The sequence below is a fragment of the Agrobacterium sp. SORGH_AS_0440 genome, from assembly GCF_031453135.1.
GTDB classification, from domain to species: Bacteria; Pseudomonadota; Alphaproteobacteria; order Rhizobiales; family Rhizobiaceae; genus Agrobacterium; species Agrobacterium pusense.
This window is the reverse complement of record NZ_JAVIYR010000002.1, coordinates 745,425-802,953: the sequence shown is the minus strand read 5'-3', so window position 1 is coordinate 802,953 and position 57,529 is coordinate 745,425. Positions and strand designations below refer to the sequence as shown.

The 57,529-nt window shown below is 60.3% G+C and carries 49 protein-coding genes, 2 tRNA genes and 1 pseudogene (2 of these 52 only partly in view); 23 read left to right on the top strand and 29 right to left on the bottom strand.

The window, feature by feature from the left end:
- Positions 1-85: the 5' portion of an organic hydroperoxide resistance protein gene (locus tag QE453_RS13165; protein WP_003509379.1), read on the bottom strand. The gene continues 338 nt to the left of window position 1, outside the view; only the first 85 of its 423 coding nucleotides appear in the window; it begins with the start codon at positions 83-85; the stop codon falls past the left edge of the window.
- A 191-nt stretch (positions 86-276) separates the two neighbouring features.
- On the opposite strand from QE453_RS13165, the gene QE453_RS13160 reads away from it, so the two are divergent.
- Positions 277-735, top strand: coding sequence for a MarR family winged helix-turn-helix transcriptional regulator (locus tag QE453_RS13160; RefSeq protein ID WP_004440509.1), 459 nt, complete (start codon positions 277-279; stop codon positions 733-735).
- Positions 736-789: 54 nt separating this feature from the next.
- Here the strand turns inward: QE453_RS13160 and QE453_RS13155 are convergent, their stop codons facing one another.
- Both QE453_RS13155 and QE453_RS13150 read right to left on the bottom strand, forming a co-directional pair.
- Positions 790-1,515 (bottom strand): L,D-transpeptidase, encoded by a 726-nt coding sequence (locus tag QE453_RS13155; protein WP_004440507.1) that lies wholly within the window; start codon positions 1,513-1,515, stop codon positions 790-792.
- A 155-nt stretch (positions 1,516-1,670) separates the two neighbouring features.
- Complete coding sequence (locus QE453_RS13150) at positions 1,671-2,585, bottom strand: L,D-transpeptidase (protein ID WP_004440506.1); 915 nt, start codon at positions 2,583-2,585, stop codon at positions 1,671-1,673.
- Between the two features lie 166 nt (positions 2,586-2,751).
- Between QE453_RS13150 and QE453_RS13145 the strand changes: the two genes are divergently transcribed.
- Together QE453_RS13145 and QE453_RS13140 are read left to right on the top strand one after the other, a co-directional pair.
- Positions 2,752-5,502, top strand: a complete 2,751-nt coding sequence (locus QE453_RS13145) for a heavy metal translocating P-type ATPase (RefSeq protein WP_309777222.1) — start codon at positions 2,752-2,754, stop codon at positions 5,500-5,502.
- A gap of 153 nt (positions 5,503-5,655) precedes the next feature.
- Positions 5,656-6,438, top strand: a complete 783-nt coding sequence (locus QE453_RS13140; protein WP_072494134.1) for a glycosyltransferase family 32 protein — start codon at positions 5,656-5,658, stop codon at positions 6,436-6,438.
- 83 nt (positions 6,439-6,521) lie between these two features.
- Here the strand turns inward: QE453_RS13140 and QE453_RS13135 are convergent, their stop codons facing one another.
- From QE453_RS13135 to QE453_RS13120, 4 genes are all read right to left on the bottom strand, one after another.
- A complete protein-coding gene (locus QE453_RS13135; protein WP_309777220.1) occupies positions 6,522-7,487 on the bottom strand; it encodes an alpha/beta fold hydrolase in 966 nt (321 codons plus the stop codon).
- A 171-nt stretch (positions 7,488-7,658) separates the two neighbouring features.
- Positions 7,659-9,284 carry a cisplatin damage response ATP-dependent DNA ligase gene (locus QE453_RS13130; protein WP_244405155.1) on the bottom strand — a complete coding sequence of 542 codons (1,626 nt, stop codon included), beginning with the start codon at positions 9,282-9,284 and terminating at the stop codon, positions 7,659-7,661.
- Position 9,285: 1 nt separating this feature from the next.
- Complete coding sequence (locus QE453_RS13125) at positions 9,286-10,296, bottom strand: ligase-associated DNA damage response exonuclease (RefSeq protein WP_309778150.1); 1,011 nt, start codon at positions 10,294-10,296, stop codon at positions 9,286-9,288.
- 227 nt (positions 10,297-10,523) lie between these two features.
- Complete coding sequence (locus tag QE453_RS13120; protein WP_006700017.1) at positions 10,524-12,053, bottom strand: MDR family MFS transporter; 1,530 nt, start codon at positions 12,051-12,053, stop codon at positions 10,524-10,526.
- Positions 12,054-12,194: 141 nt separating this feature from the next.
- Between QE453_RS13120 and QE453_RS13115 the strand changes: the two genes are divergently transcribed.
- Positions 12,195-12,710 carry a MarR family winged helix-turn-helix transcriptional regulator gene (locus QE453_RS13115; protein ID WP_004440484.1) on the top strand — a complete coding sequence of 172 codons (516 nt, stop codon included), beginning with the start codon at positions 12,195-12,197 and terminating at the stop codon, positions 12,708-12,710.
- A gap of 82 nt (positions 12,711-12,792) precedes the next feature.
- Positions 12,793-13,452, top strand: coding sequence for a glutathione S-transferase family protein (locus QE453_RS13110; protein WP_137068437.1), 660 nt, complete (start codon positions 12,793-12,795; stop codon positions 13,450-13,452).
- A 150-nt stretch (positions 13,453-13,602) separates the two neighbouring features.
- Here the strand turns inward: QE453_RS13110 and QE453_RS13105 are convergent, their stop codons facing one another.
- On the bottom strand, positions 13,603-14,223 hold the full coding sequence (locus tag QE453_RS13105; RefSeq protein WP_309777217.1) for a glutathione S-transferase family protein: 621 nt from the start codon (positions 14,221-14,223) through the stop codon (positions 13,603-13,605).
- Positions 14,224-14,357: 134 nt separating this feature from the next.
- Positions 14,358-15,356 carry an asparaginase gene (locus tag QE453_RS13100; protein ID WP_309777215.1) on the bottom strand — a complete coding sequence of 333 codons (999 nt, stop codon included), beginning with the start codon at positions 15,354-15,356 and terminating at the stop codon, positions 14,358-14,360.
- A gap of 73 nt (positions 15,357-15,429) precedes the next feature.
- Between QE453_RS13100 and QE453_RS13095 the strand changes: the two genes are divergently transcribed.
- A complete protein-coding gene (locus QE453_RS13095) occupies positions 15,430-16,182 on the top strand; it encodes a DUF3750 domain-containing protein (RefSeq protein WP_174150751.1) in 753 nt (250 codons plus the stop codon).
- Positions 16,183-16,186: 4 nt separating this feature from the next.
- On the opposite strand, the gene QE453_RS13090 is transcribed toward QE453_RS13095, so the two are convergent.
- The gene (locus tag QE453_RS13090; RefSeq protein WP_309777212.1) at positions 16,187-17,530 is read right to left on the bottom strand and encodes a chloride channel protein; all 1,344 of its coding nucleotides are present in this window, start codon (positions 17,528-17,530) and stop codon (positions 16,187-16,189) included.
- Between the two features lie 146 nt (positions 17,531-17,676).
- On the opposite strand from QE453_RS13090, the gene QE453_RS13085 reads away from it, so the two are divergent.
- Entirely contained in the window at positions 17,677-17,952 is a 276-nt protein-coding gene (locus QE453_RS13085; RefSeq protein ID WP_309778149.1) for a YlcI/YnfO family protein, read from the top strand.
- Positions 17,949-18,248 (top strand): type II toxin-antitoxin system RelE/ParE family toxin, encoded by a 300-nt coding sequence (locus tag QE453_RS13080; RefSeq protein WP_004440468.1) that lies wholly within the window; start codon positions 17,949-17,951, stop codon positions 18,246-18,248. Before QE453_RS13085 ends, QE453_RS13080 begins: the two co-directional genes overlap by 4 nt.
- 3 nt (positions 18,249-18,251) lie before the next feature.
- Here QE453_RS13080 and betA read toward each other — a convergent pair whose 3' ends face one another.
- The 3 genes from betA to betI all read right to left on the bottom strand — a co-directional run bounded on the left by betA (position 18,252) and on the right by betI (position 22,079).
- The gene (gene betA / locus QE453_RS13075) at positions 18,252-19,901 is read right to left on the bottom strand and encodes a choline dehydrogenase (protein ID WP_309777210.1); all 1,650 of its coding nucleotides are present in this window, start codon (positions 19,899-19,901) and stop codon (positions 18,252-18,254) included.
- A gap of 64 nt (positions 19,902-19,965) precedes the next feature.
- On the bottom strand, positions 19,966-21,447 hold the full coding sequence (gene betB / locus QE453_RS13070; RefSeq protein ID WP_045532540.1) for a betaine-aldehyde dehydrogenase: 1,482 nt from the start codon (positions 21,445-21,447) through the stop codon (positions 19,966-19,968).
- 11 nt (positions 21,448-21,458) lie between these two features.
- The gene (gene betI / locus QE453_RS13065; protein WP_006700007.1) at positions 21,459-22,079 is read right to left on the bottom strand and encodes a transcriptional regulator BetI; all 621 of its coding nucleotides are present in this window, start codon (positions 22,077-22,079) and stop codon (positions 21,459-21,461) included.
- A 370-nt stretch (positions 22,080-22,449) separates the two neighbouring features.
- Between betI and QE453_RS13060 the strand changes: the two genes are divergently transcribed.
- The 3 genes and pseudogenes from QE453_RS13060 (at position 22,450) to QE453_RS13050 (ending at position 25,760) form a co-directional block, all read left to right on the top strand.
- Complete coding sequence (locus QE453_RS13060; protein WP_022555776.1) at positions 22,450-22,686, top strand: type II toxin-antitoxin system ParD family antitoxin; 237 nt, start codon at positions 22,450-22,452, stop codon at positions 22,684-22,686.
- 168 nt (positions 22,687-22,854) lie between these two features.
- Positions 22,855-24,659: pseudogene (locus tag QE453_RS13055) on the top strand (GGDEF domain-containing protein).
- An 87-nt stretch (positions 24,660-24,746) separates the two neighbouring features.
- A complete protein-coding gene (locus tag QE453_RS13050) occupies positions 24,747-25,760 on the top strand; it encodes an NAD(P)H-quinone oxidoreductase (RefSeq protein WP_072494121.1) in 1,014 nt (337 codons plus the stop codon).
- A 683-nt stretch (positions 25,761-26,443) separates the two neighbouring features.
- Here QE453_RS13050 and QE453_RS13045 read toward each other — a convergent pair.
- From QE453_RS13045 to QE453_RS13025, 5 genes are all read right to left on the bottom strand, one after another.
- Positions 26,444-27,484, bottom strand: coding sequence for a sulfate/molybdate ABC transporter ATP-binding protein (locus tag QE453_RS13045; RefSeq protein WP_309777209.1), 1,041 nt, complete (start codon positions 27,482-27,484; stop codon positions 26,444-26,446).
- Between the two features lie 11 nt (positions 27,485-27,495).
- On the bottom strand, positions 27,496-28,368 hold the full coding sequence (gene cysW / locus QE453_RS13040) for a sulfate ABC transporter permease subunit CysW (protein ID WP_022555771.1): 873 nt from the start codon (positions 28,366-28,368) through the stop codon (positions 27,496-27,498).
- The gene (gene cysT / locus QE453_RS13035) at positions 28,361-29,218 is read right to left on the bottom strand and encodes a sulfate ABC transporter permease subunit CysT (protein WP_006700003.1); all 858 of its coding nucleotides are present in this window, start codon (positions 29,216-29,218) and stop codon (positions 28,361-28,363) included. The genes cysW and cysT overlap by 8 nt, the downstream gene beginning before the upstream one ends.
- Before the next feature lie 199 nt (positions 29,219-29,417).
- Positions 29,418-30,443, bottom strand: coding sequence for a sulfate ABC transporter substrate-binding protein (locus QE453_RS13030; protein WP_004440447.1), 1,026 nt, complete (start codon positions 30,441-30,443; stop codon positions 29,418-29,420).
- A 245-nt stretch (positions 30,444-30,688) separates the two neighbouring features.
- Complete coding sequence (locus QE453_RS13025; protein WP_004440445.1) at positions 30,689-31,129, bottom strand: Rrf2 family transcriptional regulator; 441 nt, start codon at positions 31,127-31,129, stop codon at positions 30,689-30,691.
- Between the two features lie 204 nt (positions 31,130-31,333).
- Between QE453_RS13025 and QE453_RS13020 the strand changes: the two genes are divergently transcribed.
- Genes QE453_RS13020 through cysN form a run of 3 tightly spaced genes read left to right on the top strand, consistent with a single transcriptional unit; the run spans position 31,334 to position 34,578 of the window.
- Complete coding sequence (locus QE453_RS13020) at positions 31,334-32,116, top strand: phosphoadenylyl-sulfate reductase (RefSeq protein WP_309777208.1); 783 nt, start codon at positions 31,334-31,336, stop codon at positions 32,114-32,116.
- A gap of 27 nt (positions 32,117-32,143) precedes the next feature.
- The gene (gene cysD, locus QE453_RS13015) at positions 32,144-33,097 is read left to right on the top strand and encodes a sulfate adenylyltransferase subunit CysD (protein WP_107341204.1); all 954 of its coding nucleotides are present in this window, start codon (positions 32,144-32,146) and stop codon (positions 33,095-33,097) included.
- Positions 33,097-34,578: a sulfate adenylyltransferase subunit CysN gene (gene cysN / locus QE453_RS13010; protein ID WP_162749703.1), complete on the top strand. Its 1,482-nt coding sequence runs from the start codon at positions 33,097-33,099 to the stop codon at positions 34,576-34,578. The genes cysD and cysN overlap by 1 nt, the downstream gene beginning before the upstream one ends.
- Before the next feature lie 731 nt (positions 34,579-35,309).
- Here the strand turns inward: cysN and QE453_RS13005 are convergent.
- Positions 35,310-35,386, bottom strand: a tRNA-Pro gene (locus QE453_RS13005).
- A 264-nt stretch (positions 35,387-35,650) separates the two neighbouring features.
- Between QE453_RS13005 and QE453_RS13000 the strand changes: the two genes are divergently transcribed.
- Together QE453_RS13000 and mqo are read left to right on the top strand one after the other, a co-directional pair.
- Positions 35,651-36,073 carry a hypothetical protein gene (locus tag QE453_RS13000; RefSeq protein ID WP_006699999.1) on the top strand — a complete coding sequence of 141 codons (423 nt, stop codon included), beginning with the start codon at positions 35,651-35,653 and terminating at the stop codon, positions 36,071-36,073.
- Between the two features lie 380 nt (positions 36,074-36,453).
- Positions 36,454-38,187 (top strand): malate dehydrogenase (quinone), encoded by a 1,734-nt coding sequence (gene mqo / locus QE453_RS12995; protein ID WP_162699286.1) that lies wholly within the window; start codon positions 36,454-36,456, stop codon positions 38,185-38,187.
- Between the two features lie 140 nt (positions 38,188-38,327).
- Here the strand turns inward: mqo and QE453_RS12990 are convergent, their stop codons facing one another.
- Both QE453_RS12990 and QE453_RS12985 read right to left on the bottom strand, forming a co-directional pair.
- Positions 38,328-38,681: a hypothetical protein gene (locus QE453_RS12990; RefSeq protein ID WP_184285312.1), complete on the bottom strand. Its 354-nt coding sequence runs from the start codon at positions 38,679-38,681 to the stop codon at positions 38,328-38,330.
- Between the two features lie 590 nt (positions 38,682-39,271).
- Positions 39,272-39,346: transfer RNA gene (locus QE453_RS12985), tRNA-Gln, on the bottom strand.
- Between the two features lie 203 nt (positions 39,347-39,549).
- Here QE453_RS12985 and QE453_RS12980 point away from each other — a divergent pair.
- Positions 39,550-40,458, top strand: a complete 909-nt coding sequence (locus QE453_RS12980; RefSeq protein ID WP_309777202.1) for an MBL fold metallo-hydrolase — start codon at positions 39,550-39,552, stop codon at positions 40,456-40,458.
- 255 nt (positions 40,459-40,713) lie between these two features.
- Here QE453_RS12980 and QE453_RS12975 read toward each other — a convergent pair whose 3' ends face one another.
- A complete protein-coding gene (locus tag QE453_RS12975) occupies positions 40,714-41,634 on the bottom strand; it encodes a DUF1499 domain-containing protein (RefSeq protein WP_309777200.1) in 921 nt (306 codons plus the stop codon).
- Between the two features lie 579 nt (positions 41,635-42,213).
- On the opposite strand from QE453_RS12975, the gene QE453_RS12970 reads away from it, so the two are divergent.
- The 3 genes from QE453_RS12970 (at position 42,214) to QE453_RS12960 (ending at position 44,529) form a co-directional block, all read left to right on the top strand.
- Positions 42,214-43,578, top strand: coding sequence for a dicarboxylate/amino acid:cation symporter (locus tag QE453_RS12970; RefSeq protein WP_004440424.1), 1,365 nt, complete (start codon positions 42,214-42,216; stop codon positions 43,576-43,578).
- Positions 43,579-43,726: 148 nt separating this feature from the next.
- A complete protein-coding gene (locus QE453_RS12965; RefSeq protein WP_184285299.1) occupies positions 43,727-44,125 on the top strand; it encodes a hypothetical protein in 399 nt (132 codons plus the stop codon).
- Between the two features lie 131 nt (positions 44,126-44,256).
- Entirely contained in the window at positions 44,257-44,529 is a 273-nt protein-coding gene (locus tag QE453_RS12960) for a hypothetical protein (protein WP_004440421.1), read from the top strand.
- Here the strand turns inward: QE453_RS12960 and ppdK are convergent.
- Positions 44,507-47,233, bottom strand: a complete 2,727-nt coding sequence (gene ppdK, locus QE453_RS12955) for a pyruvate, phosphate dikinase (RefSeq protein ID WP_077986719.1) — start codon at positions 47,231-47,233, stop codon at positions 44,507-44,509. The two genes, QE453_RS12960 and ppdK, sit on opposite strands and share 23 nt — an antisense overlap.
- 228 nt (positions 47,234-47,461) lie before the next feature.
- Here ppdK and QE453_RS12950 point away from each other — a divergent pair, with 228 nt between their 5' ends.
- Complete coding sequence (locus QE453_RS12950) at positions 47,462-48,436, top strand: VOC family protein (protein ID WP_004440418.1); 975 nt, start codon at positions 47,462-47,464, stop codon at positions 48,434-48,436.
- A gap of 487 nt (positions 48,437-48,923) precedes the next feature.
- Here the strand turns inward: QE453_RS12950 and QE453_RS12945 are convergent, their stop codons facing one another.
- The 3 genes from QE453_RS12945 to QE453_RS12935 form a co-directional block, all read right to left on the bottom strand.
- Entirely contained in the window at positions 48,924-52,391 is a 3,468-nt protein-coding gene (locus QE453_RS12945; RefSeq protein ID WP_184285296.1) for a chromosome segregation SMC family protein, read from the bottom strand.
- A gap of 84 nt (positions 52,392-52,475) precedes the next feature.
- The gene (locus QE453_RS12940; RefSeq protein WP_006309853.1) at positions 52,476-53,156 is read right to left on the bottom strand and encodes a DsbA family protein; all 681 of its coding nucleotides are present in this window, start codon (positions 53,154-53,156) and stop codon (positions 52,476-52,478) included.
- Positions 53,157-53,284: 128 nt separating this feature from the next.
- Positions 53,285-53,812 carry a DUF721 domain-containing protein gene (locus QE453_RS12935; protein ID WP_006699987.1) on the bottom strand — a complete coding sequence of 176 codons (528 nt, stop codon included), beginning with the start codon at positions 53,810-53,812 and terminating at the stop codon, positions 53,285-53,287.
- A gap of 97 nt (positions 53,813-53,909) precedes the next feature.
- Here QE453_RS12935 and mutY point away from each other — a divergent pair, with 97 nt between their 5' ends.
- The gene (gene mutY, locus QE453_RS12930; protein WP_244405171.1) at positions 53,910-55,013 is read left to right on the top strand and encodes an A/G-specific adenine glycosylase; all 1,104 of its coding nucleotides are present in this window, start codon (positions 53,910-53,912) and stop codon (positions 55,011-55,013) included.
- The gene (locus QE453_RS12925; protein ID WP_022555751.1) at positions 55,010-55,621 is read left to right on the top strand and encodes an HAD family phosphatase; all 612 of its coding nucleotides are present in this window, start codon (positions 55,010-55,012) and stop codon (positions 55,619-55,621) included. Before mutY ends, QE453_RS12925 begins: the two co-directional genes overlap by 4 nt.
- Before the next feature lie 31 nt (positions 55,622-55,652).
- On the opposite strand, the gene QE453_RS12920 is transcribed toward QE453_RS12925, so the two are convergent.
- From QE453_RS12920 to QE453_RS12910, 3 genes are all read right to left on the bottom strand, one after another.
- The gene (locus QE453_RS12920) at positions 55,653-55,943 is read right to left on the bottom strand and encodes a type II toxin-antitoxin system RelE/ParE family toxin (RefSeq protein ID WP_244405173.1); all 291 of its coding nucleotides are present in this window, start codon (positions 55,941-55,943) and stop codon (positions 55,653-55,655) included.
- A gap of 2 nt (positions 55,944-55,945) precedes the next feature.
- A complete protein-coding gene (locus QE453_RS12915) occupies positions 55,946-56,197 on the bottom strand; it encodes a type II toxin-antitoxin system ParD family antitoxin (protein WP_004440406.1) in 252 nt (83 codons plus the stop codon).
- A 373-nt stretch (positions 56,198-56,570) separates the two neighbouring features.
- A protein-coding gene (locus tag QE453_RS12910) for a site-specific DNA-methyltransferase (protein WP_004440405.1) crosses the window boundary here: on the bottom strand, positions 56,571-57,529 show its 3' portion. It continues 187 nt past the right edge of the window; only the last 959 of its 1,146 coding nucleotides appear in the window; its start codon lies beyond the right edge, outside the window — the gene reads right to left on this strand; it ends in the stop codon at positions 56,571-56,573.

Sequence of the window (57,529 nt, the reverse complement as noted above, 5' to 3'; positions counted from 1 at the left end):
TGACGTCGAGAACGCCGTCTTCCGACTTGGCGTTACCGGCGCGGCCACCGGTGGCAGATGCTTTGGTCGTGTAGAGAATTGGCATGACATTACTCCTTCGGGTTGGCGTTGAGGCTCTTATAGCGAACAATTGAATTGTGCGCAATATAATTTTGCACATTGAATGCGAATTCGTTTTTTGCGATAATTTTCACGAAATTTCGCCGCGCATCCATGCGGCAGGAACCGAAAGCGGGGGCCGATTGTTCCCTCCCCGGTTGATTTTGGAGCAGGAAAATGGGTGCAGAGGGCGACGACAAGAAGATGGAAAGCCTGCTGAGGCTGGACCAGCAGATATGTTTTGCGCTTTACGGCGCGGCGCATGCCTTCACAAGGGCCTACAAACCACTGCTCGACCCAATCGGGCTGACTTATCCGCAATATCTGGTCATGATGGCGCTATGGGAGAAAGAGACCTCCACCGTCAAGGCGCTCGGCGAAATGCTGGGGCTCGATTCCGGCACCCTTTCCCCGCTGCTGAAAAGGCTGGAGCATGCGGGGTTGATCACCCGCAAGCGCGGGACGGTGGACGAACGACAGGTGCTGGTGGCCCTGACGCCAAAGGGCGCGAACCTTAAAAAAGAGGGCGTGAAGATCATGGCGGCAATCGGCAATGCCACTGGTTGCGGGCTGGAAGAGCTGGTGCAGATCCGCGACCGGGTGAATGCGCTGAAGGACAGCCTCACCCGACCCTGACGTAACAAAAAAGGCGGCACGGAGCCGCCTTTTTTCATATGAAGAAGTCGCGGCTCACTGCCAGACCACGACACGCGCCTTCTGCGGCACGCGGTCGTAGAGATCGATGACGTCCTGGTTCATCAGGCGCACGCAGCCGGAGGAGACCGCCTTGCCAATGGAGTTCCACTCCGGCGAACCGTGCAGGCGGTAAAGTGTGTCCTTGCCATTCTGGAAGATATAGAGCGCGCGGGCGCCGAGCGGGTTCTTCAGGCCCGGCGGCATGCCGCCGTTCTTGGAGGAATATTTGGTGAGTTCCGGCTGGCGGGCGACCATTTCGTCCGGCGGTGTCCACTTCGGCCATTTCTGACGCCACTGGATGACGCCCTCGCCCGACCAGGCGAAACCTTCGCGGCCAATGCCGACGCCATAACGCATGGCGCTGCCGCCCGGCTCCACCACGTAAAGGAAGCGCGAACGCGTATCGACGACCACGGTGCCTGGACGTTCGCCCGTCGGATCAACGACCCGCTGGCGGTAATAACGCCGGTCGATTTTCTGATACGGCACGGCAGGAATGACGTAACCGCCATCCTCGACCGAGCCGTACATGACGGCCAGTTCCGCGTCGCTGACGCCGGACGAGAACATCTGGCGGAAATCGCTGCCAATGGCACTTGCCTGCTGGCGGATGGCGTCTCCCGTGCCCGATGAGGCGCAGCCTGCGAGAAGCGAAGCGGAAGAAAGGCCAAGAAGGGAAAGAAAGGTGCGTCTGGAAAGATCTGTGTCGGTGCTTGTCATAAGGCCGGTTTGTCCCACATTTCGAACGGCTAGATCGCCGTTGTACGTCATTTGTTCCGTATCATGCGTATTGCGAAAATAGTTAACCGACCGCTAAAAGCCAGTCACAAGCTGCTGGCGGAATGGGTCCCCTATCTCTTTCTTTTAGAACGTGTTCAGATAACCACAATCTGCGCACCCTGCGGCACGCGCTCATAGAGATCGATCACATCCTGATTGAGCATGCGCACGCAGCCGGAGGACGTCGCTTTACCGACAGACTGCCAGTCCGGCGTGCCGTGCACACGGTACAGCGTGTCCTTGCCATCCTTGAAGATATAAAGCGCACGTGCGCCAAGCGGGTTGTTCAGACCCGGCGTCATGCCGCCATTGGCGGCGGAGATGGAGGCGAGTTCCGGCTGGCGCTTGACCATTTCATCGGGCGGCGTCCAGCGCGGCCACTTGGCCTTCCACTGGATCTTGCCACGGCCCGACCAGGCGTAACCGTCACGTCCCAGCCCGACGCCATAGCGGATGGCCTTGCCGCCGGATTGAACGAGATAAAGGTAATGCTGCTTCGTATCGACCACGATGGTGCCAGGCGCTTCCGCCGTCTGGTAGCTGACTTCCTGCCGGAGATAACGCGGATCGATGCGGCCATAGGGAATGGCCGGCAAGGAGCGATCCTCATCGCGGATCGGGCCATACATGACACGGTGCAGCGGATTGGAGACCGGCAGACCATAGGCCACCGCCTGGCCTTGGCTCTGACCCTGGGGCACATTATAGCCCTGCACCTGCGGGGCCTGCAGCCCCTGGCCGCGCACCGGCGGGCCATATTCCTGATGGAAGCGGGTTCGGAACAGATCCGGCGGGCGCGTCGAAAGCTGGCCCGGCTGCGGCGGCAGTTCCGGCTGGCGATTGGAGCTGACGGAATTGAAATTGAACACCGGCGCCGTTTCCCTGACGAAGACGTCCGGGTCCATCCGGGTCGTATCCGTCACGAAAAGGCAGCCGCTCATCAGGGGCAGCAGGGCAAGCCCGACCAGAGAGGCCGCCCGGCGACCGTTTTTCAAAAGGAGTGCTATCATCTGAACCGCTTCATGGAATCCAATCTGAGGCCATGATGGACCGCGCGGCTGGCGCGAAGCTGGCGTCGGTTTTTCAAAAAAAATCGAAGAACTGCATTTTTTCTCTTGAAGCTCTAGTTGCTAGAGGTGCCAGATTGGCTGTCGAGTGGAATTCAGGAGCGAAACCATGAATATTTCGACACGCGGCAGTTTGAACGGGGAACCGGAGGCCCTGACCTTTTCGGTCGGTGGCATGGATTGCGGCAGCTGCGCGGCCAAGATCGAAACCGCGCTGTCGCGCCTGCCGGGCGTTGCCGACGTCAAGGTGTCAGTGGCCCGCGAGCGGCTGAACCTTTCGCTTGCCGAAAACAAAACCCCGGTGGAAAAAATCGAGGATACGTTGCGCAAGCTCGGCTTCAAGCCCGCTCTGCTGCCGCGCGAAAAAGCGCCCGCAGCAAAGGTGGAGGCCGATCAGCACGACCATTCCTCCTGCGGCGGTCACCATAATGACACGCCCCAAACGGCTATTGAAAACAACAATGCGCTGACCTTTTCGGTCGGCGGCATGGATTGCGGCAGCTGCGCGGCCAAGATCGAAACCGCACTGTCCCGCCTGCCCGGCGTTGCTGACGTCAAGGTGTCGGTGGCCCGCGAGCGGCTGAACCTTTCGCTTGCCGAAAACAAAACCCCGGTGGAAAAGATCGAGGATACGTTGCGCAAGCTCGGCTTCAAGCCGGCCCTGCTGCCGCAGGAGAAGGCCGCGCGCGAAAAAACGCCGGATCAAAAGCACGAACACGATCATGATCACGCGACATGCGGTGGCCATCACGATCATGATCATTCCGGTCATGATCACTCCGGGCATGATCATTCCGGCCACGACCACGCGGCGCATGACCATTCGGGAGACGAGCAGCATTCCTGCAACGGGCATGACCACGATCACTCCGGCCATGATCATTCAGGTCACGATCACGGACACGACCATGCGGGCCATTCCCACGCTGCCGCACCTGCCGCCGCAAACCAGAGCGCCGAGATAGGGCACGCCCATGGCGCGGACGAAAAAGGTGCATGGTGGCGCACCGCCAAGGCGCGCAACACCTTCACCGGCACCATTCTGGTCGCGATTGCCTATGCGGCGGAACTGACCTTCCCGGCCTGGGGTAGTTACGCCTTCATCGTCGCCACGCTGGTCACGCTCTTCCCGATCGCACGCAATGCCTTTAATGCTGCCCGTTTCGGCGCTGTCTTCACCATCGAGATGCTGATGACCATTGCCGCCATCGGCGCGATCATCATCGGCGAGGCGGAAGAGGCGGCTATCGTCGTGCTGCTGTTCTCCGTTGGCGAATTGCTGGAAGGCTTTGCCGCTGCCCGCGCCCGCTCTGGCATCAAGGCGCTCGGTTCGCTCTTGCCGAAAACGGCGATGGTGGAGGAAAACGGCGCGCTTCGGCAGGTCTCCGCCGATCAGGTGCGCATCGGCCAGGTGGTCGTGGCGCGCCCCGGCGACCGTATCGCCGCCGATGGTGTTGTCATCGACGGCCAGTCCAGCGTCGACGAATCGCCGATGACCGGGGAAAGCATTCCCGTCGCCAAGGACAAGGGCGACCGCGTGTTTGCCGGCTCGATCAACCATGACGGTTCGCTGCGCATCCGCGTCGACCGTGCGCCGGAAGACAACACCATCGCCCGCATCATTACGCTGGTCGAAGAAGCACAGGATGCCCGCGCGCCGACCGAGCGCTTCATCCAGAGCTTCTCGCGTTATTACATGCCGCTGATCGTCGCGATCTCGGTGCTGACGATCATCGTGCCGCCGCTCGCCGGTCTCGGTGATTGGGACACCTGGATTTACCGTGGTCTCGCGCTGCTCCTGATCGGTTGCCCCTGCGCGCTGGTCATCTCCGTTCCTGCCGCCATTGCCTCCAGCCTGTCGGCTGCGGCACGCCACGGCATGCTCGTAAAGGGCGGCGCAGTCATCGAAATGCTGGCACGCACCGAAACCGTCGCCTTCGACAAGACCGGCACGCTGACGCTTGGGGAACCTGTCGTGACCGACGTGATCGCGCTCGATGGCAACGAGGCCGAGCTGATTGCGCAGGCCGCGACCATCGAAAGCGAGTCGAGCCATCCGCTCGCCCGCGCTATCGTCGATCACGCTGAAAAGCGCGGCGTGAAGCCCCTGCCCGGCTCCAACATCAAGGCGATTTCCGGTCGCGGCATGCAGGGCAATGTCGGCGGCAAGGATCTGTTCATCGGCGCTCCGCGCTTTGCGACTGAGGTCGGTGCGCTTTCGAAGGATCTTGCCGATCGTATTTCCGCGCTGGAAAGCGAAGGCAAGACGGTGGCTGTCGTCATGGCCGGCGGCACGGCAAGCGGCCTCTTCGCCATGCGCGACGAGCCGCGCAAGGATGCGGCCGAAGGCGTCAAGGCGCTGAAGGATATGGGCATTTCCTCGCTGATGCTGTCGGGTGACAATGCCCGCACCGCGCGTGCCATCGGCAACAAGCTTGGCCTTGAAGCGCGCGGTGAACTTCTGCCGCAGAACAAGGTCGAGGAAATCCGCAAGCTTGCCGAGAAGCAGACCGTTGTCATGGTGGGTGACGGCATCAACGATGCGCCTGCTCTTGCGGCGGCCAGCGTCGGTGTTGCCATCGGCTCGGGCACAGACGTGGCGATGGAAGCCGCGGATGCGGCGCTGATGCGCAACAATGTCGGCGACGCCGCCCGCCTAATCGGCCTTTCGCGCGCCACCATGAACAATATCCGACAGAACGTGACGATTGCGCTCGGCCTGAAGGCGGTGTTCCTGGTCACAACAGTTACCGGCCTTTCCGGCCTGTGGCTTGCCGTCTTCGCCGATACGGGCGCCACGGTTCTGGTGACCGCCAATGCCATGCGGCTGCTTGGATATTTCAACCGCAACAAGGGCTGACATTCCATTTGCGTGCAAGACGGCCGGGTCTCGTCCATCGAGGCCCGGCCGTCTCATTTACGGCATATTGACAAACTAATTGCGTCCAATAAATACCGCGTACCGCCGTTTCCACGTGCGTGACAATCGATTCCACGCGCAGGAGCGCTGAACTTGGCAAAGCATGGCTATAACCGCATCGCGTACCGCGCGATCAAGATCGGTGGGAACATCGCCAAGGTCATTTTTTCCATCGATTTGTTCATCCGGCCCGGCAGGAGAAAGACGCTCCCGCAGTATCAGCCTGCCAGACGCAGCCCGAAATCGGAAAAAGCCATTCCCCGCATTATCTGGCAGACGAATTACTCCAATCGGGTCACGACGCCGATCTATGCGAATTTCCTGTTCAACCGCTGGCTGACGCCGGAATTCGAATATCGTTACCATGATGACGAGGCGTGCCAGGCCTATATCGACCGGCATTTTCCCGGACGTTACGCCGACGCCTTCCGTCGCCTGCAGGTGGGCGCCGCCAAGGCGGATTTCTGGCGTATTCTGGTGCTGCTGCAGGAAGGCGGCATCTATCTCGATATCGATTCCAATTTTGCGGCCCGCCCCGAAGATGTGATCGACCCGCAGGAAGAGGCCGTTTTCATCGCCATGAAAAGCGGCGAGATCACGAATTACTTCATGGCCTCCAGGCCCGGCCACCCGGCGCTCAGGCTGATGGCCGACCGTATTTCCCGGAATATCGAAGACGGAACGCTCGCCAGCGTCTATGACATGACCGGCCCGACGGTGGTGCATGCCGTCGTCAAGGAACTGGGGCTTCCGGTCCGCAACTACCGCGAAATGTGCACGCAGGGTCAGTTCACCAACAAGCGCGCCCAATATGCCGACAAAAAAGACGGCGCATGGTGGGCGGAGCAAGCCAAGACGTCCATCGTCAAGAACTAGGACATCTCCGGTAAACGCGAAGCGGTCTGGCCGGACGTGCTCCTCAACCCCAGACGTTCCTAGACAGCGGCACAGTTCGCATTTCAGACGAAGGCGTTGAAAAGCCGGATGCTTTCCTCCACCGCATGCGGCACCACGCCGTTATGGGTGCCGGGCAACAGCTTCTTGTCGACCCTGAAACCCGAGGTCAGGGCGCGGTCCACAAAAAGCTGGTGATCGGCGTCGAAAGGTCGTTCCTCCGTGCCGCGCAACAGCAGTGCCGGACATTTGAGGCTGGGGCCGAAACAGACGGAGGAGCGCATGATGAATTCGCGTTCGTCGGTTTCGTCGAAACAGATCTCCTCGCTATAGCGGTTGAAATAGCGCCATGAATTGACGCCAGCGGATATGGGGGCCGCAGCACGGAATTTACGGCTCATGGCTGCCAGAAGCGTGAGCGTGCCGCCATTGGAATGGCCGGCGATGAAGAAGCGAGCTCTGTCAATGCCGGGAAGATTTTCAAGATAGGTGGCCGCCGCCAGCGCATCCGAGGTTTCGTCGTAGAAGCCTGAATAATTGCCGTTCTGGCCGTTTTCGCCACGAAAGGACGGTAGCAGCACAACGAAGCCCGCTTCCCAATATGGCTTCATCAGCGCCCAATGGCCATCCCCGGTGGCGTTGCCGCCATGCAGGAAGAGGACGGCAGGTTTCAGTGTTTTTGACGGCTGGTAGTGGGAGAGCCAGGCGACAAGTTCGATCGAGCCATCCGGCCCGCCACGATAGGTGACACGCTCCGCCCCGGGCGGTGTGCCAAGCGCCGAGGACTTCTCCGGCGCCGCCATCTTGCGCAGCAGGTGGGTGTGGAAACGTCGGCGAGCCTCCGCATAATCCTGCCGTTCGAGCGGCAAGACTTCAGGTGTCGGAATGCCCGCTTTCACGGCGGGCGGCAGGATAAGCGCTGCTGACAGCCCCATTGCGCCAGCGAGCAATCCGCGCCGCGTCATGCCCGGCGAGATCGTGCCGCTCTCTTCCTGTCCGAAGGGTGAGGAAAGAAAGCGTTTGTCTGCCATATGGTCACCTGACGAGGATGGTTGCATTAGCAGTTCAGCACTGCGGCGGGAGGCTGTCCAATCACGGATTCGCGAATGACAACAATGTATTCGCAGCCATCGTGGCAATTTCTGGACGTCGCCTCGCCCGGACTGTGACGCCCAGGGAAATAAACAGGCGATCGTGCCACCCTACCCTTCCACGCCATCGATCATTGCCACCAGCGTCGAAAGCCGGTCCGCCTCGGCCGGCAACTTGTCGGCGCGCAGCCGGGCAATGCGGGGGAACCGCATGGCGACGCCGGATTTGTGGCGGGTAGAGCGGTTGATGCCTTCGAAGGCAACTTCAAGCACGAAACCGAAATCCGGCGTGGCGCGCACCGCCCGCACCGGGCCGAAACGCTCGACGGTATTGTCGCGCACGAACTTGTCCAGCACCTCCAGCTCCGCATCGGTGAAACCAAAATAAGCCTTTCCGACAGGCACGAGCTGTTCGCCGTCCTCCCCCTCCGCCCAGACACCGAAGGTGAAATCGGAATAATAGCTCGATCTTTTGCCGTGGCCGCGCTGGGCATACATCATGACGGCGTCGATATTGTAGGGATCGCGTTTCCACTTGAACCACGGCCCCTTGGCGCGGCCGGCCTGATAGGCGCTGTCGCGGCGCTTGATCATGACGCCCTCGATGACCGGATCGGGCGGTGCGGCGCGTAGCGTATCGAGCTCCTGCCAGCTGGAAAAGCCGATCAGTGGCGATAGGTCGAAGCGGTCATGCGGTGCATGTTCGATAATGTCAGACAGCCGGCCGCGACGCTGCAGATAGGTCTGCGCGCGGATATCGCTCTCGCCGTCGAACAGCAGGTCATAGGCGCGGATGAAGGCGGGATAGTCGTCCAGCATCTTCGCCGTCACCGTCTTGCGGTTCAGTCGCTGCTGCAGGTCGGAAAAGGTTCGGGTGAGATTGTTGGACCGTGCCGTGCCGCCAATCAGCAGCTCACCATCCATCACACCTTCGAAATCGATCGCGTCAAGAACGTCAGGGAAAGCGCCTGAAATATCGTCGCCTGAACGGGAATAGAGTTTCCGTGTCCCACCGGCGCGGGACAATTGCACACGAATACCGTCCCATTTCCATTCGGCGGCGTAGTCGGCGGGGTCCAGCCCATCGAGGTCGCCATCCGCCACCGGCGTCGCCAGCATCACCGAATGGAAGATGGCGGGCGTTGCCAGCACCGGGCGGTCCGCCTTGCCCTCGAGCCATGCGAAAAGCGGCGTATAGGGCGGCGCCAGCCCGTGCCAAAGGGTTTCGATCTCGATGATGTCTTTCCCCGCAAAATCCGCCAGCGCCTGACGCGCCAGCCGAGCCGAAACACCGATGCGCAGGCTGCCGGTGGCAAGTTTGAGGAAAGCGAAACGAGAGGACGTATCGAGCCGATCCAGGAGATCACGCACCGCACCGCGCACCTCCGTGCGACCGAGCGAATTCATCAGAGTGACGACATTCCCGAGGCGCGGATCCTGTGCCTCGGAGTCGTCCGCGCCGCCGATATTGCCCCAGACCAGCGAGATGGTTTCGGCGAGATCGCCGACATAATCATAGGAATAGCGGAACAACACCTCGTCCATGCGTTCCAGCACCAGCTCGCGCAGCATCGCCGGTTTAACGCTTTTCAGGTCCAGCGTGCCAGCAATCGCCGCCAGACCGTAACCCCGGTCTGGATCGGGCGTATCGCGGAAATAATCGGTCAACAGCTTCAGCTTGCCATTGCGCGACGGGGTGAGGACCAGGCGGTCAAGAAGAGTGGCGAAGGCTTTCATCTCAATCCCCCTCGTCCTCGTAACCAACGAGATGCAGCGGCTTGGCGGCGATGCCCTGCAATTCGCACCAGCGCACCAGCGCCTCCTCCCGGCCATGGGTGACCCAGACGGCCTGCGGCGAAATTTCCTTGATCGTCTCCAGCAGTTCCGGCCAGTCGCAATGGTCCGAGATCACCAGCGGCAATTCCACACCGCCCTGCTTTGCCCTCTGCCGCACCATCATCCAGCCGGACGCGAAGGCAATCAGTGGTTCGTTGAAGCGGCGCGCCCAGCGCTCCTGAAACGCCGAGGGCGGTCCAACGACAATCGCGCCCTTGAAGGCGGAAGGATCGCTTTTTTCCAGTGTTGCGGGCCTGAGATCACCGAGATCGATACCCTGCGAGACGTAATAATCGCAGAGCCGCGCCAGCGCACCGTGGATATAGATCGGCTCGGCATAACCATTATCGCGCAGGAGCCTGATGACGCGCTGCGCCTTGCCCAGCGAATAGGCGCCGACAAGGTGTGTCCGCTCGGGAAACTGTTTGATGGAGGTGAGCAGCTTGGCCGTTTCCACACGCGGCAGCGGATGATGAAACACCGGGAGGCCGAAGGTGGCTTCGGTGATGAAGACATCGCAGGGCACCGCCTTGAAGGGGGCGCAGGTGGGGTCGATGCCGCGCTTGTAATCGCCGGACGCCACGATGCGCAGACCGTTCATTTCCACGGAAATCTGCGCCGAACCCAGGACATGGCCCGCCGGATGGAAACCGACGGTGACGCCGTTTACCTCCACCCTCTCGCCGAATGCGACCGCCTGCTCGCTGCCACAGAAATCCTCGCCATAACGGATGCGCATGATATCCAGCGTCTGGCGCGTGGCCAGCACCGCGCCATGGCCAGCGCGGGCGTGATCGGAATGACCATGGGTGATGAGCGCCCGCGCCACGGGCCGCACGGGATCGATATAAAAATCACCCACCGGGCAATAAAGGCCCTTGGACGTGGAATTCAAAAGCTGTTCCGGCTTCATGTTCATTGAGATAGGGCCGCCCGCGCGAATCTAGAGTGCTGCGAGCATAACGCGGAACGGGCGCTAAATTTCCAATGGGGGCGTTTTTGTTTGTGGGACCGTGATAGTGAAACACATTGCACGGCCCGTCCTTTCCCTCATTCCTGTGCTCGTCACAGGAATGAGGGAAAGGTGAGCAACGGGAACAAGGCGCATCAATCCCGTCGAACCGTATTGGGTGACGGTCTTTACTCCCCCGCCACTTCCGCGGGCTTCGCCTCAACCGCCGCCGGTAGCCGCACCGGTTTCAGCATCAGCGCCGCGGCAAGGCCGATGGCAGCGGTTGCGGCGGCCGCGAAGAACAGCGGCGTAAACGCGTCCGAGTAGAGCGAGGCGACGGCGGCCTGGGAGGCTGCGGGCAGTTCCGAGAGGATTTTCGGCGTCAATTCCTCGATTTTGCCGACACCGGGAATATCCACCGCCACACCCTTGAGGCTTGTGGATACGATGGCGCCATAGACCGAGATGGCGATGGCAGCACCACCCATGCGGGTCAGCGTTACCGCTCCGCTTGCCGCACCGATGTCAGCCTTGGGGGCCGAGTTCTGCACGCCGATGATCGGAGCCTGCTGGCCGAGGCCGACGGCGAAACCCTGCGCCAGCATCAGCACCGCGATCAGCCAAAGCGGCGTTCCCGCATGCATCTGCGTGAAGAGCAGCATGGCGATGACGTTGATTGTCAGGCCCGCAACCGAGAAGGGCTTGTAGACGCCGGTGATCGAAATCAGCCGTCCGGCCGAAAGCGAACCCATGACGATGCCGCCGGTGACCGCGATGAAGAACAGGCCGGCATGGGAGGGGGAAAGGCCGGTGGTCGTCTGCAGGAACAGGGCATAATAATTGACCATGCCGATGCCGATGCCGCCGCTGGTCAGCGAAACGATCATCAACAGCGGAAAGGTGCTGTCCTTGAAGAGACGCAGCGGCACCACCGGTTCCGGCGCGCGGCGCTCCACCTGCACCCAGAGGAACGCGGCGATGACGGCGAAGGCGATGATGCCGAGGCTGGGGGCTGCGATGAGCGAGCCAAACAATTCGCTGCTGTCCGCCCAGAAGACCACGCTGGCGATGGTGGCCGCCAAAAGGACCGCACCGAGATAATCGATCTTCGGCTGGCGCGCCGGGCGGCGGTAAGGCAGCATCAGCGCCAGACCGGCAATAACAATGATGCCGAGCGGCAGATTGATCAGGAAGATCGACCGCCAGCCGAAGAGATCACTCATCGTGCCGCCGAGGATCGGGCCGACACTGCCCGACGCCATGATGGTGAGGCTGGAATAGCTCTGGTAACGGGCGCGTTCACGCGGTTCGAACAGATCCGCATTGACGGAAAAGATCGATACCATGATGCCGCCGCCGCCAAGGCCCTGCAACACGCGGGCAGCAATCAGACTGTCCATCGACCATGCCAGCCCGCAGGCGAGCGAACCAAGCGTGAAGATGACGACCGCCGCGATCATCACATATTTCCGGCCGAACAGATCGCCGAGCTTGCCATAGACAGGCATGACCGCGCTGGTCGCCAGCAGATAGGCAGAGCCGATCCAGCCGAAACGCTCCAGCGCGCCGAATTCACCGACGATGGTGGGCAGTGCCGTCGATACGATCTGGTTATCGAGGGTCGCCATGAACATGGCCAGCATCAGAAACAGAAAGACGATGAGCCTGCGGCGATGATCCGACACAAGCGGCGCCACGGGGGCGGTGGACATATCCATGAAAAATCTCGTTGGCTTCAGGCAGATTTGCTGCGACAATTTGTGTGCTATCAGCATATATATGTCAATGGCAAGTTTTTGACATCTGTGCTATTGCCGCTAAACGTGATCGGAAAACAGCATCGAAAGGGACGATGAAGCGTGGCGACTGAGGAAAACTGGAACGAGGATCTGCCAGAGGACATCAAGCGGATCGGCAATACGATGACGCGCATGCGCATCATGATCGGCCGCCGCATCATCGGCCGCATGGCGCTTGCCAGGCTCGCTCCAGGTCTCGAACTTTCCCATATCGACGTGCTCGACATTCTGCGCCGGGCGGAGGGCGATGTGACCGTGGGCGCGATTGCCGAGGGCATGCGCATCGATCCCTCACGCGGCAGCCGGGTTGTGGCCGACATGGTCGGGAGAGGGCTGCTGAAACGCGGCGTTTCCCAGCAAGACGCCCGCCGCAGCATCGTAGAGATCACCCCGCTCGGCACCAGTCTCTTGCAGGAAATGCGCCGTACGAAGATGAGCGTTATCGAGGACGTGATGGATGGCTGGCCGGCGGAGGATGTGGAGACATTCGCCCGGCTGTTCGAGCGGTTCATCGACCGTTTCGAATGCCGGCTCTCGCCCGATACAGACCTCCTGCCGGATCAGAAAAAATCATAGTTGGCGCTGCGATCCACAGCTTCACTTTAAGAGGGCAAGACCGTAACTTGCCGCCATCTGACAGGTTGAAGGGGTAATTTCGATGTTGACGATTTACGGTGTCTACCGTTCCCGCGCCACACGCACATTATGGCTGGCGGGCGAACTCGGCATAGCATTCAAGCATGTGCCTGTGATACAGGCCCGCCGTCTTGCCGATCCGCTGGCTGCGGATGCGCCGCTCAACACGCTGTCTCCGGACTTCCTGGCCGTCAACCCGATGGGCACCATTCCCTGCATCGAGGATGACGGCATGGTGCTTTACGAATCCATGGCCATCAATCTCTACCTCGCCCGCAAATATGGCGGACCGCTTGCGCCGATCGATCTGAAGGAAGATGCGGCGATGCTGCAATGGTCCTTCTTTGCCGCGACCGAAGTCGAGACCAATTCGCTGAAGATTTCCTCCGCCATCGCCGAAGGCCTGTCGGAAAGCGATGCCGGCAGGGCAGTGATCGATGTTGCCAGCCGCCTGCTGAAGCGCCCCTTCCGGGTGCTGGAGCAGCATCTGTCCAGTCATGACTATCTGGTGGGCGACCGCTTTACCGTCGCCGATCTCAACGCGGCGGAAATCGTTCGTTACGCACAGGGCCACAAGCCGCTGTTCGACGCCCATCCAGCCCTGAAGGCCTGGCTGGATCGTTGCCAGGCCCGCACGGCGTTCAAGACGATGTGGGATACGCGCGCGGCCGAGGCGGCTTGAGCGATTAAGCCCCTTACCCCTCCGTGATGCCGGACCTGATCCGGCATCCAGCCAGCCCAAGTCCTTGGGCTGAAAGGACCCTTCTCGCCGCGCAGACGCGCGTCGGCTGGATGCCGGCTCAGGGCCGGAATGACGGAAATACTGAGCCTCTCAGCCCCTCTCCCCCTCGAGCGCGCGCTGGACCGCCGGCCGGTCGTTCATGCGGCGAAAGTGGTCGTGCACCTTGGGGAAACGGGCAATATCCACGCCGTCGCTTTCCAGCCATCCGGACATGACGAAAAGATAGGGATCGGCCACGGAATAGGCAGTGCCGAGAACCCATGGGCCACGCAGCATGCCGTGCTCGATCAGTTCGAAGCATTCACCCATGGTCTGCGGCACCTTGGCCTTCATATCCTCAAGCGAGCTATCCTTGCTCGCCCAGCGACTGCCGCGACGGCCGTGGGCATGGGCGACATGCACGGTGGATGAGATGAAGGCATTGAAGGACTGCATCAACGCGAATTCGAAGGGATCGTCGAGCGGCGCGAGTTTCTTCTCGGGCGCCATCTGGGCGATGAAGGCGAGGATGGCCGGCGTCTCCGTCAGCACACCGCTTTCCGTCGCCAGCGCCGGCACGCGGCCCTTGGGATTGATCTTTAAAAATGCCTCGGAGCGTTGCTCGCCTTCCGCGAAATTGACGCGGTGGGCCTTGTAAGGCAGGCCCGATTCCTCAAGCACGATATGGCTGGCGCGGGAGCAGGAACCGGGGGAGAAAAACAATGTGAACATGGATATGCGACCTCCAAAGCAATGAAGCGCCCGCTTCTTCCTCATGCGGACACCGCCCCGCGAGGGCCATGGGGTGGCCGTCACGTGCGGGGCGTGTCATCATCATGCCGGCAAACGGCCGCGTCAAAGGTTATTTAGAGACCGACGACCCTGATATCGCCGACATGGATGCCGTTCCAATTGCGCATCTGCCGGTTCGCCATGCCGCTCAGCGCCTGTTGTTCGGCGCTGCCTTCATCGAAATAGCGGGCGAGCAATGCCGAAACCATGGCTTCCGCCGCACGCGTCGTGCCGTCTTCGCATTTCACCGCCATGGCGATGCCCTTTTCCGGCATGGCGGCGACGAAGACGCCTTCCGCGCCGGTCTTGGCGAAAATCTTGCCCGGCGCGATCTGCATCAGCTTCGTGCAGGCGCGGCCGGTGCCTGCCACATAAAAGGGTTCTGCCATGCAGGCCTCCATGAGCCGGCGCGAGGCGCTCGCCCGGCCGGCTTCCAGCCCCCTGCCCGTCGCCATCTTTGCGAAACCATGTGCCAGCCCTTTGAGCGGCACCGCATAGGTCGGGATGGAGCAGCCGTCCACGCCGCAATTGTCGTGACCCAGCGCAGCACCCGTCAGGCTCTCCATCGTCGCGCGGATTTCCTGCTGCAGCGGGTGGTCATAACCGACATAGCCCTTGGGGTCCGTTCCGGTATGACAGCAGGCGCAGATGAAGCCTGAATGTTTACCGGAGCAATTATTGTGAAGCGCCGTCGGCTTTTCCAGCGTGCGGGCCTGATGGATGATGGTTTTCTGGTCGGAGGACCAGTGCGCGCCGCATTCCAGCGTATCCACATCCCTGCCCGCCTTGGCGAGCATCGAAGCGGCGAGTTCCACATGTGCGTCCTCGCCGGAATGAGAAGAACAGGCAAGCGCCAGCTCGCGGCTGCCGAATTGATAGGCGTCCGCGGCACCGCTTTCCACCAGCGGCAGGGCCTGCATGGCCTTGCAGGCCGAACGCGGGAAGATGCCACGTTCCAGATCTCCCGTGGAAAACAGCACGCCGCCATCGCCATCCACCACCACGGCAAGGCCCTGATGGCGGCTTTCCACGAGGTTGCCCCTGACGACTTCGACGGTAACGGAATTGTTCATTCTCTCAGCCTCAAAAAATTCTGATTTCATGTGGTTGATAGCGCAATTGATTTTTCGATGCACGGGGCTGCCGGTGAAATTTGCAAAACGTCTGTTGCTGGCGATTGCCATCATCTATCTGCTGCCGGCACTGGCATCAGCGGGGCTGTGGGCCATGAAGGACCATCCGCGCGGCTGGAATGCCGCCAGATGGTCATCGTCAGGCATGCTGCCGGCGGCTTCGAGCGACGGGCAAGCCGCCGTCTACGTCTTTTCCGCCATGACCGGCGGCTTCAAGGGCTCGGTTGCCAGCCACGCCTGGGTCGTTCTGAAAAAGCCGGGCGCTACGAGCTATGACCGTTATGACAAAGTGGGCTGGGGCACGCCGATCCGCCATAATGGATATGCGGCGGACGCCTATTGGTATTCCAACATGCCGCGCCAGGTGGTGGCCATTCACGGCGCAGAGGCGGAAAAGCTGATCCCCAAGATCGAAAAGGCGATTGCCGATTATCCCTATGGCAAGCCGGGCGGCTATCGCATCTATCCCGGCCCCAACTCCAACACCTTTGTTGCCCATGTGCTGCGCAGCGTGCCCGAACTCGGCGTCGTGCTGCCGCCGGATGCGGTCGGCCGCGACTATCTGCCGGACGGTGCATTTTACCACATCGCCGACGACTGGAAGGATGCAAGCGTTTCGCTCGGCGGCCTGTTCGGCATTTCGGCGGGTGCGCGCAGCGGCTTCGAGATCAATTTCCTCGGTCTTGTCGCGGGTATAGATTTCGCCCGGCCGGGCGTGAAGATACCCGGGCTCGGTTATTTCGGCGTGGCGGGCATCAGGGCTTGAGCCATCACGTTTCAGTGGCCTGAGCGGCGCGTCTTGCGCGGATGCTCTGGGCGATGAAGACCCGTGACAGGCCGTGATAAAGCGGTTCGCGAGAGAAAAGCCGAGACGTCAGATATCCCAGCATCGATGCGGCCATGATGGGTATGACGCCTTGATGATTACCGGTCATTTCGAGGATGATGACAAAGGCTGTCATCGGCGCCTGCACGACGCCCGCGAAATAACCCGCCATGCCGACGATGGCGCCAAGGCCGATGCTGGTGCCGAGCAAGCTCGCCATGGTGCTGCCGAAACCCGCACCGACCGACAGAGACGGCGCGAAAATGCCGCCGGGGATGCCCGACATCATGGCAAGGAAAGTCGCCGCCAGTTTTTCGATGAAGAAGAAGGACGGTGCGGCTTGCCCCTCTATCGCCGCACGGGCCTGCTCGTAACCGGTTCCGAAGGTCGCGCCGCTTGTTGCGATGCCGAGGGCGGCGGAAGCAAGGCCGCAGGCAGCGGCAACCGAAAGCATTCGCTTCAGCGGCATGGTCTGGGCGAAGCGGCGGATACGTGCAGAGAGGCGCAACGCACCAGCGCTGAAAAGAGCGCCAAATGCGCCACCGCCGACACCGCAGACAAGCACCAGCAGCCAGTCCATCGTCGTTTTCGCCATGACCGAGCTGGTGCCAAAATAGGTATAGCTGCCGACCAGAGCCAGCGATGCAAGGCCCGACAGGATGACGGCCGTCAGCACAAGGCCGTTGGCGCGGGATTCATAAGTCTTACTCATCTCCTCGATGGCAAAGACAATGCCTGCGAGCGGCGTGTTGAAGGCCGCCGCAATGCCCGCGGCCGAACCGGCTAGGATGAGACCCTTGGCCTGCGCCATGCCGCCCCAGCGAGCGGCCTGCAGCATGATCGAGGCCCCCACCTGAACCGTCGGCCCCTCACGGCCAATCGACGCGCCGGAGAGCAGACCGGCGACGGTGAGCACCACCTTGCCAAAAGCAAGCTTCAGCGACAGAAGCCGCGAACGATCCGCATCATCCCGCAGGTGCCGGGCGGCGATGGCCTGCGGAATGCCGCTACCGCCGGCATTGGGGAAAACCGTGATCGCGAGCCAGGCGCAGAGCGTAAAGCCGAGCGGCGTGATGATGAGCGGCAGCAGAAACGCCCATTCGCCTGAGGACGTGGCCGCGAAGAAGAGGTGCTGGGCGCGATCCGCTGCCCAAGCGAAACCGACGCTGATAAGGCCGACGGCAATCGCGCCAATCCAGAAAACCGCCCTTGGCTTCCAAATCCGCCATGAACCCCAGACAACACGGGAACGGCGGAGCATTTTCAGCTTCTTATAATCGACGGGCATGGGGATCCAGATCAGTGATTTCAGTCATTGTCGGGCAGGAGGCCCTTTTATCGGCCTGCCAGCCGGCGATTGCAAGTTTTGCATTTGACTCGTTGCGACAGATGGCAGATGCTGTGCATCGCAAATGCAACGCATGGAGAGACAAGATGAAAACCGCAACTTTGCCTTCGCTGCGTGTAACTACCGATTTTCGCGAAGCAGCCGAAAGTGTGCTCAAGGATGGCGAAACGCTTTCGTCCTTCGTTGAGGAGTCTGTGCGCAGGGAAGTTGAAATCCGCAAGTCACAGGCGGATTTTATTGCACGGGGGCTGGCGGCACGAGAAGAATCCAAAAAAACGGGCGTCTATCACCGGGCGGAAGACGTTCTTGCTGAACTAAAAACTATGCTTGACGCGAAGCTCGCTGAAGACGACGACAAGTGACGTATCAGGTTTTTCTCGCCGACAGAGCGCGCGACAACATAACGCGCCTATATTCTCATCTCCTTCACCGTGACAAACATGCGGCTAAGCGAGCCTATAGGGCAATCGAAAAAGGAATAGCCGCACTGGCGGATTTTCCAATGAGTTGCAGGAAAATTGATGCGGACAACCCGTTTCTGCGTGAGTTTCTTATTCCGTTCGGTTCATCAGGCTACGTCATTCTCTTTGAAATAGAGAATGCTGAAAAGGTAACAATCCTCGCGATCCGCCACCAGCGCGAGGATGATTATCATTGACCCTCACCGGTCGCTGACTGCCGCTCGCGGGTTTACCCACGGTTCCTGATTAGAGCGCGGCAGTGGGGTTTTGCCGAGAATGTGGTCCGCGGCCTTTTCGCCCGTCATGATGGAGGGGCCGTTCAGGTTACCATAGGTCACGTGCGGGAAGATCGAGCTGTCTGCGACGCGCAGGCCGTCGACACCGATCACGCGGCATTCGGGATCGACAACCGCCATCGGGTCGTTTCTGTCGCCCATGCGGCAGGTGCCGCAGGGGTGGTAAGCGCTTTCCAGATGCTCGCGCAGGAAGGCATCGATCTGCTCATCGGTCTCGATATTTTCACCGGGCTGGATTTCCGGGCCACGGAATTCGTCGAATGCTTTCTGGCCAAAAATTTCGCGCGTGAGGCGCACGCAGTGGCGGAATTTCTCCCAATCCTCTGGGTGGCTCATATAGTTGAAACGAATGACCGGCTCATCTGAGGGATCCGCGGAGCGCAGGGTGACGTTTCCGCGCGATTTCGACAGGTTGTAGCCGACATGCGCCTGGAAACCATGGCTTTTCGCCGCCGCCTTACCGTCATAGGAGATGGCGACGGGCAGGAAATGATACTGGATGTCAGGTTGCTTGAGCCCGGGGGCGGAGCGCAGGAAGGCGCAGGCCTCGAACTGGTTGGAAGCACCGAGGCCGCCTTTCGACAGCAGCCATTGCGCACCGGCCACACCCTGCCAGAACCACGGAAGCCACGAATAAAGCGAGACCGGCTTGGTGGAGACCTGCTGGAAATAAAACTCCATATGGTCCTGGAGATTGGCGCCGACGCCGGGGCGATCCGCCTTCACCTCGATGCCCATGTCTTTCAGATGGGCGGCGGGGCCGATGCCCGACAGCATCAGCAGCTTCGGCGAATTGAAGGAGGAGGCCGAGACGATGACCTCGCGACCGGCCTTGATCGTCTCCACCACACCCTTGCGCTCGATTTCGACACCAACGGCGCGGCCGTTCTCGATGACCACCTTGCGGGCAAAACCGTTGACCAGCGTGACATTGCCGCGCTTCAGCGCCGGTTTGAGATAGGCATTGGCGGCGGACCAGCGACGGCCATTGTGAATGGTCTGCTCCATCAGGCCGAAACCTTCCTGTTTGGAGCCGTTATAGTCATCCGTCAGTTCAAACCCCGCTTGGGCGCCGGCCTGAATGAAGGCGTGAAACAGGGGGTTATTGACCGGCCCGCGCTGCACATGCAGCGGCCCATCCGTGCCACGCCAGCCTTCCTCGCCGCCATGGCTGTGTTCCATGCGCTTGAAATAAGGCAGCACATCCGCATAGGCCCAGCCATGCGCGCCAAGCTCTTCCCAGCGATTGAAATCCTCGGCATGGCCGCGCACGTAAACGAGGCCGTTAATGGAGGAGGAGCCGCCGATGACCTTGCCACGCGGGGCGGTGATGCGGCGATTATTGAGGTTCGGTTCTGGCTCGGACAGGTAACCCCAATTGTAGCGCTTCATGCTCATCGGCCAGGCCAATGCGGCAGGCATCTGGATGAACGGGCCGAAATCGGAACCGCCGGCCTCAATGACGATGACGGAATAGCGACCATCTTCCGACAGGCGGTAGGCGATGGCGGAACCTGCGGAGCCGGAGCCGACGATGACGTAATCTGCTTGCATTGGTTGCTCCACTTGGGGCTTCGGTTCCGATGAATGTATTGGGGTGGGGCTTACCCACTGAACCTCAATAAGGCGCTTCCACCTTCCCCGTGCACACATAAACCGTCTTCAACTCGCTATAATGCTCCAGCGCCGACGCCGAATTCTCGCGGCCGAAGCCGGATTGCTTGGAGCCACCGAAGGGGATTTCCACCGGGCAGAGATTGTACGTATTGATCCACAGCGTGCCCGCCTCCAGCTGATCCACCACGCGGTGGGCGCGGGCGAGATCGGCGGTGAAGACGCCGCCGGCCAGCCCGAATTCGGTGGCGTTGGCGCGGGCAAGAACCTCGTCTTCATCCTCGAAATCCAGCACGCACATGACGGGCCCGAAGATTTCCTCGCGGGCGATGGTCATATCGTCGGCCACATCGGCGAACACGGTGGGCTGCACATAAGCGCCCTCGCCCGCAACATTGTTGGGAATGCCGCCGCCGGTGATGAGCGTCGCACCTTCCGCCTTGCCCTTTTCGATATAACCGAGAACCTTCTCCTGCTGGGCCTTGGAGACCAGCGGGCCGAGATGGGTGGCGTAATCGAGGGGATCGCCGAGGATCATTGCTTCCGTGCGGCTTTTCAGGTTTTCGAGGAAGCGGGCCTTTGCCTTTTTCTGCACGAAGACACGCGTTCCGTTAGAGCACACCTGCCCGGAGGAGTAGAAATTGCCGAGCATCGCACCGCCGACGGCGCTTTCGATATCGGCATCATCGAAGACGATCAGCGGCGACTTGCCGCCCAGTTCCATCGTGACATGCTTCAGATGCCCGGCGGCAGCGGCGGCCACCTTGCGGCCGGTCGGCACCGAGCCGGTAAGCGAGACTTTCGCCACATCCGGGTGATTGACGAGCAGCGGCCCCGTATCACGATCCCCCTGAATGACATTGAACAGGCCCTTGGGAAGACCCGCTTCGATAAGGATTTCAGCAATCTTCAGCGCGCCGAGCGGGGTGTTTTCCGAAGGCTTGAAGACCATGGCATTGCCGGCGACGAGCGCAGGCGCGGCCTTCCAGCAGGCGATCTGCTGCGGATAGTTCCACGCGCCGATACCGACGCAGACGCCGAGCGGCACACGTTTCGTATAGGCGAAATCGCCGCCGAGCGGGATGTAATCGCCATTCAATGCTGATGGCGCGATGCCGCCGAAAAATTCGAAGGCATCCGCACCCGAGGTCGGATCGGCGACGATGGTTTCCTGAATGGGCTTGCCGGTATCCAGCGTTTCCAGCGTCGAAAGCGCCTCATTGCGTTCGCGCATGATATCGGCGGCGCGTTTGAGGATGCGTCCCCGCGCCATGGGGCTCATTGCCGCCCATTCCTTCTGGGCGCGCTTGGCCGAGGCGATGGCACGCTCGACAATCGCCGGCGTTGCGGCGTGAAGCCGGGCGATGATCTCGCCGGTTGCGGGGAAGATGCTGTCGAACGGCGTGCCTGTATTATCCTCGACATAATCGCCGTCGATGAAATGCGAGGCTTTCGGCTGCGCCCTGAGTGGCGTGGCGATGGTCATGTCGAAGTCTCCTAGAGAGTGCGGATGGACGGCTTGGCGCGCTGTCCATCGGGAAAGGATCTGAGCTGCATGTCGAAATAGTCTTCGACCAGCGCCGGTGCAGAAGCGAGGCCGAGCGGGGCGGAACGCAAGCTGTGCCTGATGTAAAGCCCGTCGATCAGCGCCGCCGCCCCTTCTGCAATGCGTGCGGCATCATCGGGCGGGCAGAGCCGGTTGAGGCTTGCCATGAGGTTGGAGCGCAGGCGGCGGGAATAAATCACCAGCAGCCGGCGGGTTTCTTCCGAGCGCTGCGCCTCAACGTAAAAGGCAAGCCATGCCGCCACCGTTTCGGGCGTGAACTGGTCGCTCTGGAAGGAGACATGGACGATGGCGCTCAGCCTTTCGCGCGGGCCGGAAGCACGGGTCAGCGCCGCCACCGCATCACGCCTGAGATCACGCAGCAGGCTGCGAATGGTCTCCAGCAGGAGCTGCTGCTTGCTGCCGAAATAATGATGCGCAAGCGCCGCCGACACCCCCGCTTCCCGGGCGATGTCAGACATTGTCACATTCAACGAGCCATGATGGCCTATGGTGCGCAGCGCCGCATCCACAAGCGCTTTTCGGCGCAGAGGCTCCATTCCGACCTTGGGCATGACGATCTCCTTGAGGGCGGCAAAATATTCTTGATTGACTGATCAATCAATAAAAAATGCGCCATTCCGTGTCGCTATTTTGCTGTAAATCAATTCTTTCTCATCGGACGGACCCTGGTTTCGGCAATGGCCGGCGCGTGAGGATCATCTTCATGCTCCCGGCGCGGTCACGGGGGAAAAACTAAACCGTGATATACTGCGAATTGGGAATGGAACACGTTCCGTGCTAATATCCCAGCTGATACAAATTTCGCTGGAAGCGGCGCCAGACGAAAGACAATAAAAACGCCCGCCCTAGACCACGACGGCAGCCGATACCCATCCGGGCATCGAATGACCGTTCGCAGTGTTTAAAGAAGGGAGTGATATCATGCCAATGGTGACAGTATCGATTTCCCCGGAACAGGCAGCAAGAATGCGCGAAGCCGTTAATTGCGGGGCTTATGCATCCGGTAGCGAGGTCGTCAGGGAAGCGCTGCGATTATGGGCGGCGTCTGGCGCACACGGTATGGGCGCGAAGTCCAGGGAACCCGTGGAAGCCGACCGGGAGCGGGTGAACGTGGCCGATCTCTATGCCGCGCACTCAGGACATGTCCGCCGGGCGTGAGGCCCGGCTACTACCCCATATATCAAGGGGGTTGCAACAAAACGTTCATCAAAGCTTCACAGACGTGAAAGCTTTTGTTGACCTGTAATCTGCGATTGTTCGCCGCAAAAGAGAAAGGCTCTCCTTACCTCAGCCACGGAAGGAAAGCCGTAATAGCGGAGAACAGAAATGCAGGCCGTTACGCTGGAAAACGATGCCGTAAGGCGATTTGCCTCCGGGCACATGTTTCCCATGGCGAAGCTCGTGCTGGAAACCGCGTTTCAACGCCGATCGTCGAGGCGACGACGGGCACTATTTTCGGTTATGAATCACTGATGCGCGGCCACGACCGGCTCGGTTTTTCCGATCCGCTGGCGCTTCTCGACCAGGCGGCGCAGGGCGGCGAACTCAAGGCTTTCGAGCAGATGCTGGCGAGCCGCGCGCTGGCGAAATTCTCCACCCTGCCTGACTTCTCCTCCGCCACCCTGTTTCTCAACCTCGATGTGCGGCTGATCGCGCAGGGCGACGCCATTCTCGACAAGCTTGTGGGCCATCTGGCGCGCGCGGGTATTCCCCCCTCCTCCATCTGCTTCGAGCTTTCCGAACGCTTCGACAATACAAGCGTCCCCGAATTCACGACGCTGATTGCCCGCATGCGGAAAGAGGGCTTCAAGCTGGCGATCGACGATTTTGGCGCGGGACACGGGGAGATGAAGCTTCTGTGCGATTTTCCGCTGGACTATCTGAAGATCGACCGTCACTTCATCACCGGCGTCGATCATCTGCCGCGCAAGCAGCATCTTGTCCGCAGCATCGTCAATATTGCCCATGTTCTGGGGGTGCGGGTCATCGCCGAGGGCATTGAAACAGAAGCGGAGTTCCTGACGTGTCGCGAATTCGGCGTCGACCTGGTGCAGGGCTGGCTGATCGCCAGGCCAACGGTCTTCACCAGCGAGTTGCCGGAGAGCTTTCCCCACATCAACCGCATCGGCGTGGCGCGGCGCAACAGCCAGACTCTGGATGAGATCCTGATCCGCCGTGAAATCGAACGACTTCCCACCGTCTTCGAACATGACAGCGTCGACAGCGTCTTCGAGCTCTTCCGGAGAAACCCGCAGCAGGCGTTTTTTCCGGTTCTCAATGCCAACGGCGAACCGCGCGGCGTCATCAACGAATATCACCTCAAGGAATACATCTACCGACCCTTTGGCCGTGACCTGCTCAAGAACAAGATCTATGAGCGCACCATCTCCCATTTCGTCGACGCCGCGCCGATCGTCGGTCTCGATGCCGATGCCGACCAGTTGATGAACATGTTCGCCAGCATGGGCGGCAGCGCCTGCATCATCCTGACCGAAAACATGCGTTACGCCGGCATCGTTTCCGCCGCTTCGCTGATCAAGGTCATCAATGAAAAACAGCTGAAGATGGCGCAGGACCAGAACCCACTGACGGCATTGCCGGGCAACCGCGCGATTGGCGGCTTCATCGCCGACCGCTGCAGCGACGGCGACGAGACACGCTTCTTCTGCTATTGCGACTTCGACAACTTCAAACCCTTCAACGACAAATACGGCTTCAACGCCGGCGACCACGCCATCACCCTGTTTTCGGCCCTGATGCGCCGTTACTTCTTTGCCGGCGACTGCTTCCTCGGACATATTGGCGGTGATGACTTCTTCATCGGCGTGCGCGACTGGGCGGTGGAAGACCTGACGGAAATACTCGAGCGGCTGCTCAGCGATTTTCACGACGATGTCGCGGAACTGTATTCGGCCGAGGATCGCGAGGCGGGCTGCATGAAGGGCCAGGACCGGCACGGCAATGAGCGGGACTTCGCGCTGCTGCGCTGCTCCATTGGCGTTCTGAGCTTGCCCAAAGGATTGATCATCGCAAATCCCGAGCGCATCGGCAGCGAGATCGCGGGCGTTAAGGCGGCTGCGAAGGAAAATGACAGCGGCCTCGTCATCCGGGTCTTCGGCGAGACAAATTGACACCAGTGACAAACGGCCTTCTTCCCTAAGCGGCGCATCTGACCTACATCTTCAGGCGACGCCGATAGTGAGGAGTTGCCCTTGACCATGCCCGACCCCAAGACCCTGCCCGAAAAAATGCGTTTCATCGACCTTCCCTCGCATGGCGGTCCGGAAGTGATGCGTCTTTCGCAAGCGCCTTTGCCGAAGCCCGCGAAAGGCGAGGTTCTGGTGAAGGTCGAGGCAGCAGGCGTCAACCGGCCGGATGTCGCGCAGCGCCAGGGAACCTATCCGCCACCGAAGGATGCAAGTCCGATCCTCGGCCTTGAGATCGCCGGCGAGGTTGTTGCGCTTGGCGAAGGCGTCGATGAATTCAATCTTGGCGACAGGGTCTGCGCGCTCGCCAATGGCGGCGGTTATGCGCAATATTGCGCCGTTCCCGCGGGGCAGGCCCTGCCCTTCCCCAAAGGCTACGACGCCGTCAAAGCCGCAGCCTTGCCGGAAACCTTCTTCACCGTCTGGGCCAATCTCTTCCAGATGGCGGGCCTGACCGAAGGTGAAACCGTGCTCATCCACGGCGGCACCAGCGGCATCGGCACGACGGCGATCCAGCTTGCCAAAGCATTCGGCGCGGAAGTTTATGCGACGGCGGGCTCTGCGGAAAAATGCGAGGCCTGTGTGAAGCTCGGCGCCAAACGGGCGATCAATTACCGCGACGAGGATTTCGCCGAAGTCGTGAAATCCGAAACCGGCGGCAAGGGCGTCGATGTCGTTCTCGACATGATCGGTGCTGCCTATTTCGAAAAGAACCTTGCGGCGCTGGCCAAGGATGGTTGCCTGTCCATCATCGCCTTTCTCGGGGGCGCCGTGGCCGACAAGGTCAACCTCACGCCGATCATGGTCAAGCGCCTGACCGTCACCGGCTCCACCATGCGCCCGCGCACGGCGGACGAGAAACGCGCCATCCGTGACGATCTCGTGGATCAGGTCTGGCCGCTGATCGAAAGCGGCCAGGTCGCACCGGTCATCAACCGCGTCTTCACACTGGATGAGGTTGCGGAAGCGCACCGGCTGATGGAAAGCAGCAGCCATATCGGCAAGATCGTGATGCGGGTCGACTAGGTGCTGCAGAGTAAGTTCTCAGTTAGCCCTCTTGCATTACTCACGAATCGTACTACCTTCTAGTTATGTTCAACGTATCGGAAGGAGGTGATCCAATGTCTAGTGAGATTTCGGTCTCTGGTGCAGGCAATGGAAAGGGTGTGTTTTCGACGGGGCAGCCCTCGTTGTAAACCTCTTCTGCCTTCGGAACGTTGAGAAACAGTCCCGGGTCTGTAAACAGGACCAAACTCATGGAAGGGTCGCTTAGGCGGCCCTTTTCCGTTTCTGGATTTGTGGGCGGGTACGTATGCTTGGCTCATCTCCGTGTAGCTTCTCCCTCATCTGTGTGCCTCACCCTCCTGCCTCATCTCTGTGCTTGTCACAGAGATCCAGCCAGACCAAGTCTTCGGGCTGGAAGGAGTCTTTTCGCCGCGCAGACGCGCGTCGGCTGGATTCCTGTGACAAGCACAGGAATGAGGGTGTGGGATGTGCTAGCGCTGTAAATTCGGCATCTTGTGTTGCTCGTGACACGTCTCTTCCGTCATGCCGGGCTTGACCCGGCATCCAGCCGGCGCGCGTCTGCGCGACGAGAGGACTCCTTAAGCCCAAGGACTTGGGCTGGCTGGATACCGGCTCAAGGCCGGTATGACGGAGAACTGGGGAGAGCGACAAATCATCGACCCTAAACGGCGGTCACCTCTTCCTTATTTCTTCCCGAACACCTTCCACCGCGTCGGGCGGAACCGCAGTTCGGCACCCACCGCCACGGCGGCGTTGAGCGGCACTTCGATTTCGAGGTGGTAGGGTTCATGGCCGTTATTGGCGATGTCGATTTCGGCGATGCGGGTGCCGGCCAGGCGGCGACAGGTGGTGACCTTGCCGTAAAGCGCGTCCTTTTCATCCGTCAGCACCACGTCTTCCGGCCGGAAGAACAATTCGCCCTCGCCTGCGCCGCTTTCGTTTACGCCGATGCTTTCGCCCTGGAACAGCACATGGCCATCACGGATGGTGACCGGCAGGCTGGAGGATTCGCCGATGAAGGAGAAGACGAAGGGCGAGTTCGGCGTGTCGTAGACGTCATCGGCGGTGCCGACCTGCTCGATCTTGCCTTGGCTCATGACCACGACGCGGTCCGCCAGCTCCAGCGCCTCTTCCTGATCGTGGGTGACGAAGACGGTGGTGTGGCCGGTGCGGTCGTGGAATTCGCGCAGCCAGCGGCGCAACTCCTTGCGCACCTTGGCATCCAGCGCACCGAAGGGTTCATCGAGAAGCAGCACCTTCGGTTCGATGGCGACGGCGCGGGCGAGCGCCACCCGCTGGCGCTGGCCACCCGAGAGCTGCGAGGGGTAGCGTTTTTCAAGCCCGGAAAGGTGCACCATGTCGAGAAGCTCGGACACGCGCTTGCGGATTTCCGCTTTTGGCGGACGCTTGGCGGAGGGTCGCACCTTCAAGCCGAAAGCAATGTTGTCTGCCACCGTCATGTGGCGAAACAGCGCGTAATGCTGGAAAACGAAACCGACATTGCGCTCCTGCACGGAGCGGTGCGAGGCGTCTTCGTCGCCGAAGAAAATCTGGCCCGTCGTCGGCTGCTCAAGACCGGCAATAAGACGCAGCAGCGTCGTCTTGCCGGAACCGGAAGGACCAAGCAGCGCGATCAGCTCGCCCGAGCGAATGTTGAGCGACACGTCGTTCAGCGCCGGAAAGCGATCAAACTGCTTGGTGATGCCGGAAACTTTCACTTCCATGAAGATGCCTTTCAATGCTTGCCGGCTGCGTTGCCCGCGCCAAAGCGTATTTCGAGAATGGTTTTGAGAACGAGGGTCACCAGAGCCAGACCGGCAAGCAGCGTCGCAACGGCGAAGGATGCGCCGATATTGTACTCATTATAGAGTATCTCGACATGCAGCGGCATGGTGTTGGTCTCGCCGCGAATATGGCCTGACACCACCGAGACAGCGCCGAACTCGCCCATGGCACGGGCGTTGCAGAGCAGCACGCCATAAAGCAGGCCCCATTTGATGTTCGGCAGCGTGACGTACCAGAAGGTCTGCCAGCCGGATGCGCCAAGCGAAATCGCCGCCTCCTCGTCACCATTGCCCTGATCCTGCATCAGCGGGATCAACTCGCGCGCGACAAAGGGAAAGGTGACGAAGATGGTGGCGAGCACGATGCCCGGCACCGCAAAGAGGATCTCGATGCCGTAACTCTTCAGCCATGGGCCGAGCACGCTGTGGGAGGAAAACAGGATGACGTAGACCAGACCTGATATGACCGGAGAGATCGAGAATGGCAGGTCGATCAGCGTGATCAGGAATGCCTTGCCCTTGAACTCGAATTTCGCGATGGCCCAGGCGGCCGCTACTCCAAAAATGAGGTTGAGCGGCACCGAAATAGCGGCGACGAGCAGCGTCAGGCGAATGGCGGAAAGCGCATCCGGCTCGAAAATCGCCTCCCAGAAGCTTTCCGTGCCCTTGCGGAAGGCTTCGAAGAAGACCGAAACCAGGGGCAGGACGAGAAATGCGGCGAGGAAGACGAAGGCGATGGCGATCAGGGCCAGCCGCGCTGGCAGGCTTTCGCTGGCGGGATCGCGGAACGGACGCGGCGTGGTGCGGGAAACAGTCTCAGACATAACCGTACCTCTTGCGGCTCCAGGCCTGAATGAGATTGATGAGGAACAGCATGGCAAAGGAGATGATCAGCATGATGGTGGCGATGCCGGTGGCGGCCGCATAATTGAACTCCTCCAGCCGGATGACGATGAGGAGCGGCGCGATTTCCGAGACGTAGGGAATATTGCCGGCGATGAAGATGACCGAGCCGTATTCTCCGACACCACGCGCGAAGGCCAGCGCAAACCCCGTTAGGATGGCGGGTGTGAGGCTCGGCAACAGAATGCGGGTGATGGTCTGGAAACGATTGGCACCGAGCGTTGCTGCCACCTCCTCCACCTGCCGGTCGATCTCCTCCATCACCGGCTGCACGGTGCGCACCACGAATGGCAGGCCGATGAAGATCAACGCGATGACGATGCCGGTCGGCGTGAACGCAATCTTGATGCCATAGGGCTCAAACAGCGAACCGACCCAGCCGCGATTGGCGTAAAGCGCCGTCAACGCAATGCCCGCGACCGCCGTTGGAAGCGCAAAGGGAAGGTCCACGATGGCATCCACGAAGCGGCGACCGGGAAAGCGGTAACGTGTGAGAACCCAGGCGACGATGACGCCGAAGACCACATTGACCAATGCGGCGAGGAACGCCGTGCCAAAACTGACGCGCAACGCATTCAGCGTACGGCTATCCGTGGCAATCGCAATGAAATCTGCAAAACCGAGTTTCGCCGTGGACCAGATAAGGCCGCCAAGCGGAATAAGAATGATGAGAAACAGATAGGTGACGGTGTAACCAAACGTCAGGCCGAAGCCCGGTATGACGCTCGACTGCCGCCACTTCCACCTGCTTCCGGAAATATTATTGCTCATCAAGGCTCCGGATAATCTTAGTTTTTGAACATTTCCGGGACAGTCAACCGAGGTCTGCCCGTCCTGGAGGTGCTCTCTGGGAGCCGGTATTCCCCCGGCGCTTATTATAAAGTATCGACCGGCACGGCGTCCGGTCGATCAGGTTCTGATTTGTCTTGTCCCGTGGGACGGGGTGACTACGTTTCACCCCATCATCCGCTTACTTCGCGGGCTTGTAAATCTGGTCGAAGATGCCGCCGTCACCAAAATGTTCCGGCTGCGCCTTTGCCCAACCGCCGAAGATCGGGTCGTCAATGGTGACGAGCTTGATGTCAGGCAGCTGCTTCAGCAGGTCCTTGGAGACAACGGCCGGGTTCGACGGACGGTAGAAGTGCTTCGCCGCAATATTCTGGCCCTCGTCGGAATAGAGATATTGCAGATAGGCTTCGGCCGCCTTGCGGGTGCCCTTGGCGTCGACATTGGCGTCAACCACGGCGACCGGCGGCTCGGCAAGGATCGAGATCGGCGGAACGACGATATCGAAAGCGTCAGCGCCGAATTCCTGGCCGGCCAGATAGGCTTCGTTTTCCCAGGCGAGCAGCACGTCGCCGATCTGGCGCTGTGCGAAGGTTACCGTGGAACCACGGGCGCCGGTGTCGAGAACGGGAGCGCGCTTGTAGAGCTCGCCGACATAGGCCTTGATCTTGTCCTTGTCGCCCTTGAACTCTTCATTGGCCCAAGCCCAGGCCGCGAGATAGTTCCAGCGCGCACCGCCCGAGGTCTTCGGGTTCGGGGTCACGATCTGTACGTCGCCCTTCACCAGATCGCCCCAGTTATGGATGCCCTTCGGGTTACCCTTGCGAACGAGGAAAACGATGGTGGAGGTGTAAGGGGAGGAATTATGCGGCAGGCGGCCGCGCCAGTCCTTATTGATCTTGCCGGAATTCTGCACGATGGCGTCGATGTCGCTCTGCAGCGCCAACGTCACGACGTCGGCTTCCAGACCGTCGATGACCGAACGGGCCTGCTTGCCGGAGCCGCCATGCGACTGCTGGATGGTGACGTCCTCGCCGGTGTCGGCCTTCCACTTCTTGGCGAAGGCTTCGTTGAAATCCTTGTAGAGTTCACGGGTCGGATCATAGGACACGTTCAGCAGCTTGGTCTGCGCCGCGGCCGAGCCAGCTGCGCCAAGTGCCAGTGAGAGGCTGAGCGCGACAACGCTCAAACCGGACAGAAGCTTGGACATCGGTATTCCCTCCTGATTGCGATGGCTTAACTCTACCGGTTGAGTAGAGTTGGTCAATGAGGCCGAATACGATCGAAAAAGTGTTTCCCTTGAGCGTTTCTCCGGGCAACAAATACAGCGCAGCATAAGCGAAAGGCGCAACAAGCGTCGTGTAAAACTTTGCTGAATGCAAAAGCGTTTCACATTTTTGCCGGTTTTTTGCCGCGATGGCGAAAAATATTGAGGTGTTTTAGACGAATTTTTCGTCAGGCCGTCAAAAGCTCGGGCACTTCGACACCGGCCACCGCATCTGCAACGGTGGTGTTGAACAGGATGTTGCGCGTCGCATCGGCCACACGGGCGAAGACGTGGCGGATCTCGCACTGCTTCTCGCCGTCGCAATCCTCGCAGCGGCGATAGGCGGTCTGGGAGAGGCAAGGCAGAGGAGCAAGGGGGCCATCAATGAGCCGCAGCACCTCGCCGAAAGTAATATCATCCGCCGGGCGAGCCAGAAGATAACCACCCTGCTTGCCGCGCCGGCTTTCGACAAGGCGTTCCTTCTTCATTTCGAGAAGGATCTGCTCCAGAAACTTTTTCGGAATGGCCTGTTCGCGGGCAATGTCGGAAATCTGCACAGGACAGCCACCGTCGGCCTTGGCCAGCGAGAGAAGCGCCCTCAGCGCATATTTTGCCTTCTGCGAAATCATCGTAAAACCAGTAGATCACAAGCCCGGATACCCGGCAATCAGGGCTTAGCGCAGAAGTTGTCACAATTCAAATCCAGGCTGCGAACAAGGTGAACGGGCATCTTTTGCTCATAGCACGCGCGCGAGAGGCATTTTTGCTCTGAAGTGCAGCGCACAAAGACTGTCATTTCTCGTCCAAAGCGCCGATTTCAACAATAATCGGCCATGGAAATCCCGGACGTGACAATGACCATCAATTCAGCAAATGCCTCTGCCGATGCCGATTCCCTCGATGCCACGCTTGCCGGGCTCGATCTGGCGGGTCGGCTTTCGTTTATCGCCGGCCTTGGCGGGCGCGCGGTCTTCACCACCAGCCTCGGCATCGAGGATCAGGTCATCACCGCCGCGATCGGCACCCACCGCCTGCCGATTGACGTTGTCACGCTGGAAACTGGCCGTCTTTTCAAGGAAACCGTCGATCTCATCGATGAAACCGAGGAGCGTTTCGGCATCGAAATCCGTCGTTTCCGTCCCGAACAGGACGATATAGACGCCTACGCCGCAAAATACGGTCTCAACGGCTTCTACGAAAGCGTTGAGGCGCGTCATGCCTGCTGTCATGTCAGAAAGCTGATCCCGCTCGGCAAGGCGCTTGATGGTGCCGCATTCTGGATCACCGGCCTCCGTCGCGGCCAGTCGGGCAATCGTGCCACGACGCCGTTTGCCGAATTCGATGCGGATCGCAATCTCATCAAGATCAACCCTTTGGCTGACTGGGATATCGACCTCATCAAGGCGCATGTCGCCCAGGAGAACATCCCCATCAATCCGTTGCATCAGCGCGGTTACCCGTCCATCGGCTGCGAGCCGTGTACGCGCGCCATCAAGCCCGGTGAGCCTGAGCGCGCCGGACGATGGTGGTGGGAAAACGACGAGAAGCGCGAATGCGGTCTTCACGTCGCCGGTGCGGAGCAGACCTCCGCTACCTCCGCCATCCCGCAACGATAATCATTCAGTACATTCCCGGAGTTCACAATGTCCAACGCAGTCCACGAGACGGACAGCAAGAATACTGTCACATCCAAGCCGCCGCTCGATCCCCATCTGAAGGCGCTTGAAAACGAAGCTATTCATATCTTTCGCGAAGTCGCAGCCGAATTCGACAAGCCCGTGATGCTCTATTCCATCGGCAAGGACTCGTCCGTGCTGCTGCATCTCGCGCGCAAGGCCTTCTTCCCCGGCCGCATTCCCTTCCCGCTGCTGCACGTCAATACCGGCTGGAAGTTCAAGGAAATGATCGAATTCCGCGACAATATCGTCAAGGAATACGATCTGGAGCTGATCTCCCATACCAATCCGCGCGGCGCGGCGGAAAACATCACGCCCTTCACCCACGGATCGGCGCTTTACACCGACATCATGAAGACGGAAGCCCTGCGTCAGGCGCTGGACGCCGGCCAGTTCGACGCCGCCTTCGGTGGTGCGCGCCGCGACGAAGAGGCGAGCCGCGCCAAGGAACGCATCTACTCTTTCCGTACGCCCGACCATAAGTGGGACCCGCGTAACCAGCGACCGGAACTGTGGAACATCTATAACGGCATGGTCCGCAAGGGCGAGAGCGTTCGCGCTTTCCCGCTCTCCAACTGGACCGAAGTCGACATCTGGCGTTATATCGAGGCGGAAAACATCCCGCTGGTGCCGCTCTATTATGCCGCCGAGCGCCCCTATATCGAGCGTGACGGCATGATGATCCTTGCCGAAGACGAGCGTCTGGAGCTTTTGCCCGGTGAAGAGATCAAGCGTGGCTCGATCCGCTTCCGCACGCTCGGCTGCTTCCCGCTCACCGGTGCGATCCGTTCCGAGGCGGCGACGCTTCAGGATGTGATTGCCGAGCTCGAAATCGCCACCGTTTCCGAACGTCAGGGCCGCGCGATCGATCGCGACCAGTCCGGCTCGATGGAGAAAAAGAAGCGCGAGGGGTATTTCTGATGACCGCCTCTGCCACCACCAACATTTCCACGGCCACCATTTTGCCCTTTGCTGAACATTCGAAAGCAGCGCGCGACACCCGCCCGCTTCGTCTCATCACATGCGGCAGCGTGGATGACGGCAAGTCGACCCTGATCGGCCGTCTCCTCTGGGACACCAAGGCCGTCAAGGAAGACCAGGCCGCGACACTGCACCGCGACAGCGGCAAGCAGAACGATCTCGGCCTGCCCGATTTCGCGCTGCTGCTCGACGGTCTGCAGGCAGAGCGCGAGCAGGGCATCACCATCGATGTCGCCTATCGTTATTTCGCCACTGACAGGCGCGCCTTCATCGTGGCCGACACGCCCGGCCATGAGCAATATACCCGCAACATGGCGACCGGCGCTTCCACAGCCGACCTCGCCGTGCTGCTCGTCGATGCCCGTACCGGCATTCTGGAACAGACGCGGCGTCATGCCACCATCGCGGCGCTGATGGGCATCCGGCAATTCGTGCTGGCCGTCAACAAGATCGACCTGACGCATTACGACAAGGCCGGTTTCGAACTGATCGCCCACGAGTTCCGCGATTTCGCATCCGATCTCGGCATCAAGCAGATAACCGCCATTCCGATGTCGGCGCTGAAAGGTGAAAACGTCGTTCTGTCAGGCAAGGCTTCCATGCCCTGGTATGAAGGCCCGACGCTGGTGGAAACGCTGGAACTGGCGACCGTTCGCTCCGCGCAATCGGGCGGCTTCCGCTTTCCCGTACAACGCGTCTCGCGTCCCGGCGAAAGCTTCCGCGGTTATCAGGGCACGGTTGCCGGCGGTTCGGTGAAGCCGGGCGACAGCGTCGTTATCCTGCCTTCCGGCATGGTCGCTAACGTCAAGCAGATCGTCACTTTCGACCTGGTGCGCAATGCCGCCGTGGCGGGTGATGCCGTCACGCTGGTGCTCGATCGTCAGGTGGACGTCTCGCGCGGCGACATGATTGTCTCCATCGAGGCGCAGCCTCAGACTGGCCTTGCCTTCGACGCGCAGATCGTGGCTTTGCAGCCCGGAGGCATCGAGGCCGGCAAGCGCTACTGGCTGAAAAGCGGCAGCCGCCGACAGCGTGTCAGTGTGCAGCCCGTCAGCCAGCTGAACCTCAAGGAAGGCGAATGGCAGGCGCATGAGACGTCGCTGCCGATGAACGCCATCGGCAAGGTCAGGCTTTCCTTCGATGAGACGGCGATCTTCGATCCCTATGAACAGAACCGCTCGACGGGTTCCTTCATCCTGATCGACCCCGACACCAACAATACGGTGGCGGGCGGCATGATTTCAGGAAAGCGCAATACTGGCGCGACGGAAGAAAAAGGCGACCGGGTCATTCTCTCGCTGCCTGCCGATCTCGCGGAAAAGCTGCTGGCGAGCGAGCTTCTTGCCAAGCACCGCGACGAGATCGACATCCGGCGCACGGATGCGGCAACAGCCTCACGGCTCATCAGCGATCTCGACTGAGAATGCCGGCATGAACGACAAAAGGCGACCACGGTGTGGTCGCCTTTTTGTTTGGGTCCAGTCGTCAGATGCGACTTAAAACACGAACATATAAAGCAGAATGATCACGAAGATCGGAACGCCCATAGCCCACAGTGCAATACCCTTCAGCATGTTATCCTCCATTGTTGTATGTTTGGATAACGGCTGAGGAAGCTTTCCGATCCATCTGCTTTGCGGATTTTTACGGGTTGTTTCTCGGCGGCGCAGAAGGCCGCTCGTTCATTCGGCGTTCATGGGCAAAAGGCGAATTTGCCCTCGGTCGCTCCGCCAAGCGGCCGAACAGAGGCTCGTTGCTTGAAAATGCAGCGGGCCTCTTTTTTGATCGCGATAAGTTGATCACGGCGATGGCCCTGAAACTCGGGGCTCGCGACTGTCACGGGTAACTTCTTGGATTGTGGACCTGAATTGACACTTCTAAGACGGTCCGTGTCGCGCGTCCCCTGAAACAGGCCGCGACATTGGGGCCTGGCGCTTGGCGGAGCGACGGGCCTCTTTTATTCGCGCATACGGAAAAGTGGAAGCGCAGGAAGTTGCGACAACCTACCCAACTGGGCTCCGAGGCATGGGCGACGAATGCATTCAAACCGGCTCTGATGCGACCGGTCCGGTTGATGTATGACGATTTGATATGGAGGTTTTCAGCAAGTATCGGGATTTTTTGCAAGCCGCTGATTTATCGGGCTTCTAGCTGGTCGGAGTGAGAGGATTCGAACCTCCGACCCCCACGTCCCGAACGTGGTGCGCTACCAGACTGCGCTACACTCCGTGACCAGCGGCGCTTCTATAGACCAGCCTCTGGCATTCGACAAGCGGCTTATTGCATTTTTTATGACAAGTTTTCCCCACCTGCTGGAACAGCCCCGGTAGGCACCGGCGGCACCGGGCGGAAGGCTTCAAAACGTTACAAAAAAGCAATTGTGGCAGGAAATTTTCATCGGGCCGCACAGCTCCCCTGCCCGCCGCGGCCAAATCTGCTAGGGGAACGGAATGACCGGCGGGATGCCGGACACGGCACAAAGGACATTTCACCATGCTATTTCGCAGCGTAACGCTTGCAGCGTTTGCCATTGCGCTCTCGGCCTGCACCACTTCCACCGATGGCTCCACGCCCTCCTTCACCCAGAAGAGCCCGGTTGAGACCCGTTGGGTCGGCCAGTCCGCAGGTATTTTCTTCGCCAAATTCGGCCCGCCGCTGAGCGACACCGAAAGCGGCAGCTCCACCGTCTACAACTGGCGCGGCGGCTACAAGAAGGCGACGATTCCGGCGAAGTTCGAAGAAGGCAAGGATGGCAAAAAAGGCCGGCAGATTTCGCCCGCCCGCACCGCCTCCCTTTCCTGCACGGTGCAGCTGGTCGTCTCCAGCGATTACAAGATCACCGCCGTGCGCACGATCTCCGATCGCCCGGGCGTCAACGGTCCGAGCTACTGCGCGGAATTCCTCGCCGCCAACTGATCGTCAGCCACAAGCCAAAATGCGCGAAGGCCTGCCCGAATCGGCGGGCCTTTTCACTTTTTCGGGATTTCCGTCATTATTCTGAAAAAAATTGTGCCTGAAGCGGCACCTTGCGGATCGCAACTCAGTGGAAAGGGTGCTGGCGCTGCGTTTTTGGCAAAATCCCGTCAGGGAACGCTTTCAACCGTTTGAAAGCCGCAACTTATCTTAACAATCATCAAAATGATAATCGGCATAACCGTGAGATCGGCCGTCCGCCACGGCAAAATCCGCACAAAACCGCTTGAACTGGGGTGGATGAGTCCGGGTTGTGCCGGTTTGCGCTTTGCTATAACGGGGCGGTCGGGAGGAGTGTTTTTAACACAAAACAAGAATCAGGTATGGCCGTGACTCCCATCGATCAAGACAAATCCCAGCTCACTGATCTCTCCGAGGAAACTTCCCTCTCCCACGCATTGCCGATGAACCGCAGACAGGTTCTGGGTGGTGCTCTCGCCGGGCTTGCCGCAGCAGCGCTGCCCTCTTCCGCGCTTCTCGCCAATACGACTGCCAAGAAGGTCGACGTGCTTCTCATCGGTGGCGGCATCATGAGCGCGACGCTCGGTGTGTGGCTGCGCGAGCTGGAGCCCACCTGGTCGATGCAGATGCTGGAGCGGCTGGATGGCGTGGCGCTTGAAAGCTCCAACGGCTGGAACAATGCCGGCACCGGCCATTCCGCGCTTGCCGAGCTGAACTACACGCCCGAAGACGACAAGGGCAACATCAAGATCAGCCAGGCGATCAACATCAACGAATCCTTCCAGATTTCCCGGCAGTTCTGGGCATGGCAGGTGCGCAACGGCGTTCTGAAGAACCCGCGCTCCTTCATCAACCACACGCCGCATATGAGCTTCGTCTGGGGTGACGAGAACGTCGCCTATCTGGAAAAGCGCTATCAGGCGCTGAAGGCGAGCCCGCTTTTCGCCGGCATGGAGTTCTCCACCGATCCCGAGCAGATCAAGAAGTGGGTGCCGCTGATGATGGAAGGCCGAGATCCTTCCCAGAAGATTGGCGCAACCTGGTCGCCGCTCGGCACCGACATGGAATTTGGCGAAATCACCCGCCAATTCGTCTCGCATCTGCAGAGCGACCAGAATTTCGACCTGCAGGTCAATAGCGAGGTTTCCGACATCCAGCGCAATGCCGATGGCAGCTGGCGCGTGACCTATACCAACACCAAGACCGATGCCGAACAGATGGTGGATGCGAAATTCGTGTTCATCGGCGCCGGCGGCGGCGCGCTGCATCTGCTGCAGATGTCCGGCATTCCGGAAGCGGATGATTATGCCGGTTTCCCTGTCGGCGGCTCGTTCCTCATCAACGAAAACCCTGATGTGACGATGCAGCATCTGGCCAAGGCCTATGGCAAGGCCTCGGTGGGCTCGCCGCCCATGTCGGTGCCGCACCTCGATACCCGCGTGCTGGGCGGCAAGCGTGTCATCCTGTTCGGACCCTTCGCCACCTTCTCCACCAAGTTCCTGAAAGAAGGCTCCTATTTCGATCTCGTCTCCTCCGTCACGACCAGCAATGCCTGGCCGATGGTGCGCGTCGGTATCGATGAATATCCGCTGGTCGAATATCTCGCCGGCCAGCTGATGATGTCGGATGACGACCGTTTTGCTGCGCTGAAGGAATATTTCCCGAATGCCAAGCAGGGCGAATGGCGTCTCTGGCAGGCAGGCCAGCGCGTGCAGATCATCAAGCGCGACGAAGAAAAGGGCGGCGTGCTGCGGCTCGGCACCGAAGTCGTCTCCGCTGGGGACGGCAGCATCGCCGGCCTGCTCGGCGCTTCGCCGGGCGCTTCCACCGCAGCGCCGATCATGCTCAGCGTTCTGGAAAAAGTCTTCAAGGACAAGGTGGCAACGCCGGAATGGCAGACGAAGCTGCGCCAGATCGTGCCGAGCTACGGCACCAAACTCAATGACGACCCGGAAAAGGTACGTGAGGAATGGGCCTACACCGCCGAGCACCTGCAGCTGCCGACCCCGCCGCAGATCGACCTTGAGGCGCTGAAGGGCGCCGGTGCGGCGCCTGCGGGTGCGCCGGTCAAGAAGGTGCCTGATATCGCGCTTTAAGGGTTAGGTGCGATTTAGGATTGGACGCCGCGTGTCTCTGGATGCGCGGCGTTTTTGTTGGTGCACACCTTTCCCGCACTCGACGTCCTCCTCGAGCTTGACCCGAGAATCTTTGGAGCAGAGAGAGCGCAACGATAAGTTCAGGATTGCCTAGAGAGAATATCACCTAAAAGGGCTTTAGGCGCAGCAACTTTGTATGGCGGGGCAGGTGTCCGAAACCATTCCCACGAGGCAGGCGGAAGAAACCCATTCACATTTGTGGCATCTATTTCGGCTACGAGGAAAAGCTTGTTGGGAAAAAATGGCATGAGTTTAGCGGTAAGTTCACTAACAGTGAGCTTGGTCTTCACGATATAAATCAATGGTAAGTGGTTCCAGTAGGACAATATGTCGAAGCTATCCACAAGGTAGCGTTGGAGTGCTGGTACGTTTACACCCTCATACAACCCGTACACCAAAAAGCAGTGAACGCCGTTTGACTTGTCAACGCTCATCGGTGACTCCCAAGTGTGGGTTGGTTACAGGGTCGCTGTTAATCGTGATTTGACCCGAGTTACTGTCGCCCATCAGAGCAATGGAGGCCATTTGTTGAATGTGGCCCTCCGAGTGGAGCCTATTAGGGTCACGCTTCAAAAGGTATTCGAAGACCCGGAGCAAATATACGATTAGTGCAATCGTCGCTGACAAGGCCACATGTGCAGGCCATCCGCCCACTGTGATGTAGAGAGATGAGGTGAATGTGCCTGAAACACCGACCGCCCATAGCAATGGAGTTAAAGCGCTACCTGTTTTCTTCGCCATAATAGCGTGTTGCAATGGGCCGATCATTTTTCACTGCGCGCCTAGAAACGGAGTTGCTCTCGCTAATATTATAGTCACAGGTTGAGACGCTTCGATGCTCAATTTTCGCTTTGTCCACAAAGCAATGAGGGATGACGACGCCGATAAATGCTTGGCAGAAGGTGGGCGACGACCACTCATCCAACATTGGTGGTCGAAAGATTTCAAATCTTGCAGTAAAAGGGGTACATAGTGAGATATGCAGACACCGCCAAGTCTTTGATTTAATCGCGGCCAGAAAGAATGGCTGGGGCGCCAGGATTCGAACCTGGGAATGCCGGTACCAAAAACCGGTGCCTTACCGCTTGGCGACGCCCCAACAGGGCAGCGAGAGCGAAACGCCGCTGCCTGAACCGCGCCTGATTAGCAAAGCCTGCCCGGCGCGGCAATGACCCGGCGACCAATTTTTTCACAAAATTCAAGCTTTTTGGGTGCCGTGTCGAAGTTCGCATGTTAGGGCTTGGCCGTGACGCGGATGAGGCCGCGGCGCAAGCATGCATGGCATTTTTTCAGGAGGTCTCGATGGCGGACCCGGCATTCGATCTCGATTTCCAGCCGGCCTATGGCGAGGCGGTTCCCGTCGCCCCGCTCATCCAGCGCATCACCGTCAACAATCCTTCCGCCTTCACCTTCCATGGCACCAATTCCTATATCGTCGGTGACCGTTCCGTCGCCGTCATCGATCCCGGCCCGGAGGATGAGGCGCATTTTCGGGCGCTGATGGCCGCGCTCGAAGGGCGCGAAGTCACGCACATCTTCGTCAGCCACACCCATCGCGATCATTCGCCGCTTGCCCGCAGGCTGGCGCAGGCGACCGGGGCGCTGACGGTGGCTGAAGGCCCGCACCGCGCCGCCCGGCCACTGCATGTGGGCGAGACCAATCCCTTTGCCGAAAGTTCCGATACGGCTTTTGCGCCTGACATTGCGCTGGGCGACGGGCAGAGCCTTTCCGGTGACGGCTGGACATTGACGGCGTTGCATACGCCGGGCCACACCGCCAACCACGCCGCCTTTGCGCTTGAGGGGAGCGGCATCGTCTTTTCGGCCGATCACGTCATGGCCTGGGCCACCACCATCGTCGCGCCGCCTGATGGGGCGATGAGCGACTACATGGCTTCACTGGAGCGGTTGCTCACCCGCGACGACCGGTTGTTCCTGCCCGGCCATGGCGGCCCGGTCACCGATCCCGCAGCCTTCATGCGGGGCTTGCGCGCCCACCGCCGCATGCGGGAAAAGGCGGTGTTGAAGCGGATCAGGGACGGCGACAGGCTGATCGCCGATATGGTGAAGGTGATCTATGCCAGCACCGACAAGCGTCTGCATGGGGCGGCGGCACTTTCCGTGCTGGCGCATATCGAGGATCTGATCGAGAAGGGCGAAGTTCGGACGGAAGGCGCGCCTTCGCTCACGGGTGAATATTTCCCGGCGTGACGGGGTTTTAACTAGCCAGCTCTCAAGGTGCTTTCGTGATTGCCGCCCCTTCGGTGGGGAGCGAGCGGGTGCCACCTGTTTCTTCTCCCCGCCGGGGAGAAGTCCGCGGCATCGGGATGAGGGGGCAAGCTCTCCGAAAATCTCCGCCGTTACCCCCTCATCCGGCCCTTCGGGCCACCTCCTCCCCGGCGGGGAGAAGAAACGAGCGGCGACGTCGCGATCCATTCGGCCAACGTGTAGCTTTGCCTTCCGGCCTCAATTATCGTTCAGCCCCTGCATCTCCGCATCCAGCGCATCGAGATAGGCCTCGGCAATCGCCGCGCCCATGCCAAGATCGTGCTGGCCGTAGCGGGAGGCGACGCGGACATCGACGATGGTGGTTTCCGCCTCTTCCTTCAGGCGAATGAGGATATCGAAGCGCAGGCCCCAGATGCGGGTGCGGGTTTCACCCTGCATCAGCACCACGCCGCTGCCGTTGAAGAAGGTGGGCAAAGGCGCGTCGGTCGGGCGGGCCATGGGCACGGGCACGATGGAGGGCAGGTCTTCCACCGGCGCATCGTCGGCGGGCTGCTGCCTGTCCTGTGCTGGCACCCCGACGGCAGGGGCATCCTCCGCCCCTATCACACCCTTCGTATGGGTAATGCGGATATTCTGGGAGGCGGCCATTTTTTTGGCGGCGGCGTAGATGCGGTCTATCGCGCCTTCATAACGGCGCCCGGCAAGGCTGGCATAGGCCTCCATCTGCGCATCGCGATCAGCCTTGGTAATGGTCGCGGGCCGCACCAGCCATTGCTGGTTGGCGGCCGGTGTCGCCAGCCACTCCGGCACATCGCTCAGGTCAGTGGAGATGTCGTAAATCTTCGGCTGCTGCCAATAAAGAAAGGCGCCGTAGCCGACAACGCCGAGTGGCAAGGCCGAGAGAAGCAGCGCCGCCAGCGCCGAAAGGCCGCCGCGTGCGCCTCTGGTCCACAGCCGCTCAAGGCCGATCAGCGCCAGAAGCACGGCAAGAAAAGCGATGCCTGCGGCAATGAGGAGCAGCCCGACAAGATCAGGCGTCGTCAGCGGCCCGAAACGGTGGATGCCGGCGGCGATGAGAAAAAGCGCCAGTGCCGCCAGGCCCAGATAGCGGGAAAGATAGGCTGCAACCGAAAAAGGCCGGACGAAACGCACAGTCATGGAAGCGGATATCCGTTAGATCGCATTGGCTAAGAGGCGTTGTACCCGGGTTCTGGCAGGGAATCACCTGCATATGATGTCATAAACCGGAATTGCGGCGAGGAAAACAAAGGAGGGGGCGATCTGCGGGTAAAGCGTGCCCCCCGAAGACCTCTCTTCCATCATGCCGGACATGATCCACTTCTGTGCGGGTTAAATTTCCGGACAGGTCGCAGTTTCCTTGAGGTCGGTGATTAAAGGTGAAGACCCGCTCAACGGCATGCTCGGCCCTGTGCCGAGGATCTAATTACCTCCAATAAAAATCAATATGTCGGCAGACCTCGGGACAGGCCCGAGAATGACGTCGGCGCAATTAGCATGACTTTCCCCGCGCGACGGACTGAGAGGCCACGCCAACAAGAAGCAGGAATATTTTTCCGCATTGCCGCAGCGTCAGGGAATAATTCCCCGACAATGCAACAAATACGCACGTTCATCCCTTAATTGCTGAGGAAATCGGCGTATTCTCAGCGACCTCCCTCGAGAATGCTTGTAAAAAATGCAACATTCTCGCTTTCTTGCACAATAAAGAGACATGTCATGTCACAGGCAACGACCTCTGCCCGCCCTTCGGGGCATAAACCCTTTTATCGCAATTTTGGCTTTCAGGTTCTGATAGCCATGGTCATCGGCCTGCTGCTCGGCCTTGTTGCCCGCAATATCGGCCCCGACGCCGCCGGCAGCCCCAACTGGCTCTCGGTGACGCTGCAGACCATCGGCAGCATATTCGTCCAGCTGCTGCGCGCACTCGTGCCGCCGCTGATCTTTACCGCCATCGTCGCCTCCATCGCCAATCTCAAGAACCTCTCTAATGCGGCGAAGCTTGTCTGGCAGACGCTGCTCTGGTTCGCCATCACCGCTTTGATTGCGGTCGTCATCGGCATCGTGCTCGGTCTTGTCATCCAGCCGGGCGTCAACACGGCGATCGCCAATACGGCAGCCGCAGCACCGTCCTCCACCGGTTCTTGGCTGGACTTCCTCAAGGGTCTCGTCCCGGCCAACGTCTTCGGCCTTGAAGCATCTACCAAAATCAGCAATGGCGCGGCCAGCACCTCGTTGAATTTCAATGTCCTGCAGTTGCTGGTGGTGTCGATTGCCTTCGGTGTCGCGGCGCTGAAAGCCGGCAAGGCGGCGGAGCCGTTCCTCGCCTTCAACCAGTCGCTGCTCGCCATCGTGCGTAAAATCCTGTGGTGGGTCATCCGCCTTACCCCCATCGGCACCATCGGCCTGCTTGGCCGCGCAGTTGACCAATATGGCTGGACCACGCTGTCACAGCTCGGCTGGTATGCAGCGGCCGTCTATATCGGTCTCGCACTGGTGCTTTTCGTGGTTTACCCGGCACTGCTTCTCGCGCATGGCCTGAAGCCCTCGCGCTTCTTTGCGGGCGCATGGCCGGCCATCCAGCTCGCCTTTGTCTCGCGTTCCTCCATCGGCACACTGCCCGTCACCGAAACCGTGACGGAAAAGAGCCTCGGCGTTCCGCGCGAATATGCCGCCTTCTCCGTGCCGCTCGGCGCCACGACCAAGATGGACGGCTGCGCCGCGATCTATCCGGCAATCTCGGCGATCTTCATCGCGCAGTTCTTCCAGGTGCCCCTCGGCATTCAGGAATATGTGCTGATCGTCTTCGTTTCGGTGCTCGGTTCCGCCGCAACGGCCGGACTGACCGGCGCGGTGGTTATGCTCACGCTGACGCTCTCCACACTCGGACTGCCGCTCGAAGGTGTGGGCCTGCTGCTCGCCATCGACCCGATCCTGGACATGGGCCGCACCGCGGTCAACGTCGCCGGACAGGCGCTGGTGCCCACCATTGTCGCCAAGCGTGAGGGCATTCTCAACGAGGCCGTTTATAACAACGCCAAGGACATCGACGCACTCGATGACCGTGAAGTGGCGACGGCCTGACAGCAATAGTCGCGGGGCGTTTCCGATAAAAAGGAGATGCCCTGCGTTGGCCACTTCCTTTGCCCCATTAAAGTTAGGGGTTGACGGAGATGGCTTCATCGATAGCCATAACGACACGGACAAAGCGCAGCTTCAGCGGAACGTATGCATGGTGAAACGTAACTGGATCTATGTCGGCCTGCTCGCCTTTGTCTCAGTCGGGCTGCTTATCGACGCGGCCATCTGGCCCGCCGGACCGCCCAGTTCCTTTACCGCGAACGATCTGGTGCAGATGATCGGCATCATCACCCTGTTTGCGTGGTGGCAGATAGCGGATGCCGAAAAGCGGGGTTCCCGACGCAGCTCTGCCGTAAAATTCGCGACTATTCTGCTCGCGCCTGTCGGCCTTGCCATTTATCTCTATCAGACCCGCCGCTGGACACGCGCCACCCTCGGCCTGATCGCATTCATGGGCGGTCTTCTTCTCGCCGGCATCCTAACGCTTCTGTTGAGTGACTGGCTCATTCAGCAGGGCTTTTTCCCGCCCTCCTTCCTGTCCAGATATTAATCACAGCGGAGGTGCCTGCGGCGGCCCATTGATGCAACTTTCCACCCTACCGCGGCTTTTCCCCGTCCTAAAACAGGCGTATCAATCTCGGCAATAAGTGCCGTACGGCTGTCATATCAGGGAGAAACAAAATGCGCTTTTCCATCGTCTTCGGTGCGCTTGCCGCCATGCTGGCGCTCACCGCATGCCAGACGCTGACACCGGAAGAGCGCCGGGCTCGGGATGAGGCGACATGCCGGGGTTACGGTTTCCGCCCCGGCACTGACCCGATGGCCGGTTGCCTTCTCGATCTGGAAATGGACCGCCGTGCGGACAACCGTGCCTGGCAGGCGCAGATGAACCGCGACATGTTCTACCGTCCCGTGGTGGTGGAGCGGCGCATCATCGTCCAACAGAACCCCTGACGGGGATAAAGGCGACATTGCTTGCCACCTGCCCTTCTTCCGCCCGCGCGGCAAGCGTCGCCTGCGCGGCGGCAAGGCGGGCGATGGGCACGCGAAAAGGCGAGCACGAGACGTAATCAAGATCGGCATTTTCGCAGAAATGGATCGAGGCCGGGTCTCCGCCATGTTCGCCGCAGATACCGAGCTTCAGTTCTGGCCGCGTCTGGCGGCCGCGTTCGGCGGCGATGCGGATCAATTCACCCACGCCATCGAAATCGAGCGAAATGAACGGGTCGCGTTCGATGATGCCCTTACGCTGATAGGTATTGATGAAACGCGCCGCATCGTCGCGGGAAATGCCGAAGGTCGTCTGCGTCAAATCGTTGGTGCCGAAGGAGAAGAATTCGGCCGCTTCGGCAATGACATGGGCGCGCAGGGCCGCACGCGGCAGCTCGATCATGGTTCCCGTGAGATATTCGATCTCCATGCCGGTTTCTTTCGCCACCGCCTCGGCGACGCCATCGATGACCGCAGTCACGTAATCCAGTTCCGAACGCAGGCCAACCAGCGGCACCATGATCTCAGGCACGACGGGCGCGCCGGTAATGCGCGCCGCCGTAACGGCGGCTTCGAAAATGGCGCGGGCCTGCATTTCGGCGATTTCCGGGTAGGAGATGGCGAGGCGGCAGCCACGATGGCCGAGCATGGGGTTGAATTCGTGCAGCGCATCAAGCCGCTGGCGGAACACCGTCTGCGGCATGCCCATGGCGGCGGCAACCTCGACGATTTCACCATCCGTCTTCGGCAGGAATTCGTGCAGTGGCGGGTCGAGCAGGCGGATCGTCACCGGCAGGCCGTGCATGATCTGGAAAAGTTCGGTGAAATCCGAGCGCTGCATCGGCAGAAGCTCATCGAGCGCCGCCCGTCTGCCCTTTTCGCTTTCGGCCAGGATCATCTCGCGCATGACATGGATGCGGTCGCCCTCGAAGAACATGTGTTCGGTACGGCAGAGGCCAATGCCCTCAGCGCCAAAGGCGCGCGCGGCGCGGGCGTCGGCGGGCGTGTCCGCATTGGTGCGCACGGTCATCCGGCGCAGCTTGTCCGCCCATTCCATCAGCTTGCCGAAATCACCCGAGAGTTCCGGCTGCGTCATCGGCACCTCGCCTTTCAGCACCCGGCCGGAGGAACCATCGATGGTGATGACATCCCCCCGCTTCAGCATGCAGCCGACGCCGATCAGCACCCTGTTGCGCATATCGACGCGCATGGAGCCGGCGCCGGTGACACAGGGAATGCCCATGCCCCGCGCCACCACGGCGGCGTGGCTGGTCATGCCGCCGCGCGTCGTCAAAATTCCTTCGGCGGCATGCATGCCGTGAATATCTTCCGGGCTGGTTTCGATGCGCACCAGAATGACGCGGCGTCCTTCGGCCTCGGCGGCGACCGCCTCTTCCGCGGTAAAGACGATCTCACCCGTTGCCGCCCCCGGAGAGGCGGGCAGGCCGGAGCCGATGATGGGACGGGATGTGCCGGGATCGATGGTGGGATGCAGCAGCTGGTCGAGCGACGACGGCTCGATGCGGCAGACGGCTTCGTCCTGCGAAATCAGCCCTTCTTCCACCATATCGACCGCAATCTTCATGGCGGCACGGGTGGTGCGCTTGCCGGAGCGGGTCTGCAGCATCCAGAGCTTGCCGCGCTCGATGGTGAATTCAAGATCCTGCATGTCGCGGTAGTGGGTTTCCAGCCGCTTGCAGATCGCCAGGAATTCGGAAAAGGCTTCCGGCATCAGCTTTTCCATGGACGGCTTGTCGGAGCCGGAGGCCAAGCGTGCGGCCTCGGTGATGGATTGCGGCGTGCGGATGCCCGCCACCACGTCTTCGCCTTGCGCATTGACGAGGAATTCACCGTAAAGCTCCGCCTCGCCTGTCGAGGGGTTGCGGGTAAAGGCGACGCCGGTTGCCGAGGACGAGCCGAGATTGCCGAAGACCATGGCCTGAACGTTGACGGCCGTGCCCCAGTCGCCGGGAATATTGTGCAGGTGCCGATAGGTCACGGCACGGTGGTTGGTCCAGCTGGCGAACACGGCGCCAATTGCGCCCCAAAGCTGGACGTGACAATCCTGCGGGAAGGCTTCGCCGAGCTCATCTTCGATCAGCTTCTTGTAGAGCGAAACGACGTGCTGCCATTCGACCGCCGACATGTCCGTATCGTATTCATGGCCAAGCCGGCCTTTTTCATCTTCGAGGATTTCCTCGAACATTTCATGGTCGAGACCCATGACGACATCAGCATACATCTGGATGAAGCGGCGATAGCTGTCCCAGGCAAAACGCGCGTCGCCCGCATCGTGGCCCAATGCCTCGACGGTGCGGTCGTTGAGACCAAGGTTCAACACCGTATCCATCATGCCGGGCATGGAGGCGCGCGCGCCGGAACGGACGGAGATGAGCAGTGGCGACTGGCTGCCGCCGAAGGTCTTGCCGGTCACGATTTCCATACCATGCAGGCCGGCCATGACCTGAAGCTTCAGGTCATCCGGGAGATCGCGGCCGTTCTTGTGATAAAGCGCGCAGGCGTCGGTAATGATGGTGAGGCCGGGGGGAACGGGAAGGCCGAGACTTGCCATTTCGGCAAGGTTTGCGCCCTTGCCGCCCAATATCGCAACGTCACCTGCCCTGCCTTCAGCAGCACCGTTGCCGAAGGTATAAACCCATTTTTTCATTCCACGCTCTCCACCCAGAAGCGTTGTCATTTTTCTATCATCTACAGCATTGGCGGCACGTTGGGAACGCCGCAACGCGTAGTTTACATCGCACTGCAGCATAATTGCGGCGAATTGCGCGCCAGAATTGCCTTAAACAGGACATAACAGCAGCATTGACGCATTCGTGTAGTGCGCTGAAACGGAGTGTTACCTAAGCCATTCAAATCGCCGACAAAGAGATTATTCATGCAATTTACCCGCCGCCACACGCTTAAATTTGCCGGAATTTCCTGCGCCGCCACCGCCCTTGCCGGTGCGCTTAGAGCCGAGGGCGGAGCTTCCGCCGCCGCCGATCCCACCCTGCCCTTTGCGCTGACGACGCCGATGCATATCGGCAAGGCGGCGCTGCGCGTGCGCGAACTCGATCCGATGATCGATTATTACCGTTCGGTGCTGGGTATGAACGAAGTGGAACGCACGGCAAGGGGCGTGACGCTGGGTGTCGGGACCGTGCCGCTGCTCGATCTCGATCACAAGCCGGCAGCGGATTTCGAGAGCCCCACCTCTGCCGGCCTGTTCCACGTCGCCTATCTGATGCCCTCCCGCAAGGATCTGGCGCGCTGGCTGGTGCATGCGGCGCTGAAGCAGGTGCCTCTGACGGGCTTTGCCGATCACAATGTCAGCGAGGCGATCTATCTCAACGATCCCGAAGGTAACGGCATCGAGGTCTACAGCGATCGTCCCACGGACACATGGGTGTGGAGCGGCAACGTGGTTAAAATGGGTACCGAGCCTCTCGATGTCGATGATCTCGTAAAGCTGACCGATACCAAAAACAGTGATTATGACGTCGCCCCCGCGGGAATGCGCATTGGCCACATCCACCTGCGAGTTGGGGACATCGCCGCTGCCCGCGCCTTCTACGAAGAGGCCGTCGGGCTCAAACCGACACAGGATGCGCGTTCCGACGCGTCTTTTCTCTCTTCCGGTGGCTATCACCACCATCTGGCGGTGAATACCTGGAACAGCCGTGGCGCAAAGGAACGCAACGCCATGGAAACCGGCCTCGACTGGTTTTCAATCACCGTTCGCAACCCCACCGATCTCGAGGCGCAGAAAACACGGCTGCGGGCCGCGGGTTATGTGCTGGTGGAGATGGAGAATAATGTCGTGGAAGCGATCGACCCCTGGGGTACAAGGTTGCGGCTTGTGCCGGGGTGAGTGATGGTGGCCTCCATGCATCATGGGCCGAGAAACTCGCACACTGCGCGGGCAGTTGCAGCATGCCAGTGTTTACAGTGATTGGCTGCGTCGCCTCTCTCCGTCATTCCGGCCTTGAGCCGGAATCCAGTCGACGCGGCTCTCGCGCGACGGGAAGAGTCCTTTCAGCCCAAGGACTTGGGCTGGCTGGATACCGGCTCAAGGCCGGTATGACGGAAACAGGCTTACTCCCCTGACACAATTGCCAATGCAAACCGCCGCGCAACCCTATGAACCCGGAAAAAGAAAGCCTTGCGAGGCCACGGCAGCGGCCTCGCAAGGCATTCCATCCGGTACAGGAAACCGGATGGTGGGGTCTCAGGAGAACCCTTTGGCTCTTGCGAAAGACATAGCAAACTGCCGCGCAATGTCGCTCACCCGAATGGGTGATATGGCAAGATAAATTGACATTGAGCAAAACCAGAAATTGAATCCCGGAAATGTCGCCTCAGACGGCTTCGCGCAACTGTTCGGCGGTCTGCAAATCAACAGACACCAGTTGCGACACGCCCTGCTCCGCCATGGTTACTCCGAAGAGGCGGTTCATGCGCGCCATTGTGATGGGATTGTGAGTGATGATGACGAAGCGGGTTTCGGTGGAGGCGACCATTTCATCCATAAGGTTGCAGTAGCGCTCGACATTGTGGTCGTCGAGCGGCGCGTCCACCTCGTCCAGCACGCAGATCGGCGCGGGATTGGTGAGGAAGACGGCGAATATCAGCGCCATGGCCGTCAGTGCCTGCTCGCCGCCGGAAAGCAATGTCATGGTCTGCGGCTTCTTGCCCGGCGGGCGGGCGAGGATTTCGAGACCGGCTTCCAGCGGGTCGTCGGATTCGATCAGTTGCAATTCCGCCGTGCCGCCGCCGAAGAGATGGGTGAACAGCCGCTGGAACTGCGAATTGACCACATCGAATGCGGCAATCAGCCGTTCGCGGCCCTCGCGGTTGAGGTTCTGGATACCGGCACGCAGCTTGCGCACGGCGTCGATGATATCGTCCCGCTCCTTGATCAGCGCCTCAAGCTTGGCGGAAAGCTCGGCCTGCTCCTCCTCGGCGCGCAGATTGACGGCGCCAAGCCTTTCGCGCTCGATCTTCAGCCGGTCCAGATCGCGCTCGACATCACGGATATCGGGCTTTGGCTGGTCCGGGCCAAGGCCGGTCAGGCGAAACGCCATATGCGGCTCGGTACTCAGCGTCTCACGGATGCGATGTTCCGCCTCCTGCCGTTTCTCGCGGGCGGAAACCAGCCGCTCTTCGGCGCGACCGCGCTTTTCGCGGGCTTCGGCCAGTTCGGAAAGCGCCGTTGCCGCCAGCCGGTCGGCGGCGCGTTGCAGGTTTTCCGCCTCGGCCAGCCGGTCGGCGGCCGCGCGGCGGGCGTCTTCGGTCTTCTGCAATTCGTTGAGGAGGTTGCGGCGTTTTTCGTCGAATTCCTCGGGCGCAATGTCCAGCTCGGCGATCTCCTCGCGCGCCTCTTCCTCACGTTCGCGCAGCGTGGCGATATGATCGGCGGCACTTGCCGCCCGCGATGCCCAAGTGGAACGCTCCTGCCCGATTGCCTGAATTCTGCGCTGGCGGCTTTCCGCCTCGCGGCTCACCCCTTCATGGCGGGCACGCGCTTCCGCCAGCAGGCCACGATCGGTCGCGACTTCCAGCTGGCTTTCACGCAGCTTCAGATCAAGCACGGAAAGATCAGGCGCATCTTCCATCTCGATACGGGCATTTTCTTCCTGAACGGCGATCTCGTCGATCTGCGCTCCGATCTGGTTCAGTGCTTCGGAGACGATATCCCGGCGGCGCAAAAGATCGCCCGAGGCGCGTTCGGCCGATGTCAGCGCCTCGCGTGCCTCGGCAAGCTGACGGGTCGCAAGCCGGCTCCGGTCGCGCACGTCCGAAAGCCGCAATTCGCTGCTTCTGATCTCCTCGGTTTTCGCGGCAAGCTGGTCTTCGGCCTCTTCCAGAATGGAGCGGGCTTCATCCAGTTCGGTTTCGATTTCAGCGAGGCGGTTCTTCTGCGACAGGCGAAGTGCCGCAGCGCCCGGCGCATCAGCGCTGGCGACATGGCCATCCCAGCGGAACAGCGCGCCTTCGCGCGTCACCAGCCGCTGGCCGGCCTTCAGCGACGGCAACAGCCGCCGGGCCTCCGTGACGTCTGCAACGACGCCGATCTGTGCAAGGGCACGCCTAAGCGCATCCGGCGCCTGAGCATAATCCAGAAGCGGTTTGGCGCCCTGCGGTAAGGTAGGATCATCAGAACCGTCGCCATTACCGGCCCAATAGGCAGGTGCTGCAGCATCAAGCGGACTTTCGAGATCGTCGCCAAGCGCCGCGCCCAGTGCCGCCTCATAACCGCGCTCAACCGTCATTTCTTCCGCCACCGGCGTGAAGCTGCCATTCGCGGCGGCGCTTGAAGCGAGGATTTTGGTGATGGTACGCGCTTCCGTGTCCAACGCGTTCAGGCGGTTTCGCGCCGTTTCCAGCGGCCCGCGCGCCATGGCTTCGGCGGAACGCGCCTCGGCAACGGCAGCCTCGGCCTCTTCCACGACGATCAGCGCATCTTCGACGGCAATCTCGGCTGCCTCAACCGCTTCGCGCCGTTCCGCGGGGTCCGGAAGGCCGGAGAGTTTTTCGTCGATGGCCTCGATCTCGGCCGTCGCTTCCTGCGATTGCCGTTCGAGCCTCAGCTTGCGGTCGGAAAGATCGCGGATCGCCCGCTCCAATTGCTGCCGGGCGGCGGCGGTTTGCGCGCGCTCGGCGGTGATGGCGGTGAAGATGGCTTCGCTTTCCGCCAGCTTGACGGACGCAGCTTCGAAGGCTTCGCGCATTTCGTCGGCATGGCGGCCGGAATCGGACAGGATTTCGAGGAGCTCGGCTTCTTCCTCATCGAGCCGCGCGAGTATCTGGGCATTGTCGGAGACCAGCCGCTCCTCGCGGATAATATCCTCGCCAAGCTGCGACAGACGGCGCGCCAGCTCGTCACGACGGCGGAGCAGGCGGTTGGCCTCGTCGTCAAGCTGGGTACGGGCGATTTGCAGGCGTTGCAGGGCAGCGGCGACTTTCGCCTCGTCCTCGCGCAGCTCCGGCAGCTTCAGGCTGGCGATGCCCTGCTGCTTTGCCGCTTCCATCTGGGCTTGCGCCTTTTCGGCGACGATGTTCGTTGCCTGATTGAGCGCGCTTTCCGCCTCGCCCTCGGCTTCCTTCGCTTCCACCCAGCGGATGTGCAACAGGGTCGCCTCGCGGGCGCGGATATCGGCCGAGAGCATCTTGAAACGGTTGGCTTGGCGCGCCTGCCGTTTCAGGCTTTCGATCTGGCTCTCCAGCTGGGCGGTCACATCCTCCAGCCGCTCCAGATTGGTCTCGGCGGCGCGCAGGCGAAGCTCGGCCTCATGGCGGCGCGAATGCAGGCCGGAAATGCCGGCCGCCTCTTCCAGCAGCTGGCGGCGGGCCTGCGGCTTGGCGTTGATGAGTTCGCCGATGCGCCCCTGCCCCACCATGGAGGGCGAGCGTGCGCCTGTGGAGGCATCCGCGAAAAGAAGCTGTACATCCTTGGCACGCGCTTCCTTGCCGTTGATGCGGTAGACGGAGCCGTTTTCGCGCTCGATGCGGCGCGTCACCTGAATTTCATCGGCATCGTTGAAGGCGGCGGGCGCGGTGCGGTCGGAATTGTCGAGATAAAGGCCGACTTCGGCGGTGTTGCGCGCCGGGCGGTTACCGGAACCGGAGAAGATGACGTCATCCATGCCGGAGGCGCGCATGTTCTTGTAGGAGTTCTCACCCATCACCCAGCGCAGTGCTTCGACAAGATTGGACTTGCCACAGCCATTGGGGCCGACAACGCCGGTGAGGCCCGGTTCGATGATGAATTCCGAGGGCTCGACGAAGGACTTGAAACCAACGAGGCGGAGCTTGTTAAACTTCATGCCGCCACGCTCCGGACAGAAAAACGGCAATAAAAAACGGGCGTGCGGAAATATCCGCCGCCCGTTTTCTGAAGGCTTCGGTGATCAGAGCAGCTTGTCGATGACAGCCGACATGGTTTCAACCGACATGTCTCCTGCGTATTTCTTGCCGTTGATGATGAAAGTCGGCGTGGAGTTGACGCCGAATTCCGTCGCACCGCGTTGCATGGTTGCGTTCACATCATCCAGAAGTTTCTGGTTCGTCAAGCAGGCCTCGAAAGACTCCTGTGAGAAACCGGCCATTTTCGACATTTGCAGCAGGGCGGCGCGCGCATCCTGCGCAACGGCCCAGCTCTGCTGCTGCTTGAACAGCATGGAAACGAAGGGGAAATACTGACCTTCCGGTGCGCAGCGCGCCAGCATGAAGGCGGCAGCGGCGCGCGGATCGAACGGGAATTCGCGGAGCACGAAATAGACCTTGCCGGTATCGATATACTTCTTCTTGATTTCTTCGAAGGTCTTGTTGTGGAAGTTGGCGCAGTGCGGGCAGGTCATCGACATATATTCGACGATCTTGACGGGTGCGTTGGCATCGCCGAGCGCTGCTTCCGGCAGCGGGCCGGGCTTCATTACCGCAGCCATATCCACATCACCGGTGGACTCAGGCAGTTCCTGAGCCTCGGCGATGCCAGGCGTAAAGGCAAACGGCAGGGCCGTGGCAATGGCGGCAAGAGCAACGCCGCCGAGAAGGCTGCGACGGGAAATGGTCAGTTCGGGAAAATGCATGAAAGCACCTGTTGGTAATAGACTCTATTGTCCGTTGATTCCGATATAGCGACGGCCTGTTCATCACAAGCGGGGTTCTGAACTCTTCTTGTCAAAGAATTGTGACCAGTCAAGGACGGCACCTTGCATCAAATCGTCCTGCGCCCCGGCTTCTTCTGCAACACCGCCGTACCCAGCCTCTCCACCGCCTTGCGCAGCGCCTCGCTTTCAATGCCGTCCATCATGTCATCGAGACGTTTTGCCGCATCGCCGCGCAGGGGCTGCGGTTTGCGCCGGCGGGTGATGGTTTGCGAGACGGGCTTCTGTACGATCCTGATCTGGCGCACGGCCGGGAAGCCGAAAAAGCCGTTGATGCGAGCAATGAGTTCGCCCTGCGCGTGGGTGAGAAATAGCGCGCGCGCGCCTTCGCAGGCGATCGTCAGCACGCCGGGCTGATATCCGCCACGGTCCGGGCCTTCGTCGCGGCGCGGCCAGGTGATCTTTTCCGGGCGGGTGCAATCGGCAAAATCGTCCCCGGCGATCTCGTCCCAGGAGCCGAGCAGCGCCGTGTTGATGCCGGCGCGTTTCGACAGGACCGGGTCCATGATGCCATTGGCGACTTCGGCGATCTGCACGACGCCCTTCTTCTTGCCGGCACCACTCTGGGGATAACGCATGTTTCACTCGCGATTTTGGAGAGGGCGATCCACATTTTCTTGATCGCTCGCTACGGATGTCCCAACTATAGGCCAAATCGAACAGAAACGGCAAACCATGCTTCAAAAAACCGCCTCGTCGTCTTATGCGCAGATGCTGCTCGCATGGTACGACCGGCACCATCGCGAATTGCCATGGCGCACTTCCCCGGCCATGGCGGCGAAGGGAAAACGCGCCGATCCCTATCATGTCTGGCTCTCCGAAGTGATGCTGCAGCAGACGACGGTGCAGGCCGTAAAACCTTATTTCCTGAAGTTCCTCGCCGCGTGGCCGAGCGTCACGGATCTCGCTGCGGCGCCGGTCGAGGACGTCATGGCGGCCTGGGCAGGCCTTGGTTATTACGCCCGCGCCCGCAATCTCAAGAAATGCGCGGAAGCCGTGGCGAATGAGCATGGCGGCGTCTTTCCGGACACGGAAGAGGGTTTGAAGCAACTGCCCGGCATCGGTGATTATACCTCGGCTGCCGTCGCTGCCATCGCTTTTAACCGGCAGGCGGCTGTCATGGACGGCAATGTCGAACGGGTCATTTCACGTCTCTTCGCCATCGATGCGCCACTGCCCGGCTCAAAGCCGGCGATGAAAGCTAAGGTAGCAGAGCTGACCCCTGCCGACAGGCCCGGGGATTTCGCCCAGGCGATGATGGACCTTGGCGCAACGATCTGCACGCCGAAACGGCCGGCCTGCGCGCTCTGTCCGTTCAATGGCGTGTGTCTGGCGCTTGCGGAGGACGAGCCGGAGCGTTTTCCGGTGAAAGCCGCGAAGAAAGCAAAACCGGTGCGGCTCGGGGCTGCCTTTGTGGCCGTCAATGCAGAAGGTGAAATCCTGCTGCGGCGGCGAATCGACAGCGGCCTTCTCGGCGGCATGACCGAGGTGCCGACAACGGCTTGGACTGCCCGCCTGGATGGCGGCACGGACCAAAGTCACGCGCCCTTCGTCGCCGACTGGCAGGCGACGGGCGTGATCGTGCATGTGTTCACCCATTTTGAGCTGAGGCTCAACGTCTACCGCGCTCAGGTTCCGGGCGGCCTCCAAACCGGGCCGGATGACGGATGGTGGGAGCCGGTTACAAATCTTGACGCGCAGGCGCTGCCAACGGTGATGAAAAAAGTCATCGCGCAGGCTATTCCATCCGCATTCAATGAAAGCAGGAAATTTCGATGACCAAGATTGAGCATATCGTATTCGACATCGGCAAGGTGCTGATCCATTACGATCCGCATATTCCCTATAGCCGCCTCATTCCCGATGCCGATGAGCGCCAATGGTTCTTCGAGAATGTCTGCACCCATGACTGGAACCTCGAGCAGGATCGTGGCCGCCGCTGGGAGGATGCTGAAGCTTTGCTGGTGGAGAAGTTCCCGGAACGGGAAGAGCACATCCGCTCCTTCCGCAAGTTCTGGCACGAGATGGTCTCGCATTCCTATGACGACAGCGTCGCGATCATGACAGGCCTTATCGAGAGCGGCCACGACGTGACGATGCTGACCAACTTCGCCTCCGACACTTTTCGTGAGGCGCAGAAGATGTTCCCCTTCCTCACCCTGCCGCGTGGCGTCACCGTTTCCGGTGACATCAAGCTGATCAAACCGGATGTGGCGATTTATGAGCTTCATGCGCGCGATTTCGGGCTCAATCCCGCCGCAACTCTGTTCATCGATGATACGGCGATCAATGTCGAAGGCGCAAAGGCCGCCGGCTGGCAGGCCGTGCAGTTCACCGGCGCGGAGAAGCTGAAGCAGGATCTGCAGGCATTTGGGGTGGCGGTTTAGGTTCCGCCCTTAAGTCACCTCGTGGCATGAATTAAGGCTCATTGCCCCAGTCCTCGTGCCCATGGCGGACGCGGACGATGAGGACGTCGTCGTCCGCCTCAACGCGATAGACCACCAGATGTGCTCTGAACGGATGAATGCGCACCGACGGCGACAACTCGCCACGCTCGCGTGCGATCCTTAGATTCCGTGATATCAAGTCGAATATTGCGAAAAGTTTGCGATGGTACTTTCGCGCTTGCTGAGGTCCAAATAGGTCGATGCCTTCTTGCGCTATGCGGATGACGTCTTCTTCCGCAGGCAGAGAAAGGCGAAATCCCATGATCAGCCAATTTTATGTTTCATGGAGCGGGCTTCGGCCTCAGCAAACAAGGCATCTTCAGAACGATGACCGGAGGGAGCCTGCAATCCTTCGTCCACTAGGCCCTGCATGGCAGCGATCTTTTCGCTCCGCTCCTGATCCTTTCGGATGAGATCTCGCACATAGTCGCTGGCATTGGAGTAACGGCCCGTTTTAGACTGCGCTTCGACCCATTCCTTCATCTGGCCGGGCAGCGAAATATTCATGGTCACCATCTTCATCTCCTACGAAGACAGAGTGCAGATTTTGGCAAGGTTTGTCAAAAAGATCGGGAAAAGAAATTGGCGCAGGCGGAAATGGCGGTCTCCGGCCTGCGCCAGTCCTGCCGCAAGCGGCATTGGACGCAATGTTTTTGTGAGTTGTCCAGACCGGATTTTCACAACCACTGCTTTGATTAGGACAGTAGTTGTCGTCTCTTGCGCGAAACTTGTCTATCTAAAATTTTATATTCGAAAATACCAACGCCCGACACGATGTGCCGGGCGTTGGTCGTTCTCCATCCGGGACTGAAGGTACTAAACCGGACGGAGACGTATTCTGGACAAGGGCGGGCGGTGGATCGTTGCCTTCAAGCCTTTCCGGCTTGGACTATTCGGCCTTTGCCAGTTCACTGCGGATGATGGCTCGGAGATCATCGATCGGCTTCAGGTCGTCGCCGTCTTCGAAGTGCCAGAACGTCCATCCGTTGCATGCGTCGAGACCCTGCACCTTCGCGCCGAGGCGATGGATGGAGCCGGCGGTTCCGGCGGATGCGAGCGTACCATCCGCACGAATAATGGCGCTATAACGGCGCTTTGCATCCGTCAGCACCTGGCCGGGACGGACGAGGCCGCTTTCCAGCAGGGTGTTGAAGGCGACGCGCGGCTCGGCCTTCTTGCCGGTCATGACCGTCAGTTCCGCCTTGCCGAGCGGTTCGACGGCGGCGATGCGGGCGGCGGCGGCATCGATATAATCCTGCTCGCGCTCAATGCCGACGAAGTGGCGGCCGAGGCGTTTTGCCACCGCACCCGTGGTGCCGGAGCCGAAGAACGGGTCGAGCACGACATCACCCGGTTTGGTGGAAGCCATGATGATGCGGGCAAGCAGCGCTTCCGGCTTCTGGGTGGGGTGCACCTTCTTGCCGTCCTCACCCTTCAGCCGCTCATGGCCGCTGCAGATAGGGAACAGCCAGTCGGAGCGCATCTGCACGTCGTCATTGGAGGCCTTCAACGCATCGTAGTTGAAGGTGTAGTTCTTGGCTTTCGGATCGCGGCTCGCCCAGATCATGGTTTCATGGGCGTTCTGGAACCGGCGGCCCTTGAAATTGGGCATGGGGTTGGTCTTGCGCCAGACGATATCGTTGAGGATCCAGAAATCGAGGTTCTGGAGCGTGGCGCCGACGCGGAAGATATTGTGATAGGAACCGATGACCCAGATGGTGCCGTTCGGCTTCAGCACGCGGCGGCAGGCGAGCAGCCAGGCGCGGGTGAAGGCATCATAGGCCTCGAAGGAGGCGAACTGGTCCCATTCGTCGTCGACGGCGTCAACCAGCGACTGATCGGGCCGGT

Bases quoted from the DNA above. Each gene is read 5' to 3' on its own strand.
- betI (WP_006700007.1), bottom strand. From the start codon at position 22,079: ATGCCCAAGGTCGGAATGGAGCCTCTGCGCCGAAAAGCGCTTGTGGAT.
- QE453_RS12975 (WP_309777200.1), bottom strand. From the start codon at position 41,634: ATGACTGTGCGTTTCGTCCGGCCTTTTTCGGTTGCAGCCTATCTTTCC.
- QE453_RS13160 (WP_004440509.1), top strand. From the start codon at position 277: ATGGGTGCAGAGGGCGACGACAAGAAGATGGAAAGCCTGCTGAGGCTG.
- QE453_RS13145 (WP_309777222.1), top strand. From the start codon at position 2,752: ATGAATATTTCGACACGCGGCAGTTTGAACGGGGAACCGGAGGCCCTG.
- QE453_RS12960 (WP_004440421.1), top strand. From the start codon at position 44,257: ATGCGCTTTTCCATCGTCTTCGGTGCGCTTGCCGCCATGCTGGCGCTC.
- QE453_RS13105 (WP_309777217.1), bottom strand. From the start codon at position 14,223: ATGTTCACATTGTTTTTCTCCCCCGGTTCCTGCTCCCGCGCCAGCCAT.
- QE453_RS13050 (WP_072494121.1), top strand. From the start codon at position 24,747: ATGCCCGACCCCAAGACCCTGCCCGAAAAAATGCGTTTCATCGACCTT.
- QE453_RS13110 (WP_137068437.1), top strand. From the start codon at position 12,793: ATGTTGACGATTTACGGTGTCTACCGTTCCCGCGCCACACGCACATTA.
- QE453_RS13085 (WP_309778149.1), top strand. From the start codon at position 17,677: ATGAAAACCGCAACTTTGCCTTCGCTGCGTGTAACTACCGATTTTCGC.
- QE453_RS12970 (WP_004440424.1), top strand. From the start codon at position 42,214: ATGTCACAGGCAACGACCTCTGCCCGCCCTTCGGGGCATAAACCCTTT.
- ppdK (WP_077986719.1), bottom strand. From the start codon at position 47,233: ATGAAAAAATGGGTTTATACCTTCGGCAACGGTGCTGCTGAAGGCAGG.
- QE453_RS12980 (WP_309777202.1), top strand. From the start codon at position 39,550: ATGGCGGACCCGGCATTCGATCTCGATTTCCAGCCGGCCTATGGCGAG.
- QE453_RS13120 (WP_006700017.1), bottom strand. From the start codon at position 12,053: ATGGATATGTCCACCGCCCCCGTGGCGCCGCTTGTGTCGGATCATCGC.
- QE453_RS13020 (WP_309777208.1), top strand. From the start codon at position 31,334: ATGGAAATCCCGGACGTGACAATGACCATCAATTCAGCAAATGCCTCT.
- QE453_RS12950 (WP_004440418.1), top strand. From the start codon at position 47,462: ATGCAATTTACCCGCCGCCACACGCTTAAATTTGCCGGAATTTCCTGC.
- cysN (WP_162749703.1), top strand. From the start codon at position 33,097: ATGACCGCCTCTGCCACCACCAACATTTCCACGGCCACCATTTTGCCC.
- QE453_RS12990 (WP_184285312.1), bottom strand. From the start codon at position 38,681: ATGAGCGTTGACAAGTCAAACGGCGTTCACTGCTTTTTGGTGTACGGG.
- mutY (WP_244405171.1), top strand. From the start codon at position 53,910: ATGCTTCAAAAAACCGCCTCGTCGTCTTATGCGCAGATGCTGCTCGCA.
- QE453_RS12965 (WP_184285299.1), top strand. From the start codon at position 43,727: ATGGTGAAACGTAACTGGATCTATGTCGGCCTGCTCGCCTTTGTCTCA.
- QE453_RS13135 (WP_309777220.1), bottom strand. From the start codon at position 7,487: ATGGCAGACAAACGCTTTCTTTCCTCACCCTTCGGACAGGAAGAGAGC.
- QE453_RS12915 (WP_004440406.1), bottom strand. From the start codon at position 56,197: ATGGTGACCATGAATATTTCGCTGCCCGGCCAGATGAAGGAATGGGTC.
- QE453_RS12945 (WP_184285296.1), bottom strand. From the start codon at position 52,391: ATGAAGTTTAACAAGCTCCGCCTCGTTGGTTTCAAGTCCTTCGTCGAG.
- cysW (WP_022555771.1), bottom strand. From the start codon at position 28,368: ATGTCTGAGACTGTTTCCCGCACCACGCCGCGTCCGTTCCGCGATCCC.
- QE453_RS13025 (WP_004440445.1), bottom strand. From the start codon at position 31,129: ATGATTTCGCAGAAGGCAAAATATGCGCTGAGGGCGCTTCTCTCGCTG.
- QE453_RS13030 (WP_004440447.1), bottom strand. From the start codon at position 30,443: ATGTCCAAGCTTCTGTCCGGTTTGAGCGTTGTCGCGCTCAGCCTCTCA.
- QE453_RS13000 (WP_006699999.1), top strand. From the start codon at position 35,651: ATGCTATTTCGCAGCGTAACGCTTGCAGCGTTTGCCATTGCGCTCTCG.
- QE453_RS12940 (WP_006309853.1), bottom strand. From the start codon at position 53,156: ATGCATTTTCCCGAACTGACCATTTCCCGTCGCAGCCTTCTCGGCGGC.
- QE453_RS12920 (WP_244405173.1), bottom strand. From the start codon at position 55,943: ATGGGATTTCGCCTTTCTCTGCCTGCGGAAGAAGACGTCATCCGCATA.
- QE453_RS13150 (WP_004440506.1), bottom strand. From the start codon at position 2,585: ATGATAGCACTCCTTTTGAAAAACGGTCGCCGGGCGGCCTCTCTGGTC.
- QE453_RS12935 (WP_006699987.1), bottom strand. From the start codon at position 53,812: ATGCGTTATCCCCAGAGTGGTGCCGGCAAGAAGAAGGGCGTCGTGCAG.
- QE453_RS12925 (WP_022555751.1), top strand. From the start codon at position 55,010: ATGACCAAGATTGAGCATATCGTATTCGACATCGGCAAGGTGCTGATC.
- QE453_RS13045 (WP_309777209.1), bottom strand. From the start codon at position 27,484: ATGGAAGTGAAAGTTTCCGGCATCACCAAGCAGTTTGATCGCTTTCCG.
- cysD (WP_107341204.1), top strand. From the start codon at position 32,144: ATGTCCAACGCAGTCCACGAGACGGACAGCAAGAATACTGTCACATCC.
- QE453_RS13125 (WP_309778150.1), bottom strand. From the start codon at position 10,296: ATGAAGCCGGAACAGCTTTTGAATTCCACGTCCAAGGGCCTTTATTGC.
- mqo (WP_162699286.1), top strand. From the start codon at position 36,454: ATGGCCGTGACTCCCATCGATCAAGACAAATCCCAGCTCACTGATCTC.
- QE453_RS13060 (WP_022555776.1), top strand. From the start codon at position 22,450: ATGCCAATGGTGACAGTATCGATTTCCCCGGAACAGGCAGCAAGAATG.
- QE453_RS13090 (WP_309777212.1), bottom strand. From the start codon at position 17,530: ATGCCCGTCGATTATAAGAAGCTGAAAATGCTCCGCCGTTCCCGTGTT.
- QE453_RS13130 (WP_244405155.1), bottom strand. From the start codon at position 9,284: ATGAAAGCCTTCGCCACTCTTCTTGACCGCCTGGTCCTCACCCCGTCG.
- betA (WP_309777210.1), bottom strand. From the start codon at position 19,901: ATGCAAGCAGATTACGTCATCGTCGGCTCCGGCTCCGCAGGTTCCGCC.
- cysT (WP_006700003.1), bottom strand. From the start codon at position 29,218: ATGAGCAATAATATTTCCGGAAGCAGGTGGAAGTGGCGGCAGTCGAGC.
- QE453_RS13100 (WP_309777215.1), bottom strand. From the start codon at position 15,356: ATGAACAATTCCGTTACCGTCGAAGTCGTCAGGGGCAACCTCGTGGAA.
- QE453_RS13155 (WP_004440507.1), bottom strand. From the start codon at position 1,515: ATGACAAGCACCGACACAGATCTTTCCAGACGCACCTTTCTTTCCCTT.
- betB (WP_045532540.1), bottom strand. From the start codon at position 21,447: ATGACCATCGCCACGCCACTCAGGGCGCAGCCGAAAGCCTCGCATTTC.